The sequence below is a fragment of the Variovorax sp. P1_G12 genome (assembly GCF_056405555.1).
Window position 1 is genome coordinate 164,418 of record NZ_JBFUBW010000009.1, and the last position, 53,540, is coordinate 217,957.

Here is a 53,540-nt window from a genome sequence, read left to right on the forward strand (position 1 = left end):
TCCTGCAGCGCGCTGGCGAAGGCGATGGTGCTGCGGGCCCCGTTGCGGCCATTGCCCTCGCGCGCGCAAACGACCCGGAATTCGACTTCCACATGCACCTCCGCCGCCGGCTGGAAGCTCTTGCGGCCGGTCACGAGGTCGGCATTCCCCGCCGTGATCATGTAGCCCTGGCTCAGCAGCGCGCGCCGCGCGGCCTCGCAGGTCTGCGCCTCGTTGGCGGCATAGCTGCGCGTGTGGGTGGTGGTGGAGTCGAACCCCTCCGGCTCGTAGGACACGCGCCGCGGCGGCGCGAGGCTGCAGCCGGCGACCAGGGAAGAGAACAGCAGCAGCGCGGCGGCGGCGCGGCGGGACGGAAAGCGCATGGCGGGCATGGGATGGGGCGGAACATGGAATGCTAGCCGCAGGAGTGCGGCCCCGCTTGGACATGCCGGACGCCCCGTCGTTCCCCGTTCAGGCGCCGCCGTCGATCGACCGCCCGGTCACGGGTAGAGGCCGCGCTCCTGGCGCGCCATCAGGATCCGCTCGCAGGCCACCGCGAAGGTCGCGGTGCGCAGCGTGATCTTGTGCTTGTCGGCGGTGTCCCAGATGTGGTTGAGCGCATTCATCATGATGCGGTCGAGCCGCACGTTGATCTCGTCCTCGTCCCAGAAGAAGGACGAGAAATCCTGGACCCATTCGAAGTAGCTGACCGTCACGCCGCCGGCGTTGCAGATCACGTCGGGCACCACCAGCACGCCGCGCTCGGCCAGGATGTCGTCGGCGGCCGGCACGGTCGGGCCGTTGGCGCCCTCGAGCACCAGCTTGGCCCGGGTCTTCTGGGCCCGCTCGGCCGTGATCTGGCCTTCGAGCGCCGCCGGGATCAGGATGTCGCAGGCCACGTCCCAGAAGGACTCGTTGGCGATCACGTCGCCGCCCTTGAAGCCGACCACGCCATCGGTGCGCGACAGCGGCACCAGCGTCGCGAGGTCCAGCCCCTGGTCGTTGACGATGGTGCCGGTGTGGTCCTGCACCGCGACGATCTTCGCGCCGGCCTCGGCGAACAGCTCGGCCGCCACCGAACCCACGTTGCCAAAGCCCTGCACCGCGATGCGGGCGCCGCGCAGGTCGAGCCCGAGACGGCGTGCCGCCTCGCGGCCGGTCACGAAGACGCCGCGGCCGGTGGCCTTGACCCGGCCCAGCGAGCCGCCCAGGTGCAGCGGCTTGCCCGTGACCACGCCGGTGGCGGTGCCGCCGACGTTCATCGAGTAGGTGTCCATCATCCAGGCCATGATCTGGGCGTTGGTGTTGACGTCGGGCGCCGGGATGTCGGTGTGCGGGCCGATGATGATGCCGATCTCGCTGGTGTAGCGGCGCGTGACCTTCTCGAGCTCCTTCTCCGACAGCTTCTTCGGGTCGACCCGGATGCCGCCCTTGGCGCCACCGTACGGCAGGTTGACCGCGGCGGTCTTGACCGTCATCCAGGCCGACAGCGCCATCACTTCCTCGAGCGTGACGTCGGGGTGGAAGCGCACGCCGCCCTTGCCCGGGCCGCGGCTCATGTTGTGCTGCACGCGGTAGCCCTCGAAGTGCGCAATCGAGCCGTCGTCCATCTCGATCGGCACGTCGACGATCAGCGCGCGCTTGGGGCGCTTGAGCGTCTCGACCCAGCGGGCCAGCCCGCCGAGGTAGGGCACGACGCGGTCGACCTGCGAGAGATAGGTGCCCCAGGGGCTGTCGGCGGTCGGCTGGACATAGGAGAGGTCAGAACTCATGGCGATCCTTGTTGTTGAACGGCCGCGACGATAGTCCGGCGCAGCCCGGGGCGCCATGACCTATGCGCGAAGCGTTGACGGTTATGCAGCGGCGGCAAGCAAGGCGCCGATGCCCCGGAATCTTCCACCGAGTTGTTCACCAACGGATGCCGCCTTGACCGGATAATTCACATCCGATGAGCGCACCAACACCAGATCTCGACCGAATCGACATGAAAATCCTGAAGATTCTTCAGGAAGACGGCCGCATTTCCAATCTCAGGCTGGCGGAAACCGTCGCGCTCTCGCCCACGGCGGTCCTGGCGCGGGTCCAGCGGCTCACGCGGGACGGCTTCATCCTCGGCTACGAGGCCCGGCTCGACCCCGACAAGCTCGGCCGCGGCTTCACGGTGTTCGTCGAGGTGCTGCTCGACCGCACCACGCCGAACGTGTTCGACGAGTTCAAGGCGGCCGTGCAGGCGCGCGACGAGATCATGGAATGCCACATGGTCGCCGGCGGTTTCGACTACCTGCTCAAGACCCGGATGGCCGACATGTCGGCCTACCGGGCCTTCGCCGGCACGGTGCTGTGGCAACTGCCCGGTGTGCGCGAGACCCGCACCTATGCCGTCATGGAAGAAGTGAAGAGCAGCGCGCGGCTGCCGCTCTAGCCTGCCGCCCTGGCGAGCGAGTCGCACCCCCTTCGGGGAATACCGCGGAACCGGCTTTGCCGGGCCGCTGGTATTGCCCCCGGTAGGGGGTGGGCGGGCTACACGAAGTGAGCCCAACCTGGGGGGGAGCAACAGTGCTACCGCGGAACCGGCTTTGCCGGGCCGCTGGTATTGCCCCCGGTAGGGGGTGGGCGCCCGACACGAAGTGCGGGCAACCTGGGGGCGAGCTCATCTCCCGCCAAAGACAGCAGTGCCGATACGCACCATCGTGCTGCCCGCCGCGACCGCGGCCTCGAGGTCGGCCGACATGCCCAGCGACAGCGTGTCGACCTCGAGGCCTGCCGCACGCAACTCGTCGAACACCGCAGCGGCGCGCAGGAAAAGCGCCCGCTGGGCCGCGAAATCGACCGCCGGCTCGGGAATCGCCATCAACCCGCGCAGGCGCAAGCGTGGCAAAGCCGCCACGGCGCGCGCCAGCGGCAGCGCCTCCTCGGCCGCGATGCCGGACTTGTTGGCGCCGCCGTCGACATTGACCTGCAGGCACACCTGCAAGGGCGGCCGTCCCGCCGGCCGCTGCTCGGCCAGCCGCTCGGCGATCTTCAGCCGGTCGATGCCGTGCACCCAGTCGAAATGCTCGGCCACGACCCGGGTCTTGTTGCTCTGCAGAGGGCCGATGCAGTGCCATTCGAGCTGCGAACGCAGGTCGTCCAGCGCCGCGATCTTGGCGACGCCTTCCTGCACGTAGTTCTCGCCGAAGGCCGTCTGGCCGGCCGCATGGGCGGCGCGCACCGCCTCCGGCCCGAAGGTCTTGGACACTGCAAGCAAGCGCACGCTCGCCGGGTCGCGTCCGGCGGCCGTGCACGCGGCCACGATCCGGGCCCGAACTTGCTGGAGCTTGTCGCCAATCATCGTCATAATCTTCAAAGTCGTATCAAAACGTCACCGAGGAACTGCGTGGACATTACCCAACTGCTCGCCTTCAGCGTCAAGAACAAGGCGTCCGACCTGCATCTCTCGGCCGGTCTGCCGCCCATGATCCGCGTCCACGGCGACGTGCGCCGCATCAACGTCGACGCGCTGGACCACAAGGCCGTGCATGCCATGGTGTACGACATCATGAGCGACACGCACCGCAAGCACTACGAGGAGTTCCTGGAAGTCGACTTCTCGTTCGAGATCGACGGCCTGGCGCGCTTTCGCGTCAACGCCTTCAACCAGTCGCGCGGCGCGGCGGCGGTGTTCCGGACCATTCCGTCGAAGATCCTCACGCTCGAGCAGCTCAACGCGCCGAAGATTTTCGGCGATCTGGCGCTCAAGCCGCGCGGCCTGGTGCTCGTCACCGGCCCCACCGGCTCGGGCAAGTCGACCACGCTGGCGGCAATGGTCAACTACCTGAACGAGACCGAGTACGGCCACATTCTCACGGTGGAAGACCCGATCGAGTTCGTGCACGACTCCAAGAAGTGCCTGATCAACCAGCGCGAGGTCGGGCCGATGACGCTGTCCTTCGCCAATGCGCTGCGCTCGGCCCTGCGCGAGGACCCGGACGCGATCCTGGTCGGCGAAATGCGCGACCTCGAGACCATCCGCCTGGCGATGACCGCAGCCGAGACCGGCCACCTGGTGTTCGGCACGCTGCACACCTCGTCGGCGGCCAAGACCATCGACCGGATCATCGACGTCTTCCCGGGCGAGGAAAAGGAAATGATCCGCGCCATGCTGTCGGAGTCGCTGCAGGCGGTGATCTCGCAGACGCTGTGCAAGACCAAGGACGGCCAGGGCCGCGTGGCGGCGCACGAGATCATGCTGGGCACGCCCGCCATCCGCAACCTGATCCGCGAAGGCAAGGTGGCGCAGATGTATTCGTCGATCCAGACCGGCAGCGGCCAGGGCATGCAGACGCTGGACCAGAACCTCACGGACCTGGTGCGCCGCAGTGTCATTTCCTCCGCCGAAGCGCGCGGGAAGGCCAAGATCCCCGAGAATTTCCCCGGCTGACCCAGCCCTAGCGCAGCCGCACCGGAGTACCGTCATGGAACGCGATCAAGCCAGCCAGTTCATCAACGACCTGCTCAAGCTCATGGTGAGCCGCAACGGCAGCGACCTGTTCATCACGGCCGACTTCCCGCCCGCGATCAAGGTCGACGGCAAGGTCACCAAGGTGTCTGCCCAGGCGCTCGGCGCCCAGCACACGCTGGCGCTCACGCGCTCGGTCATGAACGACCGCCAGACGGCCGAGTTCGAGCGCACCAAGGAGTGCAACTTCGCGATCTCGCCGACCGGCATCGGCCGCTTCCGCGTCAATGCCTTCGTCCAGCAGGGCAAGGTCGGGATGGTGCTGCGGACCATTCCGGCCAAGCTGCCGACCATCGACGGCCTGGGCATGCCGCAGGTGCTCAAGGACGTGGCGATGACCAAGCGCGGCCTGACGATCCTGGTCGGCGCCACCGGCTCGGGCAAGTCGACCACGCTGGCCGCGATGATCGACTGGCGCAACGAGAACTCCTACGGCCACATCGTGACGGTCGAGGACCCGGTCGAGTTCGTGCACCCGCACAAGAACTGCGTGGTCACCCAGCGCGAGGTCGGCATCGACACCGACAGCTGGGAGGCTGCCCTCAAGAACACGCTGCGCCAGGCGCCTGACGTGATCCTGATGGGCGAAATCCGCGACCGCGAGACCATGGAGCACGCCGTGGCCTTCGCCGAGACCGGCCACCTGTGCATGGCGACGCTGCACGCCAACAGCGCCAACCAGGCGCTGGACCGCATCATCAACTTCTTCCCCGAGGAGCGCCGGGCCCAGCTCCTGATGGACCTGTCGCTGAACCTGCGCTCGCTGGTCTCGCAGCGGCTGATCCCGACCGAGGACGGCCACGGCCGCATCGCCGCGGTCGAGATCCTGCTGAACACGCCGCTGATCTCCGACATGATCTTCAAGGGCGAGGTCGGCGAGATCAAGGAGATCATGAAGAAGAGCCGCAACCTGGGCATGCAGACTTTCGACCAGGCGCTGTTCGACCTGTTCGAGGGCAACGCGATCAGCCTCGACGACGCGATCCGCAACGCCGACTCGGCCAACGACCTGCGGCTGCAGATCAAGCTCAACAGCCAGCGCGCGCGCACCACCGACCTGTCGGCGGGGACAGAACACTTCGCGATCGTCTGAAGCTCGCGCTAAGCTTGGAGGCATGAGCCTCAACCCCAAAACCTACGAACCCGTCCCCTCGCAGAAGGTCGCCTTCCTCGGCCTCGGCGTGATGGGCTACCCCATGGCGGGCCATCTCGCGCTGGCCGGCCACCACGTCACGGTCTACAACCGCAGCGCCGGCAAGGCCAAGGACTGGGAAGCGGAATTCAAGCCGCAGGCTTCGGCCTCGGTGAGCCACTCCGCAACCCCGCGCGGCGCCGCGTCCAACGCCGACATCGTGTTCTGCTGCGTCGGCAACGACGACGACCTGCGCTCGGTGGTGCTGGGCGACAACGGTGCCTTCGCGGGCATGGCCCCGGGCTCGGTGTTCGTCGACCACACGACCGCCTCGGCCGACGTGGCGCGAGAGCTCTCCAAGGCGGCGCTCGAACGCGGCCTGCAGTTCATCGACGCCCCGGTCTCCGGCGGCCAGGCCGGCGCCCAGAACGGCGCGCTGACCGTGATGTGCGGCGGCGACCCGGCCACCTTCGCCAAGGTCGAGCCCGTGATCGCGGCCTTCGCGCGCGCCGTCACGCTGCTCGGCGAGAGCGGCGCGGGCCAGCTCGCCAAGATGGTCAACCAGATCGCGATCGCCGGACTGGTGCAGGGCCTGTCCGAGGCCATCGCCTTCGGCCAGCGCGCCGGCCTGGACATGAATGCGGTGCTCGCCGTCATCGGCAAGGGCGCGGCCCAGAGCTGGCAGATGGACAACCGCGGCAAGACCATGATCGAAGGCAAGTTCGACTACGGCTTCGCGGTCGACTGGATGCGCAAGGACCTCGGCCTGGTGCTCGACGAAGCCAAGCGCAATGGCGCGCGCTTGCCGGTGACCGCGCTGGTCGACCAGTTCTATGCCGACGTGCAGCAGGCCGGCGGCAGGCGCTGGGACACCTCCAGCCTGATCACCCGGCTGAAATAGGGCCCCCACGCTCCCCCACTTCGTGTGGGTCGCTGCCCCCCGAGGGGGCCGCAGGCCGCCTTGGGGCGGCCCGGCGCCGGCCTGAGGGCCCCCACGCTCCCCCACTTCGTGTGGGTCGCTGCCCCCCGAGGGGGCCGCAGGCCGCCTTGGGGCGGCCCGGCGCCGGCCTGAGGGCCCCCACGCTCCCCCACTTCGTGTGGGTCGCTGCCCCCCGAGGGGGAAGTCGCAGGCCGCCCGTCAGCGCGAAGCGCGGACTTCGCCGCGCTGGCGGCCCGGCGCCGGCCTGGGCGCGGCCCTCCAAAGGGGCCGATCAGCGCACCGGTGAGGTCGTGACGCCGCCGTTGGCCGGCGGCTGCGACGACGAGGGCAGCGGCGGCAGCGGCTCCATCGGCGGCAGCGGCACGCTCGAACGCGAGGCCGGTGCGCTGCCCGACGCGCCGGTGCCGCCTGGCTGGGACTGTTGCTGCAACTGGTTCTGCAGCTCGGTCTCGGTGACGATCTCGACCACGCGCACCACCTTCGTGACGCCCGAAACGCCGCGCGCGATGTCGGTCGCGCGATCGGTCTCGCGGCGGGTCGCGATGCCCATCAGGTAGACCGTGCCGCGCTCGGTCACGACCTTGAACGAATTGGCGAAGATGTCCTTGGCATCGAGCAGCGAAGCCTTGACCTTGCCGGTGATGAAAGTGTCGTTGGAGCGATCCTGGAAGGTGGTCGGCGGCCCGACCACCAGTTCGTTGACCACCGTTCGCACGTTGTCGACCCGCCGCACCACGTCCTCGACGCGGCGCTTGTCGGCTTCGCTGCCGACCGTGCCCGTCAACAGCACCTGGCGGTTGAAGCTGGTGATGCTCACGTACATGTTGTCGTTCGCGATCTCGCGCACACGGGCGCCGCCGCGCAACTCGATGGCCTGGTCGTCGACCTGCGCGCCCGAGCTGCGGCGGTCGGTCGCCACCATGCCGACGCCGGCGGCCGCAGCCCCGCCCACCACCAAAGGCACGCAGGCTGTGAGGCCGGCGACCAGTACGGCGCCTGCGGTCAATGCCATCGCGATGCGTTGAGTGGATGTCGTCGTCATGGGGTAAAGCCTTCCGGTGCGTTGTGTCCGCGACGAGTTTAGCCCAGGGGATTTCGATCCTCCGTGACGGCCCGTCCTCGCTCATTCGGGCAGGCTGCAGGTCGCGCCGCTTGCCTACAATTTGCCGCGCGGTCGATGGCGCAAATGTTGCAACGCCTGCATCCGGCAAGCCCCGCTCGAGCAAGGAAGACACGTGAATCAATCTGTTGTGCGATCGCTGATCCTGAGGCCGATGGCCGGCGCCTTCGCGGCCCTGTTGCTGGCCGGATGCAACGCCCTGGCGCCGGTCAACCCGCCCATCGCCCAGGTCGACCTCGACAGCGGCTACCGGGTCAACCGGCTGCTCAAGCGCCAGCATGAAGGCGTCAAGAACGATCCCCACACCCTCTTCCTGCTGACCTTCTCCGGCGGCGGCACGCGCGCGGCAGCGTTCTCGTACGGCGTGCTCGAGGAGTTGCGGCGCACCGACGTCGTGGTGCAGGGCGAGCAGCGAAATCTGCTGGCCGAGGTGGATGCGATCGCCGGGGTCTCGGGCGGCAGCTTCACCGCGCTGGCCTACGCGCTCTACGGCGACCGCCTGTTCACCGAGTACGAGCCCCGCTTCCTGAAGCGCGACGTGCAGGGCACGCTGACGCTGCGCGCCCTCAATCCGCTCAACTGGTTCAACCTCGGCAGCGGCCTGTACGGGCGCTCCGAGCTGGCGGCCGACTACTACGACGAGATCCTGTTCAACGGCGCCACCTTCGCCGACCTGATCAAGCAGCCGACGCCCGTGACCGCAGTCACCGGCACCGACCTCTCGACCGGCGCCCGCTTCCCCTTCTCGCAGGACCACTTCGACCTGCTGTGTTCCGACCTCGGCACCGTGCGCCTGGCGCGGGCCGCCGCCACCTCCTCGGCCGTGCCCGCCGTGCTCTCGCCCGTGACGTACCACAACTACGGCGGCAGATGCGGCGCGGCCATGCCGGCCTGGGTCCACGACGTCACCAAGCCGGGCGGGCCCGAACGTCCGGCCGGCCGGGCCCTGCTGCGCTATCGCGACATCAAGAGCTTCGAGGACAGCAAGAACCGGCCGTACCTGCACGTGGTCGACGGCGGCGTCTCCGACAACCTGGGCCTGCGCGGCCTGCTCGAGGCGCTCGAGGAGATGGAAGCCAGCCCGGCCTTCCAGCGCGAAGTGGGGCTCGCATCGATTCAGCGCATCGTGGTCGTGGTGGTCAACTCGCGCTCGGCGCCGGCCTCCGACTGGGACCGCCGGGCGCGCGCGCCGGGCATCGTCGCGCAGCTGCTGCAGTCGTCGAGCGTGCCGATCGACCACTTCTCCTATGAATCGGTCGAGTTGCTGAAGGACATCGCGCAGCGCTGGGCCGACAAGCGCGAGCTCGAGGTGGCCGAGCTCCGGCTTTCGGGCCTGTCGCGCGCGCAGGCCGAGGCCTCGGTGCCCAAGCTGCGCTTCGACGCCATCGACGTCAGCTTCGACGCCATCGAGGACCCCAAGGAGCAGCGCTATTTCATGGACCTGCCGACCAGCTTCGTGCTGTCGAGCGACGAGGTCGACCGGCTGCGCGCACTGGGCGGCCGGCTGCTGCGCGAAGCGCCGGGCTATCGCGAACTGTTGCAGCGGATCAGCGACAGCAACGCGACCGCCAAGGCCGCGGCGCAGTAGCCGGGCGCGCTCAGGGCGACAGCAGGGACGAGTCGCTGTCCTGGTCGCCGAGCAGTTGCGCGTCCACACCGTCGCACAGGCAGTGCAGCGCCAGCAAGTGGACCTCGTGGATGCGCGCGGCGCGCTCGTGGGGCACGCAGACCTGGACGTCGGTCTCGCGCAGCGCGCGGCCCACGGCCCCGCCGGTACCGCTGCCGGTGGGGGCGGCGTTGCCGAGCAGCGCCACCACGGTCATGTCGCGCGCATGCGCCGCCTCGACCGCCGCCAGCACCGCGGCGGACTGGCCGCTGACGCTCAGCACCAGCAGCACGTCGCCGGCCTGGCCCAGTGCGCGAACCTGGCGCGCGAAGCGATCGGCGCCCAAGGACTCGGCCGTGTCTGCGGCGGGATCGGTGGCGTCGCCGGGCAGTGCGATCGCCGCCAGCTCGGGTCGATCGCGCTCGAAGCGGCCGACGAACTGCGCCGCGAACTGGGCCGCCAGGAAGCCGGAAACGCCGGCGCCGCAGGCGAGGATCTTGCCGCCGCTGGTGACGCAGGCCAGCAGCGCCTGCATGGCCTGGGAGATCGGTTTTCCGAGCAGCGGCCCGGCCTGGTATTTGAGGTCAGCACTGTCGATGAAGTGCTGCTGAATCCGTTGCTCTAGCATGAAGGGAATATAGCTCGCCCCCAGGTTGCCCCGCACTGCGTGTCGGGGCGCCCACCCCCTGCCGGGGGCAACACCGGCGGACTGGCAAAGCCAGATCCGCGGTGTTTCACCAACAGGCCCTGGCGTCGCCGGGCCGGGGTCGCTTGCGCTATCCGGCGTCGAAGGCGGCCTGAAGCCAGGTAATGCGCTCTTCGACCAGCACGACGTCGAAACGGCAGGGCGGCAGCACGCGCAACCGGCTGATGTAGTGCCGCGCCGCGAAGACGATGCGGCGCTGCTTCACGCCCGTGATGCTGCCGGCGGCGCCGCCATGCGTCGCGCTGGCACGACCGCGAACCTCGACGAACACCAGGGTGCCGTCGCGCGGATCGCGCATGATGAGGTCGATCTCGCCGCCGCCGCGGCCGGGGGTTCGATAATTGCGCGCGACCAGGCCGAGCCCGGCCGCCTGCAGGTGCTCGAGCGCCGCGTCTTCGGCCGCGTCGCCGCGCTGCTTGGTCGTCGGCTGCGATGTCCGCCCTGCCGCCTTGTTCTGGAGATAAGCCATTGACTTCCATCGCCCCCGCTTCATTCGGCGCCGCCCTGCTCGCCGCGCGCGATGCCGCGGGTGCGCAGCATTATCCGCAGGCCACGCTCTACGTGGTCGCCACGCCGATCGGCAACCTGGCGGATATCACGCTGCGCGCACTGCACGTGCTGCAACTGGTCGACGCGGTCGCCTGCGAGGACACGCGGCACACGCAGAGCCTGCTGCGCGCCTACGGCATCGACCGCCCGGGCGCGCAACTTCTGGCCCTGCACCAGCACAACGAGAGCGAGGCGGCGCAGGCAGTGATCGCGCGGCTGGGCGCGGGCGAGCGCATCGCCTACGTCAGCGACGCCGGCACGCCGGGCGTCAGCGACCCGGGCGCGCGCCTGGTGGCCGCGGTGCGCGAAGCCGGCCACCGCGTGCTGCCGCTGCCCGGCGCGAGCAGCGTGACCACCCTGGTCGGCGCCGCCGGGCTGGTCGCTGCGGGCGACCCGGGCAGCGGCTTCGTGTTCGCCGGCTTCCTGCCGAGCAAGGCGGGCGAGCGCGATGCCGCGGTGCTGCTGCTGGCCGACGAGCCTCGCAGCGTGGTGCTGCTCGAAGCGCCGCATCGCATCGAGGCGCTGGCGCGTTCGCTCGCCAGCCTGGGCGAACGCAAGGTGACCGTGGGCCGCGAGCTCACCAAGCAGTTCGAGGAGATCGCGACCGTCGCCGCCGCCGGCCTGCCCGACTGGTTCGCCGCCAGCCGCGACCGCACGCGCGGCGAGTTCGCGCTGGTGCTGCACCCGAAGCCCGCGGCCGCCGAGGACGGCGCGGAGGGCGAACGCGTGCTGCGCCTGCTGCTGGCCGAACTGCCGGTCAAGAGCGCGGTGCGGGTCGCGGCAGAGATCAGCGGCGCGCCGCGCAATGCGCTCTATGAAGCGGCACTGCGCATGCGCAAGGACGGCGACGAGGCCGTCGAAACCTAGCGCGCGCCGCTGCAGGGATCGCCGCTTGCTTGACCCAGGTCAGAGCGCTGCGCCGGCGCGCGGACTATGGTCAGGCAACCATCCAGGAGCACCCATGTTGCATGAAGTCAGCGGCGATATTCTTCTTTCCAGGGCACAGGCCATCGCGCACGGTGTCTCGCCCAACGATTCGTTCAATTCCGGCCTCGCGCTGGCGCTGCGCGAAAACTGGCCCTCGCTGTACAAGGATTTCCGCCACTATTGCCAGACCCGCCACCCGCAACCGGGCGAGCTGTGGACCTGGACCAACGCGGAAGGCCAGCGCGTGATCAACCTCATGACGCAGGACGCCGCATACGACTCCGGCGCCAAGCCGGGCAAGGCGACGGTCGAGCGCGTCAACCACACGCTGCGGGCGCTGCGCAAGCTGGTCGAGGAAGAAAAGGTCGCCAGCCTCGCCCTGCCGCGCCTCGCCACCGGCGTCGGCGGCCTCGACTGGAAGGACGTCGCGCCGCTGGTCGAGCGCCACCTGAGCGACCTCGAGATCCCGGTCTACCTGTACACGACCTACCGCAAGGGCGTCGCCGCCGAGGAAACGGCGGTCCGCTGATCCGGGGCGGCGGCCCCGCCGCTCAGCTGTCGAGCTCGGGGTAGGCGCGGAAGATGCCGTCCTCATTGAAGGCGATCCGCCGCGGACTGCGCAGGTAGTCGTGCACCCGCTGCCGGCGACCCACGTTGGCATGCAGCTTCGCCACCGCCGGCGTGTCGGCCAACGCACGTGCGGCGGCCTTCGGGAAGGCATAGCGCAGCCCCGCCACCAACTGGAACAGCGAGAGATCGGCGTAGGTCAGCACATCGCCGACCAGGTGCAGGTCGCCGGTCGGATTGCGCTCGAGAATTCGCTCGAACCATCCGAGAAATTTCGGAATTCGCTCCTCGCGAAAGGCCTTGGCGCGCGACTGCGCCGCCTCGCGCTGGTCCTCGTAGTAGAGCCCGGTCGACAGCGGATGGTGCGTGTCGTGCGCCTCGGCCACGCAGTCGGCGATGGTCAGCTGGATCTGGTGGGTCCATAGCCCGTCGGCCTCGCCCACGCCCGCAAGCCCGAGGCGCGGCCCAAGATACAAGAGGATCGCCGCGGTCTGGCCGACCACGATGCCGCCGTCGACCAGGAAGGGCGGCGCGAACGAGGGCCGCGGATTGTCCGGGTCGCCGAGCCGGCGTCCCAGGTTCGATTCGCCGCCGCCCTTGGATGGCGGTTCGCGCGCCACGTCGACGTAGTCGGCACCGGCGGCCTCGAGCGCGAGGCGGACGAATTCGCCGCGGCCCTGGATCGTGGGCCAGTAGTGGAGCTGGTAGGTCAAAGCGCCCTCCGCGTGACGATGGGAAGACCGCAAGGATACGGGGGCGGCGTCTCGCCGGGCCCGCTACACTCCGGCTCCATGAGTCCCACGGCTTCCCTCCGCGTCCAGCGGCCCACGGCAACGATTCCGCCCCGCGCGGCGATCGCCGCCGTGCGCGCACGCCGCGTGTCGGTGCTGCTGCCGGACCTCCAGCCGGCCGCAGATTCCTAGGCCCGGCAGTCCGCTTCTTCCCCCTTTCAGCGCAAATATCGACCGCCGGGCATCCAAGCCGCGCATCAGCGGCCGGCTCCACAGGAGTCGGTTCGCGTTCGACTGGAGAAGCTTCTCGTGATCCTCACGATGCCCACCTTGTGGCCCCCCTGGCTTGCGCGCCTGACGGAACTGCGCATCGACGTCCACCACGGCCCGAAGCGGCTCGACGGCGAGATCAGTTCCATCTACGACCGCATCCACAAGCCGGGCGACCGGCTGCACGGCATTCCCGAAATCCCGCTGAACGACCCCGAACTCGTGATCCGCCATCGCGAGGCCGACGGCGAGTTCTACGTCTATGTGGAAGACATCCGCCGCAGGCAGCTGGCCGGCTACACGGTCTTCAACCGGCTGATCGAAGTGCATCGCCGCGCCGACCGCTACGTGCGGGCGCCGCATTCCAAGTACGACCCGCAGTACCAGCGGCGCGGACTGGCCACCGCCGTCTACCGCTGGGGGCTGGATGCCGGCCTGTGCCTGCTCACCGGCGCGCGGCAGTCGCCCGCCGCCCACGCGCTCTGGCACAAGCTCGCGGCCGACTACGAGCTGGGCTACGTCGACCTGCGCGACAAGACGCTGACCTACCTCGGGCGCGAAATCTCGCCGCAGGTGCTGGGCGAGTTGCACACGCGCATGCTGCTGCTCGGGCACGGCTGGACCCTGGCGCGCTTCACGGCCGCGACCGGGATGCGCTGAAGGGCCGGTGCCGTGCATTCCTTTGCGACACAGCGGCAGGCCCCTCCCACCCTAATCGAATTGGCAGACAATCCGGGCCGATGCGCTTGACGATGGCCCGACCCCTGATGTTGATTGCCGGGCTGCTGCTGATGGCAGGGCCGGCCACGGCCGACGAGCGGGCGCAGGCGCTGGCGCGGCAGAACGGCTGCCTGTCCTGCCACGGCATGGTCCACAAGCAGGTCGGCCCCGGCTTCGCGCAAATCGCGGCACGCTACCGCGAGGATGGGGCGGCGCCCTCGCGCCTCGCGGGCAGGATTCGCAGCGGCAGCGTAGGCCACTGGGGCCGCGTCACCATGCCGCGGCAGCCCCGGGTCAACGAGGCCGACGCGACGCTGCTGGCACGATGGGTGCTGGAGCAGCCGTCACCGCCCTGAGGCGGCCTGCCGCTCAATGAGCGACCGATTTCGAGAACGCATTGACGACCACGACACCCGCAATGATGAGTCCGAGACCGACGATCGCCGGACCATCCAGCGACTGGCCGAAGCAGAGCCAGCTCACGAGCGAGATGAGGACGATGCCGACGCCCGACCAGATGGCGTAGGCGATGCCCGTGGGCAGCACGCGCAGCGCCAGCGACAGGAAGTAGAAGGAGATGGCATAGCCGGCCACCGTGGCCAGGCTCGGCCACAGCCTGGTGAAGCTGTCGGAGGCCTTCAGAAAGCTGGTCGCCAGGACTTCCACGACGATGGCCACGGTCAGGTAGACGTAGGTGAGAGACATGCGCGCACTCTACCGTCATCGACACCATCGACCTGCCGATGATGACCGGCCGTCATGCGCCTGGCGGGCCGGTTCGGAGTTCGACTCAGTCGGCCCGAGGGCCGACGCCAGCTCGTGCTCTTCGGCAGGCTTGAGCTGAAGCCTGCCGAGCTCGGCCCGGTAGCAGGGCAACATCAACGCCGCCGTCAGCGCGTGCACATCGTTGCTTCGCGCGAGGTAGTCGTGGCACGCGGCAATGCTTCGATGGATGTCGAGCGCCTGTGCCACGCGGGGGGAAGGTGGCTTGTCGCGGTTCATGGTGATCAAGCGCCGCCGTACAGGCCCATGTCGGCCTTCACCCCGAGCCTTTGCATGAATGCTGGCGGATTGAAGCCTTCCTCGGCGTACCACTTCTGGATCAGGGCCTTGGCCGCCGCCATCGCCTCCGGGCTCGCCCACTCGACCACCGTCGTCACATTGAACTCGCTGGTGTCGCCCAGCTGGGTCAGCACCAGGCTCTGCTTGCATCCCGGCATGGCGCCCAGCGCCTGGTCGACCCAGCGCAAGCGCTCGAGAAAGTCCGCAAGTGCGTCCTGGGGCGCTGCGAACTTGTCGATGCGATACACGGATCCCGATACCTGGCTTGACATTGAAAACTCCTTTGTTTGCGCGCTGGATCGCCCGCAGGACCCGAAGTTTCAAACCTCAAGTAAAGTTGAGGTCAAGCGATTTCGGAGAGATTCATGCTGAAACCAGACGACATCACCACCACGCTCTCGGTCGGCGAAGTGGCGCAGCGTAGCGGCGTGCCCGTGTCCACCCTCCACTTCTACGAGGCCAAGGGCCTGATCAGCAGCCAACGGACCGACAGCAACCACCGCCGCTATCCGCGCGCGGTGCTGCGGCGCGTCGCCTTCATCCGCGTCGCACAGCGCGTGGGCATCGCGCTGTCGGACATCGCCCAGGCCCTGGACACGCTGCCCACGTCGGCCGCGCCCAGCCGAGCGGACTGGGCGCGGCTGTCCGCGAACTGGAGGGCCGAACTGGACGAACGCATGGCGCAGCTCAAGAAACTGCGCGACACGCTGGACGACTGCATCGGCTGCGGATGTCTGTCGATCGACCGCTGCCGGCTGCGCAACCCCCTGGACAAGCTGGCGGCGGAGGGACCGGGCGCGCAACGCCTGTGGGTCAGGCACGAGGCGACCGACTGAGCATCGCCCGATACCGCGGCGACCACGTCGGACCCAAGGAGTCCAGATGTTCTTGCTCAAGACCGTCCGCGCCGTCCGCCGGATGCTGGGTGGGCCTCTTGTTCGACCTGTGCGAGTGCGTTTGAAGCGCCAGCTGTTCCTTTCAAAAGAAGGGGCTCGGTCCTACTATGGTGTGTTCGGCAGCTTCGCCGACGCTCGTGCCTGGCTTCCGCGAAGCAAGGAGTTCGACCATGCCCCGCTGTCGACTCCGCACATCGAAATTCGCTGCAGAATGGTCTTTCCGTACGACTATCCTGTCATGTGGTGGCTTGAGCGCGCATTTCGAGGCGGTGCGACCCGCGTGCTCGACTTTGGTGGCTCGGTCGGCGTGCATTACTACGCCTACCGCCGCTACATCGATATGCCGGCCGCCTTGGCGTGGCGTGTCGTCGAGCTTCCAACGATGGTCTCCATCGGGCGAAGCCTGGCGGCCACGAATGCTGCCGCCGCCTTGTCATTCATCGACGATGATCTGCCGCAGGCGGTCATGGCGGCCGACAGTGACATCTGGCTCTCGGCGGGCGCGATCCACTACATGGAGGACGCGCGACCTGGGCGGCTCCTGGAGCGGTGTGCGGTGCGTCCCAAGCACATCTTGCTGAATAAGCTCCCTCTCTACGAAGGCGAAGACTTCGTGACCTCGCAAAACATCGGCGAAGGTTCATTCGCCCCGCTGCATGTCTTCAACCGAAGGCGCTTCATCAGGGAGATCGAGGAGGTCGGCTACACGCTCTGGGACAAGTGGGCCGTTCCCGAGCGCACCTTGTACCTGACCGGCGATTCGAAACGCACGCTCCCGAGCTTCACGGGCCTGTATTTCATGGACAGCCAACTCATCCCCGACAAGGCGGGAGACCCTCCCTACATAGCGGTCGACTTGCGGTAGACATGGCCGCCAAGCCCGCAGCGCATCGCCGCCGCGATCGAGGAAGGGTCGGGCCAGGCGCCGCGCACGAAGCGCGGCGCCGCGCGCTCACTTCGCCGGTGCCGGCTGCACGCGCAACGCGACCGACTCGGTGATGCTCGCCACCACCTGGTCGCCCACCTTCACCTCGCGCAGCACCTGCGGATCGCGCACGTGCACGTCGGTCAACTGGCCGATGGTCCCCCTGAGCGTGACGATCTTCTTCTTGCGGTCGACGCCGAAGACATTGGCCACGATGGTCGTGCGCGTGGTGGCGACGCCGCCCGGCCGGGCGCCCTTCGCGGCCACGGCGGCCGATTCGGTCTCGACGGTCTCGCGGATGCCGTCGCCGCCCTTGCGCAGCGCCAGGGCGACACCGATGCGGTAGCTCAGACGGACCCGGTCGCCGACCTTGACCTGCTCGAGGTTCCTCACGGCCGGATCGACCCGCAGGTCGGAGATGTTGCCCTTCGGGCCCTTGATCGACACGATGCGGTTCGCCACGTCGACCGCGGTGATTTCGCCGGTGACGGAGAGCACGGCCGAGCCGCCCCGGGCGTCCTCGAGCTCGATGGTTTTCCGGGCCGGCTCGGTCTGCGCGCTGGCGGTGCCGGCGCAAAGGGTCAGCGCGGCGCATGCCGCGATCAAAGCCTGTCTTTGGTAGATGTTCATGTTTGACCTGCGTGGGTGAGTGGGCGCACTCACCGACCTTACGCGCGCGCAGAGGGGCTGTCACTTGCCCTTTGGTGCAAGTGCGGCGCAAAGAAAAACCCGCGACGCCTGTGAACGTGCGGGTTTCTGGTGCTCGAAGACTCGAAGAGCCGATCAAGAGAGGTAACTGGTCCCGCCGCCAGGAATCGAACCTGGATCTCAGCCTTCGGAGGGCCGAATTCTATCCGTTGAAATACAGCGAGAGGTGCTTCCGGAATATCGGAAGCCTCAGATTATCGCCGATCAGCCGGCGCTCGCCACGGTCCGGGTAAATCCAAGCCCCGCGAGGTACACCCGGAAGGTCTGGCGCCCGGTCGCCACGAGGTCGAAGGCGGCCGGATCGAGCAGCCAGTTCTGGATCAGTCCGCTGATCAGCGCGTGCAGCCCCTGGGCCGCCGCCGCCGCCGGGATCGGCAGCCGCTTGCGGGTGCGGCGGGCGTCGGCCACCATCGCCCTCTCGAAGTCGATCAAGCAGGTGTTTCGAGTCGCGAGGTGGCGCAATTGCACCGACTCCATGTCGTGCGTGTACTCGACCTTGTGGGTGGCGATCTCGAACACGCGGCGCACCTGCATGTCGGTGGTCATCAGCTTCAGCGCCTCGACCATCTGGTGCTCGACGTCCTCCAGCGGGCCGACTTTGATGCCGAGCACGGCCTTCGCGACCTCGGCCTCCAGCGGCAGCCTGACGCGTTCCATCATGGCGTTGAAAAGGGCCGCCTTGTCCTTGAAGTGCCAGTAGATGGCGCCCCGGGTCGCGCCGGCCTGGTGCGCGATCTGCTGCAGCGACGTCTGGGAAACCCCCTGGGCCTGGAACAGCACCTCGGCCGCGTCGAGCAGGCGGTTGCGCGTCTCCTGGGCCTCCTCTTTGGTGCGTCTGACCATTTTGTCGTCTCCCCTTCTTAGAATCCATCGCTTGGGCAAGGCCGTCACTATACATCCATGAATGTATGTAAACTACGGCCCTTTTCCCGATAGTCAAGATCGCCGGGTTGCTATAGGCGTCCGCGCGATCGAGCACCGTCCCCGTTCTCCCTTCAAAGGAATCACATGCCCGACTTGCATGTCTCGCGCCCGTTGTTGTTTTCGCCGCGCCTCGCCACCGTTGCCGCCGCCGTCGTGCTCGTCGCACTGACCGCCTGCAGCAAGGGCGAAGCAACGAAAGGCGCCGGCGGCGGTGCCCCGCCCGCGCCCGAAGTCGGCGTGGTGGTCGCGACGCCGACCAATGTCGGCCTGGTGACCGAGTTGCCGGGCCGGCTCGAGGCCTCCCGCGTGGCCGAGGTTCGCGCCCGGGCCGCGGGCATCCTGCTGCAGCGGGTGTTCCAGGAAGGCAGCGATGTCAAGGCCGGCCAGGTGCTGTACCACATCGACCCCGCCCCCTACGCCGCCGCCGCGCGGAGCGCCGAGGCCAGCCTCGCGCGCGCCGAGGCCAACGCAGTGCAGGCGCGGGCCCTGGCCGAGCGCTACAAGCCGCTGGTCGAGGCCAATGCCGTCAGCAAGCAGGAATACCTGAACGCGGTGGCCGCGCAGAAGACCGCCGAGGCCGATATCGCCGTGGGTCGCGCCGCGGTGCAGACTGCCAAGATCAACCTGGGCTACGCGACCGTGACGGCGCCGATCTCGGGCCGCATCGGCCGCTCGCTGGTGACCGAGGGCGCACTGGTGGGCCAGAGCGACGCCACGGCGCTGGCCGTGATCCAGCAGATCAATCCGCTGTACGTGAACTTCACGCAGTCGGCCACCGACGTGCTGCGGCTGCGCCGCGCGCTGCAGGACGGCCTGTTCAAGCGCGCCAGCGGCGGCGACGCGGCCAGCGTGCGCATCGTGCTGGAGGACGGCACCGAATACGCGCAGCCCGGCCGGCTGCTGTTCTCCGACCTGACAGTCGACCAGACCACGGGCCAGATCACGCTGCGCGCCGAGGTGCCGAACCCGAAGGGCGACCTGCTGCCGGGTCTCTATGTGCGCGTGCGCCTCGAGCAGGCCCAGGCCACCAACGCGATCACGGTGCCGCAACAGGCCGTCACTCGCACCCAGCAGGGCGACACGCTCACGGTGGTGGGTGCCGACGGCAAGCTGAGCAAGCGCACGGTGAAGATCAGCGCCGCCCAGAACAATCAGTGGGTGGTGCTCGACGGCCTGAAGGCCGGCGAGCAGGTGATGGTCGACGGCTTCCAGAAGCTGCAGATGATGCCGCCCGGCACGCCCGTGAAGGCGGTGCCGTGGACCGGGCCGAACGCCGCCGCGACCCCGGCGCCTGCCGCCTCGGCTGCGGCCGCGAAGTAAGGAGCCCGCCCGCATGGCCAAGTTTTTCATCGACCGTCCGATCTTCGCGTGGGTGATCGCACTGTTCATCCTCGTGGTGGGCGGCGTGGCGATCACGCAGCTGCCGATCGCCCAGTACCCGCCGGTGGCCCCGCCGGCCATCGTCATCAACGCCGCCTACCCCGGTGCATCCGCCCAGACGCTGGAGGACAGCGTGCTGTCCGTCATCGAGCGCGAGATGAACGGCTCGCCCGGCATGATCTACATGGAGTCGGTGGCACAGGCCGACGGCACCGGTTCGATCACGATCAGCTTCGCCCCCGGCACCGACCCCGAGTTGGCGCAGGTGGACGTGCAGAACCGGCTCTCGCGCGCCACGCCACGCCTGCCTGCCGCGGTGACGCAGCAGGGGGTGCGGGTCGACAAGTCGAACAACAACTTCCTGCTGTTCACGATCCTGTCATCCGACAACCCGGCCCTCGATCCGATCGCCCTCGGCGACTACGCGGCACGCAACATCGTGCCCGAACTGCAGCGCGTGCGCGGCATCGGCCAGGCCCAGCTCTTCGGCACCGAACGTGCCATGCGGATCTGGATCGACCCGGCCAAGATGCATGGCTTCAATCTGTCGTCGGCGGACATCACGGCGGCGATCCGGGCGCAGAACGCGCAGGTGGCCTCGGGCACCATCGGCGACCTGCCGAACGTGGGCGGCCAGGCGATCGCGGCCACGGTGGTGGTCAACGGCCAGCTCAGCAACGTCGAGCAGTTCGGCAACATCGTGCTGCGCGCCAACACCGACGGCTCGGCCGTGCGGCTGCGCGACGTCGCCCGCGTCGAGCTGGGCGGCCAGGCCTACGCGACCTCGGCGCGCCTGAACGGCGAGCCCGCAGTGGGCATCGGCGTCCAGTTGGCGCCGAGCGGCAACGCGCTCGAATCCGCCAAGCTGATACGCGCCAAGATGGAAGAGCTCTCGCACTTCTTCCCGCAGGGCGTGAAATGGGACATCCCCTACGACAGCTCGCGCTTCGTGAAGATCTCGATCTCGCAGGTGGCCGAGACCCTGGTCGAGGCCGTGGTGCTGGTGTTCCTGGTGATGTTCCTGTTCCTGCAGAACTGGCGCTACACGATCATCCCGACCATCGTGGTGCCGATCGCGCTGCTGGGCACCTTCGGGGTGCTGCTGGCGCTCGGCTTCTCGATCAACGTGCTGACCATGTTCGGCATGGTGCTGGTGATCGGCATCGTGGTGGACGATGCGATCGTGGTGGTCGAGAACGTCGAGCGCATCATGAGCGAGGAAGGGCTTTCACCGCTGGAAGCCACGCGCAAGGCGATGAAGCAGATCTCGGGCGCCATCATCGGCGTGACCGTGGTGCTGATCTCGGTGTTCGTGCCGCTGGCCTTCTTCGCCGGCTCGACCGGCAACATCTACCGCCAGTTCTCGGCCGTGATGGTGGCGGCGATCAGCTTCTCGGCCTTCATGGCGCTGTCGCTCACGCCGGCGCTGTGCGCCACGCTGCTCAAGCCGGTGGAAGCCGGCCATCACCACGCCAAGACCGGCTTCTTCGGCTGGTTCAACCGCGGTTTTTCGCGCACCGCCAAGGGCTACGAGAGCCTGGTGTCGCGCATCCTGCGCCGCGCGACGCGCTACCTCGTGATCTACGCGGCGATCATCGGCGCGGTGGTGTCCGCCTACATGCGGGTTCCAACGTCGTTCCTGCCGCAGGAAGACCAGGGCAACATCATCGTCAACGTGCAGCTGCCGCCGGGCGCGACCCAGGAGCGCACGCTCGACGTGATGAAAAAGGTCGAGGGCTTCATCCTCAAGCAGCCCGAAGTGCAGAGCATGGTGGGCGTGCTGGGCTTCAGCTTCTCGGGCCAGGGCCAGAACGCAGGCCTGGCCTTCGTGACGCTCAAGGACTGGGACAAGCGCAAGGAAGCCGGCCAGTCGGCCGAAGCGCTGGCCGGTCGCGCCTTCGGAGCGCTGTCGGGCGTGCGCGATGCCTTCATCTACCCGCTGAGCCCGCCGCCCATTCCCGAGCTGGGCAACGCCAGCGGCGTGACCTTCCGCCTGCAGGACCGCGCCGGCGCGGGCCACGAGGCGCTGGTGAATGCCCGCAACCAGCTGCTCGGCATGGCAGCCCAGAGCAAGATCCTGACGCAGACGCGCCCCGACGGCCTGGAGGACGCGCCGCAGCTGCAGATCGATATCGACCGCGACAAGGCGAATGCGCTGGGCGTGACCTTCGACGCGATCAACACGACGCTGTCGACCGCGCTGGGCTCGAGCTACGTGAACGACTTCCCGAACCGGGGCCGCCTGCAGCGCGTGGTGGTGCAGGCCGATGCGCCGGCGCGGATGCAGCCGGAAGACCTGCTCAAGCTGAACGCGCTCAACGCGCAGGGCAAGCCGGTGCCTTTGTCGACCTTCGCGAGCACGCGCTGGATCACGGGCGCGCAACAGACCGTGCGCTACAACGGCTACCCGGCGATGCGCATCAGCGCCAGCACGGCGCCGGGCTACAGCACCGGGGCGGCGATGGCAGAGATGGAGAAACTTGCCTCGCAACTGCCGGCCGGCTTCGGCTACGAATGGACCGGCCAGTCGCGGGAAGAAAAGCTCGCCGGCTCGCAGGCCATCATCCTGTATGGCTTCGCGATCCTGGCGGTGTTCCTGTGCCTGGCCGCGCTGTACGAGAGCTGGACGATCCCGCTGGCGGTGATCCTGGTGGTGCCGCTGGGCGTGCTGGGCGTGCTGCTGGCGACCATGCTGCGGTCCTATTCGAACGACGTGTACTTCCAGGTCGGGCTGATCACGATCATCGGCCTGTCGGCGAAGAACGCGATCCTGATCATCGAATTCGCGAAGGACCTGCAGGCCCAGGGCAAGGGAGTGGTCGAATCGGCGCTCGCCGCCGCCCACCTGCGGTTCCGGCCGATCATCATGACCTCCCTGGCCTTCGGCCTCGGCGTGCTGCCGCTGGCACTGGCCTCCGGCGCCGGCTCGGCGAGCCAGCGCGCCATCGGCACCGGCGTGCTGGGCGGCATGTTCACGGGCACGGCGCTGGCCGTGCTGTTCGTGCCGGTGTTCTTCGTGGTCGTGCGCACCTTCTTCAAGGGCAGCGAACGTCAACACGAGGCCGACAAGCGCCATGCGCAGGCCGCCGGCATCGAGGAAGAAAAACATGACTAAGCAATTCATATCCACGGCTCTCGCAGGCGCTGCCGCGCTGATGCTGGCGGGCTGCTCGCTGATCCCGACCTACGAGCGCCCGGCGGCGCCGGTGCCGGCCACCTTCCCCAACGCGGCGGCGGCGCCGACCGCGGCCGGCCAGCCACTGGCCTCGACCATCGCGTGGCAGGACTACTTCACCGATCCGCGGCTGGGCAAGCTGATCGACACCGCGCTCGCGAACAACCGCGACCTGCAGGTGGCGATCCTCAACATCGAGCAGGCGCGGGCCCAGTTCCAGATCACCCGCTCGGCGCTGTTCCCGACGCTCAACGCGACGGCCGGCGGCTCGCGCCAGAGCCCCTCGCTCATCGGCCCGGGCGTGGCATCGAGCTACTCGGTCGGCCTGGGTGTCACGGCCTGGGAGCTCGACTTCTTCGGCCGCGTGTCCAGCCTCAAGGACTCCGCGCTGGCGCAGTACCTGGCCACCGAGGAAGCCCGCAAGGCGACCCAGATCAGCCTGGTGGCCGCCGTGGCCAACGGCTGGCTGGCCGTGCTCGGCGACGACGAGGCGCTGGACATCACGCGCCGCACCATGGTCACGCGCGACGACTCGCTCAAGCTCACCAAGCTGCGCTTCGACAACGGCGTGGCCTCGGAGATCGACTATCGCTTCGCCGAAGCGCAGGCCGAGACCGCGCGCGCGACCTACGCCCAGCAGCAGCGGCTGCGGATGCAGGACGAGAACGCGCTGGCCCAGCTCATCGGCGCACCGGTACCGCCGGAGACCATCGCCGGCAGCCCCGAGGGGCTGCAGGCGCTGGCGCCGATGCAGGAACTGCCGGCCGGCCTGCCCTCCGAGCTGCTGACCGAGCGGCCCGACATCCGCGCGGCCGAGCAGCAGCTGATCGCGGCCAATGCCAACATCGGTGCCGCACGCGCCGCCTTCTTCCCGCGCGTGACGCTGACCACCTCGATCGGCACGGCGAGCACCGAGTTCTCCGGCCTGTTCGACAGCGGTTCGAAGGCCTGGGCCTTCGCGCCGCAGATCACGCTGCCGATCTTCGACGCCGGCCGCAACCAGGCCAACCTGGATTCGGCCCGCGCCGGCCAGAAGATCGCGGTGGCGCAGTACGAGAAGTCGATCCAGTCGGCATTCCGCGAGGTGGCCGACGCGCTCGCGGGCCGCGCGACCTACGACGACGAGCTGCGCGCCCTGGTGGCCCAGTCCAAGGCCGAGGAGGTGCGCTTCCAGTTGTCCGACATGCGCTACCGCGGCGGCGTGGCCAGCGGGCTCGACCTGCTGGACGCCCAGCGCTCGCTCTTCACCTCGCAACTCGCGACCGCCCAGGTGCGGCAGGCACGGCTGCAGAACCAGGTCGTGCTCTACAAGACCCTGGGCGGCGGCTGGGCCACCAAGTGACGACCCGGGCCCCTGCGGGCCCGGCCCGGACGGCCGGGCCCGGGGGGCTCTCTATAATCCGCGGTTGATCCAAAAAAAGCCCCCGATACTGAGGACGCAATGAGCGACGCACCGCACAACCAGGCCGCAGAAGAAGCCCACACCGGCCCGATCAAGAATCCGAAGCAGCTCCTGCTCGCGGTATTTTTCTCCTTCATCGTTCCGATCCTGATCATCGTCGGCCTGGTCTCGTTCGTCGTGTCCGGCACGCACCCCTCGGGTTCGGAGCAGGGCGAAGGCATGTCGCTCTACGGTGTTTCCAAGGACGTGCGCGATCGCGACATCGCCGATCGTCTCAAGAAGGTCGGCTCGATCGAGATCCGCGACACCAATCGCCCGCTCGCCACCGGCGAAGCCGTGTTCAAGGCCCAGTGCATCGCCTGCCACGGCGCTCCGGGCATCCCGGGCGCTCCGCACCAGGGCGATGCCGCGGCCTGGGGCCCTCGCATCGGCCAGGGCTACGCCACGCTGCTGGAGCACGCGCTCAAGGGCAAGGGCGCGATGCCGGCGCAAGGCGGCGGCGACTTCGAGGACACCGAGATCGGCCGCGCGGTGGTCTTCCTGGCCAACGCCGGCGGTGCCGCGTTCCCGGTGCCCGAACGGGCGGCCGCAGCAGCCCCCGAAGGCACGGCGGCGGCCGATGCGGCCCCAGCGGCGGCTGGCAAGTAGTTCGCATCTCACCTCTCAGCAAAAAGCCCGCGCGATGCGGGCTTTTTTGCGTTCTGCGAGCGGCGTTTCCGCTCAGGGCGGCGGCGTCGGATGCGCCGGCTGGCCCGCCGCCGGGCTCAGCACGTGCCCGAAACGGGCCGGAAGATCCTCGGCGCGGACGCTCTCAGGCACCCAGCGCCCCTGATCGATGGCCTCGGCCGCCAAGCCGACGTCCTGCGTGTGGACCAGGCCCAGTCCGATGTCGGCGACCAGATACAACTTGCCGGCGTCGTCGAGCAGGCAGGCCGTGGGTTCGATCGGCCGGCCGCTGTGAGACGTGACCGAGAAGTCCTCGGCCACGCGCCAGATCCACGGCGCGGCCTCGAGTTCGACATACACCCGCTGCGGCCCATTCTGGAAGAACCACTGGCCCTGCTCGTCGTGCTCGTAGTTGCGCTGGATGAAGTCGATCAGCTTGTCGTGGCGCAATTGCGAGCCCTTGGCCTGCACGAACGGCCCCATGGCCTGCGTGCCGTCATCGCGCATGAACCAGTTGCCACGCGCATCCAGCCCGAGCCAGCCGTAGCAGTGCGGCACGTTGGGCCATTTGGCCAAGGCCTGTTTGACGATGTCGTCCATAAAACATATTTTGCTCCCAGGCGACGCGGACTTCTACGTGGGCCGCCGCGGAACCGGCTCTGCCGGGCCGCCGGGGGCGCCCCCTGAAAGGGGGTGGGCGGCTACACGCAGTGAGCCAACCTGGGGGTTAGCTCAGCTTCAACCAGTTGACCACTCGCTCGGGCATGGCGCGGACATGGCCGGGGGGCGCGCCGAACGGAAAGCCCACGTGGCCGCCGTGGACGGGCTGCCACAGCGTCACGTGGCTGCCGACATCTTCCTGGCGCGGCAGGCTGGCCCCCGGCACGAAGGGGTCGTTGACCGCATTCACTGCCAGCGCCGGAATCCGGATCCGGTGCAGGTGCGGCTTGGCCGAGCCGCGGTGCCAGTAGTCGTCGGTGTCGCGGAAGCCGTGCAGCGGCGCGGTGAACACGTCGTCGAAGGCATAGAGATCGCGGGCCGCGAGCAGCTTCTCGCGGTCGAACAGGCCTGGATGCTGGGCCAGCTTGGCCAGCGCCTTGGGCTTCATGGTCGACAGGAACATGCGCGTGTAGACCAGCCGGTTGAAGCCGCGGCCGATCGCGGCGCCGCCGGCCGCCAGGTCCAGCGGCGCCGAGATCGAGGCCACCGCGCTCACCAGCTTCGAGGCTTCGCTGCCGGCCTCCTCGGCCCAGCGCAACAGCGCGTTGCCTCCGAGCGAAATGCCGGTCGCCCGCATGGGTTGCGCGGGGTCCAGCTGCTCCCGCAGCCGCGCAAGGATCCAGCCGATCTCCTCGAAGTCGCCCGAGTGGTAGGCCCGCGGCGCCAGGTTGAGCTCGCCGCTGCAGCCGCGGAAATGCGGCACGGCGTAGTCCCAGCCCTGCGCGTGCGCGAAGGCCCCGAAGACTTCCGCGTAGTGGCTGCGCGACGACCCTTCGAGGCCGTGGAACAGCACCAGCAGCGGCCGCGGTCCCGCCACGGCGGCATCCAGGAAGTCGACATCGATGAAGTCGCCGTCGGGCGTGGTCCAGCGCTCGCGCCGATAGTCGGGCAGCGGCACCTCGGCGCGCCGGGCATACAGCGCGGGCCAGATGGTTTGCAGGTTGCCGCCGGGCAGCCAGCGTGGCGCGACGTATTGCATGGTTCAGTGCAGCGTCTGCGGCACCTCGCCGGCATCGCCGGGCTCGTGCGCGCTGCCGGGGCTCGCGTGGTGCGCGACCATGCGCCAGCCCTGCGCGGTGCGGTGGTACACGTTGGTGGCCAGCACGAAGGCATGGCGCGGCCCCTCGGCCGTCAGCACCTCGATGCGCTCCAGCACGTTGTGGACCGCGCTGGCGAGCGACTCGACCTTGCGCACGCGCGCCGGCGTGGCCTGGATCGTGCCGTTGCCGAACATGTGCTCGAAGGCGGCGCGGATCGCCTCCGCCCCGACCAGCCTCGGGCCGCCGGGATGGACGCAGAAAACCTCTTCCTCGTCGGCCCAGCAGTTCATCAGGGCGTCGACGTCGCCGCGCTGCAGCGCTTCGTAGAAAGCGGCCTCGACGTCGTCGGCGGTGCCGCCGATGGCGTTGGCGCGGAGTTTGGCTTTGGTGGACATGGGTGGTGCTGCCGGAAGTAGCGATTTTGCCTCGGTCGCGTGACCGCCGTGTTCAGGGAGGCGCAGCCACCCAGCCTTCCACGACCGCACGCAATTCGCCTTGGGCGGCCCGCCACACCAGCTCGGGCGCGGCCACGTGCACGCCGGGCGGGGCGAGGCGCAGAGCGATGTCGATCAGTTCGGCCACCTTGGACGCCCGCACCGGCTGCTCGCTGGGCGGCACCATGAAGCGGGCGATCGACAGCATCCAGGCCGCCAGCCGCTCGCCCGGGTTCGCGAAGCGGACCGGCGCCGGCTTGCGCGCCGAGCGCACCAGCAGCACGCGCTCGAAGCCCAGCGCCACCACGCCCTGCTCGTCGAGGTTGGCCAGTCCGTGCTTCAAGGCCTCCGGCAGCCGGCCCTGGTCGTGCGGCAGGACCACCGCCAGCGTCTGCACGCCGCAGGCGCGCAACCAGCCCGCCAAGGCCGGCAATTGCGCGGGCTCGGGGGTCCACAGCGCGCGCTCGCGGTCGTAGTAGAGCCGCGGCGGCTCGAACAGCACCAGCGCGGTGTCGGCCCTGACCAGCGGCCATTGCGCGATCGGCAGCGCCGGCGTCAGCACGGTCTCGACGCCGCGCAGGCCGTCGCGGATCGGCTCGCGCGCCAGCACGATGGTGTGGTCGAAGCGATGGCGGCCGGCCAGCCGGCGCACCAGCTCGTGGCCGAGCGCGCCGGTCGCGCCGGCGATCAGCAGCGTGCCCTTCGGCGGGCCGCCGTCCGAGCCCGGCACCGGCCTGCGGTGCGCGGCCTGCAGGGCCTGGAGAGGATCGATCGCCATCCATCTATGCTACCTTTGCCGACTTCGCACAGAGAGGGTTCGGACATGTTGAAACGCTGGCTTCTGATCATCGTCGCGGCGCTGTCGCTCACGGGCTGCGGCTACAACGACTTCCAGCGGCTCGACGAGGCCAGCAAGTCGGCCTGGAGCGAGGTGCTCAACCAGTACCAGCGGCGCGCCGACCTGGTGCCCAACATCGTGGCCACGGTCAAGGGCGAGGCCAACTTCGAGCAGGAGACGCTGACCCGCGTGATCGAGGCGCGCGCCAAGGCGACCTCGATCCAGGTCTCGCCCGAGACGCTCAACAATCCCGAGGCCTTCAATCGCTTCCAGCAGGCGCAGGGCGAGCTGTCGGGCGCGCTGTCGCGCCTGATGGCGGTGTCCGAGCAGTATCCGAACCTGAAGGCCAACCAGGCCTTCCGCGACCTGCGCGTGACGCTCGAAGGCACCGAGAACCGCATCACGGTGGCGCGCAACCGCTTCATCCAGACGGTCCAGGAGTACAACGTGCTGGCCCGCAGCTTCCCGACCAACCTGACGGCCAAGGTGATGGGCTACGCGCCCAAGCCCAACTTCACGGTGCAGAACGAAGCCCAGATCTCGACGCCGCCGACGGTCGATTTCAGCGCGCCGAAGAAGTAGGCGACGCGCCCCCCTCATGACAGCTGTCCGCATCCGGCAGGCGCTGACGGCCCTCTTCCTGATGGCGGTGGCGCTGTTCGGCGCCCAGGCGCAGGGCCTGCTGCCGGTGCCCGCGCTGAACGCGCGCGTGATCGACCAGACGGGCACGCTGAGCGCGGCCCAGCGCAGCGCGCTCGACGCCAAGCTGCAGGACTTCGAGCAGAAGAAAGGCTCGCAGATCGTGGTGCTGATGGTCGCGACCACCCAGCCCGAGGACATCGCGAGCTACGCCAACCGGGTCGGCAATGCCTGGAAGATCGGCCGCAAGGCGGTCGGCGACGGCATCCTCGTGGTGGTGGCCAAGGACGACCGCAAGATGCGCATCGAGGTCGCGAAGACCCTCGAAGGCGCAGTGCCGGACCTTGCTGCCGCGCACATCATCGACGAGGCCATGAAGCCTCGCTTCCGGCAGAACGATTTCGCGGGCGGCCTCGACGCGGCGGTCGACCAGCTCATGGCGCGCGTCAATGGCGAGGCGCTGCCCGAGGTCGATGCGCGCGGCGGCGACTTCGGCGACGGCCAGGGCTCCGGCCGCGGCTTCGACTGGCAGGACCTCGGCATCTTCCTGTTCGCCGCGGTGCTGGTGGGCGGCCCGATCGCGCGCCGCATCCTCGGCAAGATCCCGGGCTCGCTGGCGCTGGGCGGCCTGACCGGCGTCGTGGTGATGGTGCTCACATCGAGCCTCGTGATCGCGGTGCTGGCCGGACTGGGCGCCCTGCTCTTCACGCTGCTGTCGATGGCCTTCGGTGCCGGCCCGTCCATCGGCCGCCGGGGCGGTGGCGGTTTCGGCGGCGGCGGCTGGGGCGGCGGTTCGTCTTCGGGCGGCGGCGGCGGTGGAGGCGGCTTCAGCTCCGGCGGCGGCGGCGATTTCGGCGGCGGCGGCGCCTCGGGAGACTGGTAGCCATGGCATCGCCCTCTTCTTCTTCATCTTCTTCATCCTCCCCCTCGCTGTTCGCGCGCCTGGGCCGCCTGTGGCGCCACCGCTGGACCGACGAGGCCGACGTGCGCCGCGCGCTGCCGGCCGAGCTGCTCGAGCGCCTGACGCGCCGCGTGGCGGCCAGCGAGCGGCGCCACAGCGGCGAGATCCGCATCTGCGTCGAGGCCGGCCTGCCGCTGTCCTACCTGTGGCGCGGCGCACCGGCGCGCGAGCGCGCGATCATGCTGTTCGGCAAGCTGCGCGTGTGGGACACCGAGCACAACAACGGGGTCCTGATCTATCTGCTGCTGGCCGAGCACGCGATCGAAATCGTCGCCGACCGCGGCATCGATGCCCGCGTCGACGCCGAGCAGTGGGCCGCGATGGCCCAGCGCATGGGCGCCGCCTTCCGCGAGGGGCGCTTCGAGGACGGGCTGACGCAGGCGCTCGAAGAGGTCTCGGCCCTGCTGGTGGCGCACTTTCCGCTGGCCGAAGGGCAGGCGGATCGCAATGAGCTGCCGGATGCGCCGGTGGTGCTGTAGGGGCCTGCGAATCCTGCACGTCCAGCCGCCGGCGATTCACCGCATGCGCCGCGTCGAGGCTACCAGCCTGTCCACTTGAGCGCGCTGGCCGCCGAGGCCACGGTGCGTTCGATGAAACGCACGCCGCGCGCGCCCTCTTCCACGCGCGGATAGTCGGCGGCAAGCGGATCGGCGGGCCGGCCTTCGAGCCGGGCGCGGATGTCCGCCGCGATTCCGCCATACACATTGGCGAAGGCCTCGATGAAGCCTTCCGGATGCCCGCTGGGCAGCCGGCTCGCGCGCCGCGCCGATTCGCAGAGCCACGGCGAGCCGCGCGTGAGGATGCGCTTCGGGCCGTCGTGTGGCAGATGCGTCAGCTCGCTCGGCTGCTCCTGCCGCCAAACGAGCGTGCCGAGCGTGCCCGAGACGCGCAGTCGCAAGTCGTTCTCCAGGCCGGTGTTGATCTGCGACGCGACCAGCACGCCGCGCGCGCCGCCGCGAAAACGCAGCAGCAGGCTGCCGTCGTCGTCCAGCGGACGGCCCGGCACCAGCGAACTCAAGTCGGCGCAGAGGCTCTCGATCTCGAGTCCCGTGACGGTTGCCACCAGGTTCTCGGCATGCGAGCCGATGTCGCCGATGGCGCCGGCCGCGCCGCTCTTCGCGGGGTCGCTGCGCCAGGCCGCCTGCTTGTTGCCTTCGCCCTCGAGTCGCGTCGCGAGCCAGCCCTGGTTGTATTCGACCACCACCTTGCGGATCTCGCCGATGTCGCCCGAGCGCACCATCTCGCGCGCCTGGCGGACCATCGGGTAGCCGGTGTAGTTGTAGGTGACGCCGAACACCGTGCCCTGCTTCGCCACCGCTGCGACCAGCGCATCGGCCTGTTCGCGCGTGTGCACCATCGGCTTGTCGCAAACCACATGGAAGCCGGCCTCGACGAAGGCTTGGGCCACCGGAAAGTGGACGTGATTCGGCGTCACGATCGAGACGAAGTCGATGCGCTCTCCGGCCGGCCGCTGCAGTTCATCGGCGAGCAGTTCGCGCCAGTCGCCGTGGTTGCGATCGTCCGCCAGGAACAGGTCGCGCCCCGAGGCCAGGGCCTTCTCGGCGCTCGAAGACAGCGCGCCGGCCACCAGCTCGATCTGGCCGTCGAGCGCGATCGCCTTGCGGTGCACCGCGCCGATGAAGGCGTCGCGCCCGCCGCCGACCATCGCGTAGCGCAGCCTGCGTGAAAAAGTGTCGTGTGTCATGCAGTTTCAAGCGCCGCGAAGCGCGCCCTTGGTGGAACACCGAGGAACCGGCTTTGCCGGGCCTCTGGTGTTGCCCCCGGTAGGGGGTGGGCGCCCGGACACGAAGTGCCGGGCAACCTGGGGGCGAGCAACAGTCAGAAAGGCGAATCGGGGTGGTAGAAGGATTTCGCGTTGTCCTTCGTGATCAAGACCGAAGGAATGATCGTGGTCGCCGGCAGCTTCTCGCCCTTCAGCCGCGCCTCGGCCGTGAGCTTGATCGCGTCATAGATGAATTTCGGCGAGTAGCTCACGTCGGCCTGGATCCGCGGGTCCTTGCCGTCCATGATCGTCTTGACCATGCCCTTGGCGCCCGCGCCCCCGAACACCAGCAGGATGTCGTCGCGCTTGGCCTGCTCGATGGCCTTCAGCACGCCCACCGCCATGTCGTCGTCGGCGGCCCAGATGGCGTCGATCTTCTTGAAGCGCGTCAGGTAGTCCTGCGTGACCTTGAAGGCATCGTCGCGGTTCCAGTTGGCGTACTTGGCATCCAGTAGCTTGATGTCCGGGTAGTTCTTGAGCACGCTGTTGAAGGCGTCCATGCGCTCGTTGTCCAGCGTGGTGGCGATGCCGCGCAGCGCCACGACATTGCCCTTGCCGCCCAGCTTCTTCGCGATGTACTCGGCCGGTATCTTGCCGAAGGCGGTGTTGTCGCCGGCGACGTACGCGTCCTGGGCGCTGGTGTCGGTGAGGCCGCGGTCGACCACCGTGACGTAGGTGCCCTTGGCCTTGACCTGGGCCACCGGCTTGGTGAGCGCGGCCGACTCGAACGGGAAGATCACGAGCGCGTTGATCTTGCTCACGGTCGACAGATCCTGCAGCTGGTTCGCCTGCTCGGGCGCGTTGGCCGCGGTCTTGATCGTGATCTTCAGGTCCTTGTGCTCTTTCTCGAGGTCCTTCTTGGCCTGGTTGGCCCAGTAGTTGATGCCGCCCATGAAGCTGTGCGTGGCCGCCGGGATCGACACGCCGAGGTTGACCGGCTCGGCGGCCAGGGCCGGGAGGGCCGCGAAGCTCGCGGCGGCGACGGCGCTCAGCGCCAGGCGTCGGGTGACGGATTTCATGCTTCTTGTCTCCTGTGGTGAATGAACTTGAACGAACGAGAAACGGTTGCGGCCTAGCGCCGGCCGCGCTGAAGAAACGCCACGACGATGATCACGATGCCCTGCACCGCGGCGTTGAGGTACACGCTGATGATGCTGGTGAGGTTCAGGATGTTGCTGATGACCGAAAGCAGGATCGCGCCGATCACCGTGCCGGTGATGCTGCCCGCGCCGCCCTTGAGCGCGGTGCCGCCGACGATCACGGCCGCGATCGCCTCCAGCTCCCACAGCAGGCCGGTGGTCGGCGAGGCCGAACCCAGCCGCGGCACGTAGAGCAGCGTCGCGATGCCGACGCAGACGCCGAGCAGCACGTAGGTCATGATCTTCACGTGGTCGACCCCGACCGCGGCATAGCGCGCCACCTGCTCGTTGGAACCGATGGCCTGCACGTAGCGGCCATAGGCGGTGCGGTTGAGGATCAGGCCGCCGATCACCGCCACGACGAAGAACACCCACACCGGCACCGGGATGCCCAGCAGGCTCGCGTAATACACCGGCGCATAGAGGTCCGACAGCTCGTTGTCGAGCGTCAGCGCGCCGCCGTCGGCGAAGTAGGTCAGGTAGGCACGGAAGATGCCGAGCGTGCCGAGCGTCACGATGAAGGGCTCGATCCGGCCCTTGGTGATCAGCAGGCCGTGCGCGAGGCCGAACACCCCGCCGAGCAGCACCGCGAGCAGAGCGCCCAGCAACACCGCCAGCAGCGGCGATCCGAGCGCCGGGGCCATCGCGTTGATGAACATGATCACGCAACCCGCGATCAGCGCCGCCATCGAGCCGACCGACAGGTCGATGCCGCCCGAGATGATCACGAAGCACATGCCGACCGCGATGATGCCGATGAAGGCGGTGCGGGTGAGCACGTTCATGGCGTTGTCGAGCGTGGCGAAGTCGCCGTTGAGCAAAGTGCCCGCGATGCACAGCAGCACCAGCCCGATGACCGGGCCGAAGCCGTGCAGGCGCTCGGTCCAGCGCGGGCGGGTGACCGGGCGGTGCGCGGCCTGGGCGCTAGGAAGCGGTTCCGGTGGCATGAGCGATCAAGTCCTCTTCGGTCAGATGTTCGGCATCGAGCGTGGTGACCAGGCGGCCCGCGCGCATCACAGCGACGCGGTGGCACAGGCCGATCAGTTCCATCAGCTCGGAAGAGACGACGATCACGGCCAGCCCCTGGCGGGCCAGGCGCTGGATCAGGAAATAGATGTCGCGCTTGGCGCCGACGTCGACGCCTCGCGTGGGCTCGTCGAGCACCACCACTTTCGGTTGCGGCTGGAGCACCTTGGCCAGCGCCAGCTTCTGCTGGTTGCCGCCCGACAGCGACGAGGCGCGCGCATCGAGGTCGCCGGTGCGGATGCCGTAGTCCTTCACGGCTTCGGCCAGCGCAGCGCGCTCGGCGTCGGGCTTCAGCCACGGCTGCGCATAGCGTTCGAGCGCCATCAGCGTGAGGTTCTGGCGCAGTCCGAGATTCACGTGCAGGCCCTTGCCTTTGCGGTCCTCGCTCAGGTAGGTCAGGCCGTGCCTCGCGGCGTCGCGCGGGTTGCGGAAGCTGCGCGCCCGGCCTTCGATCTCGACCGTGCCGCTCGCGGGGCGCAGCCCGAGCAGGCCTTCGAAGAGCTCCGTCCGGCCGGCACCGACGAGCCCGGCGAAACCGAGGATCTCGCCCGGACGCACCTCGAAGCTCGCGTTCTGCGCCCAGCCGGGCACGGAGAAATCCCGCACCTTCATGGCCGGCGCCGCCGCCGCGACGACCGCATCGCGCGGCGGATAGAGGTCCGCGAGTTCGCGCCCGACCATCAGGTTCGCCATCTGGTGGCGCGTGACCTCGGAGGTGGGCGACCGGGCCACGAAGCGGCCGTCGCGCATCACGATCACCTCGTCGGTCACTTGCTCGACCTCGTCGAGCTTGTGCGAGATGTAGACGATGGTCACGCCGTCGGCGCGCAGCTGCGCGATCAGCTTGAACAGGCGCTCGGTCTCGCCGGGCGTCAGCGTGGCGGTCGGCTCGTCCATGATCAGCAGCCGCGCGTGGCGCGAAATGGCCTTGGCGATCTCGACCAGCTGCTTCTCGGCCACGATCAGCCGCCGCACCTTGGTGGCCGGGTCGATCTCGAGCCCGACTTCGGCCAGCGCACTGGCCGCATCGCGCTCCATCGCAACGTCGTCGAGCAGCCAGCCCTTCTTCTTCTCGTGGCCGAGGAAGATGTTCTGCGCCACCGTGAGGTCTTCGGCGAGATTGAACTCCTGGTGGATCAGCACGATGCCCAGCGCCTCGGCCTCGCGCGAACTGGCGAACTGCTGCGGCTCGCCGTTCACCTTCAACGTGCCGCCGGTCAGCGACTCGTAGCCCGCAAGCATCTTCATCAGCGTGGACTTGCCGGCGCCGTTCTCGCCCAGCAGGCCGTAGACGCGGCCCGGTGCGAGCGAGAAGCTCACGCCATGCAGCACCTCCACCGGGCCGAAGGCCTTCAAGACGTTGTCGAACTCGACCGCGACGGAACTCTTCATGATGGCGCCACCCCGCGCACTTTGAGCGTCTCCTGCATGGCGAGCACGCCGGCGCCGATCAAGCCGGCCTGCGCACCCAGCGGCGTGTACTGGATCTCCAGGTGCCGCGTCGACAGCGCCAGCGAGCGCTGGTAGACACTTTGCCGCACGGCGGCGAGGAACAGCGGCCCGATGCGCGTGATGCCGCCGCCGATGAACACGTGCGACGGATTGAAGAAGTTCACGATCGACGCCAGCATCTGGCCGATCAGGCTGCCGGCGCGTTGCACGATGGCATTGGCGGCAGCGTCGCCGGCACGGCTGGCCTGGCCGACGTCGACGGCCTCGATGCGGCCCTGCACCCGCAGGCACTCGGCCAGCGCGGCGCTCTCGCCGGCTTCGGCGGCCTGCACCGCCATCCGCGTGATCGCCGGGCCGGCCGCCATCGCCTCGACGCAGCCCAGGTTGCCGCAGTGGCAGCGCGGGCCCTCCTGGTCGACGCAGATGTGGCCGACGTCGCCCGCCGATCCGGCGGCGCCGCGGTACACCTCGCCGTGGCAGACGATGCCGCAGCCGATGCCGGTGCCGACCTTGATGACCAGGAAATTGGAAAGCGACCGCTTCAGCCGCCAGAGCTCGCCGAGCGCCATCAGGTTGACGTCGTTGTCGACGAACACCGGCGCGGCGTAGTCCTCGCGCAGGTAGTCCCGGATCGAGAAGCTGTCCCAGGCCGGCATCAGCGGCGGGTTCACCAGCTGCCCGATGTCGAAGTTGACCGGGCCCGGCACCCCGATGCCGATGCCGAGCACCTGCCTGGCCTCGAAGCCGACCCGGGCGAGCAGGTCGCGCACCAGCACGCGCACGCGCGCCAGCACCACGCCCGGACCTTCGCGCACATCGGCCGCTTCCGCGTGATGCGCAAGCACCTGGAGGTCGAGTCCGAGCACCGCGACGTCGAGGCTGGTGGCGCCGATGTCGACGCCCACCACGACACCGAGGCCGGCATGCAGCCGGAGGTTTTCGGGCCGGCGTCCGCCGGACGATCGCTGCAGGCCCGCTTCGGCGAGCAGGCCCTGCTCGACCAGGCCGGCGATCAATGAATTGGCCTTGCTCTTGGAGAAGCCGAGTTGCTCGGCGATGCCATGGCGCGACCCGCCGGCCGACCAGAAGGTGGTCTCCAGCAGAAGCATCTCGTCCGCGGTCAATCGGCTCCAGGGGGCCAAGTGCGTGTCTCCGTCATTGTTCTTCGGCGCTGCCGGCCTGTGAGCCATGCAGCGAAGCGAATACTAGAGCCGGCGCTTAAGCCCAACAAGTCTGAACTTCGGCCAAATGAAGGCCGAAGCTCAGTCTCAGCGGTTCCCAAAAAGCAAAAGCCGCCCGAAGGCGGCTTTCTTTTCCAGAAACACCGCAGAACCGGCTTTGCCGGGCCGCTGGTGTTGCCCCCGGTAGGGGGTGGGCGGCTACACGAAGTGAGCCAACCTGGGGGCGAGCTATTTTTTCTGGCGGTACTTGCGCAGCGCTGCCAGCTGAGCAGCCATCACCGTCAGTTCCGACTGAGCCAGCGCGATGTCGATGTCGGTCTTGGCGTTCTTCAGCGCTTCCTCGGCCGCGGTCTTGGCGGCGTTGGCCTTCTCGTCATCGAGGTCCTTGCCGCGGATCGCGGTGTCGGACAGCACGGTCACCGTGGTGGGCTGCACTTCGAGAATGCCACCGGCCACGAAGACGAATTCCTCGCCGCCGTCGGCCGTTTCGATGCGCACCGCGCCGGGGCGGATGCGCGTGATCAGCGGCGTGTGGCGCGGGTAGATGCCGAGCTCGCCGGCTTCGCCGGGCAGAGCAACGAACTTGGCCTCGCCCGAGAAGATCGACTCCTCGGCGCTGACCACGCTGACGTGAATGGTGCCTGCCATGGGGATTCCTTAAGCGACCTTCTTGGCCTTTTCGAACGCTTCGTCGATGCTGCCCACCATGTAGAACGCTTGTTCCGGCAGGTGATCGCATTCGCCGGCGATGATCATCTTGAAGCCGCGGATGGTCTCGGCCAGCGGCACGTACTTGCCGGGCGAGCCGGTGAACACTTCAGCGACGTGGAAGGGCTGCGACAGGAAGCGCTGGATCTTCCGTGCGCGGGCCACGGCCAGCTTGTCGTCGGGGGCCAGTTCGTCCATGCCCAGAATGGCGATGATGTCGCGCAGTTCCTTGTAGCGCTGCAGCGTGCCTTGCACGGCGCGGGCCACTTCGTAGTGCTCCTCGCCGACGACCAGCGGGTCGAGCTGGCGCGAGGACGAGTCGAGCGGGTCGATGGCCGGGTAGATACCGAGCGAGGCGATGTCGCGCGACAGCACCACGGTGGAGTCCAGGTGGGCGAAGGTGGTGGCGGGCGACGGGTCGGTCAAGTCGTCGGCGGGGACGTACACGGCCTGGATCGAGGTGATCGAGCCGACCTTGGTCGACGTGATCCGCTCCTGCAGGCGGCCCATTTCCTCGGCCAGCGTGGGCTGGTAGCCCACGGCGGAAGGCATCCGGCCCAGCAGTGCCGACACTTCGGTACCGGCCAGCGTGAAGCGGTAGATGTTGTCGACGAAGAACAGGACGTCGCGGCCTTCGTCGCGGAACGACTCGGCGATGGTCAGGCCGGTCAGCGCCACGCGCAGACGGTTGCCCGGGGGCTCGTTCATCTGGCCGTAGACCATGGCCACCTTGGACTCGCCGAGGTTCTCCAGGTTCACGACGCCGGAGTCGGCCATCTCGTGATAGAAGTCGTTGCCTTCGCGGGTGCGCTCACCGACGCCGGCGAACACGGACAGGCCCGAGTGCGCCTTGGCGATGTTGTTGATGAGCTCCATCATGTTCACGGTCTTGCCGACGCCGGCGCCGCCGAACAGGCCCACCTTGCCGCCCTTGGCGAACGGGCAGACCAGGTCGATCACCTTGATGCCGGTTTCGAGCAGGTCCTGCGAGGGCGAGAGTTCGTCGTAGGCCGGGGCCTTGCGGTGGATCGAGGCGGTCAGCGCCTGGTCGACCGGGCCACGCTCGTCGATCGGCGCGCCGAGCACGTCCATGATGCGGCCCAGCGTCGCCTTGCCCACCGGCACGGTGATCGGGGCTTGCGTGTTGGTCACGATCAGGCCGCGGCGCAGGCCGTCGGAAGAACCGAGCGCAATCGTGCGAACCACGCCGTCGCCGAGCTGCTGCTGCACTTCGAGGGTCAGTGCGCTGCCTTCGAACTTGAGCGCGTCGTAGATCTTCGGCATCTTGTCGCGCGGGAATTCCACGTCGACCACGGCGCCGATACATTGAACGATCTTGCCTTGAACTGCTTCTGCTTGAGCCATGTCTGCTCCGATAAAAATTTAAATCTGTTGAGGGCCGAAAGGCTCAGACGCCGGCGGCCGCCGCGGCGCCCGAGACGATTTCCGACAGCTCTTTGGTGATGCCTGCCTGGCGAGTCTTGTTGTAGACCAGCTTGAGTTCGTCGATCACGTTGCCCGCGTTGTCGGTCGCGGCCTTCATGGCCACCATCCGGGCCGAGTGCTCGGACGCCATGTTCTCGGCCACGGCCTGGTACACCAGCGATTCGACATAGCGCACCAGCAGCTCGTCGATCACGCTCTGCGCATCGGGTTCGTAGATGTAGTCCCACGAGTGATGGCCCGACTCGGTGCGCAGCGTGTCAGCGGCCAGCGGCAGCAATTGCTCCACCACCGGCTCTTGCTTGATGGTGTTGATGAACTTGGTGTAGCAGAGATGCACGGCCGAGATCTTGCCTTCGGCGTAGGCGTCGAGCAGCGCCTTGACCGGCCCGATGAGCTTGTCGAGGTGCGGCGTGTCGCCGAGCTGCGTGACGTGCGAGACGACACGGGCGCCGATGCGGTTCAGGAAGCCCAGGCCCTTGCTGCCAATGGCGACCGAGTCGATCGCCTGGCCGGCGCCTTGCGCCTCGCGCATCTTGGCGGTCACGGCGCGCAGCAGGTTGGTGTTCAAGCCGCCGCACAGGCCCTTGTCGCTGGTCACGACGATGAACCCGATCGCCTTGGCCTCGCTCGTCTTCATGAAGGCGTGCGTGTATTCCGGATTCGCCTGGCCGAGGTTGGCCGCGATGTCGCGGATCTTCTCGCTGTAGGGGCGGGCCGCGCGCATGCGTTCCTGCGCCTTGCGCATCTTGGAAACCGAGACCATTTCCATGGCCTTGGTGATCTTCCTGGTGTTCTCCACCGATTTGATCTTGCCGCGGATTTCCTTACCAGCTGCCATGAGCGTTCCTTCCTTGGTCGTCGATCAGGCGAACGACTTCTTGAACGCGGCAACCGCCGTGTTCAGTTCGGCTTCCGAATCCTTGTCGAGCGCCTTGGACTGCTCGATCTTCTCGAGCAGCGCGCCATGGCTGGACTTCAGGAACTGGTGCAGGCCGTGTTCGAAGGACAGGATCTTCTTGATCTCGATGTCGTCCATGTAGCCCTTGTTGACCGCGAACAGCGAGGCCCCCATCAGCGAGATGGGCAGCGGGCTGTACTGGGCCTGCTTGAGCAGTTCGGTGACGCGCGCGCCGCGGTCGAGCTGCTTGCGGGTCGCTTCGTCGAGGTCGGAGGCGAACTGCGCGAACGCAGCCAGTTCACGGTACTGCGCCAGGTCGGTACGGATACCGCCCGACTGGCCCTTGACGATCTTCGTCTGTGCCGACGAACCCACGCGCGACACCGAGATACCGGCGTTGATGGCGGGGCGGATACCGGCATTGAACAGGTTGGTTTCCAGGAAGATCTGGCCGTCGGTGATCGAGATCACGTTGGTCGGCACGAAGGCGGACACGTCGCCGGCCTGCGTCTCGATGATCGGCAGCGCGGTCAGCGAGCCGGTCTTGCCCTTGACTTCACCCTTGGTGAAGGCTTCGACGTAGTCGGCGTTGACGCGGGCTGCGCGTTCGAGCAGGCGGCTGTGGAGATAGAACACGTCGCCGGGGTAGGCTTCGCGGCCTGGCGGACGGCGCAGCAGCAGCGAGACCTGGCGGTAGGCCACGGCTTGCTTGGACAGGTCGTCATAGACGATCAGCGCATCTTGCCCGCGGTCGCGGAAGTACTCGCCCATCGTGCAGCCCGAGTAGGCGCTGACGTATTGCATGGCGGCCGATTCCGAAGCGGAGGCGGCGACCACGATCGTGTATTCCATCGCGCCGGCTTGTTCCAGCGAACGCACCACGTTCTTGATCGACGAAGCCTTCTGGCCGATCGCGACGTAGACGCAGGTCATGTTCTGACCCTTCTGGTTGATGATCGCGTCGATCGCCACGGCGGTCTTGCCGGTCTGGCGGTCGCCGATGATCAGCTCGCGCTGGCCACGGCCGATCGGCACCATCGAGTCGATGGCCTTCAGGCCGGTCTGCATGGGCTGGTCGACCGACTGGCGGGCGATCACGCCCGGGGCGACCTTTTCGATCACGTCGGTCATCTTGGCGTTGACCGGACCCTTGCCGTCGATCGGCTGGCCCAGTGCGTTGACCACGCGGCCGATGAGTTCGGGGCCGACCGGCACTTCCAGGATGCGGCCCGTGCACTTGACGGTGTCGCCTTCGGAGATGTGCTCGTACTCGCCCAGGATCACGGCGCCGACCGAGTCGCGCTCGAGGTTCAGCGCGAGGCCGAACGACGGCGTGCCGTCGGCCGACGGCGGGAACTCGAGCATTTCGCCCTGCATCGCATCCGACAGGCCGTGCACGCGCACGATGCCGTCGGTCACCGACACCACGGTGCCTTCGTTGCGGATGTTCGCGCTGACGCCGAGGCCCTCGATGCGGCTCTTGATCAGTTCGGAAATTTCTGCGGGATTGAGTTGCATGACTCTTTCCTTCTTTCTTTGTAAGGGGCTGGCGGCCTTCAGGCTGCCAGCGCAACTTTCATTTGTTCAAGGCGCGCTTTGACGGAGGTGTCGAGCACTTCGTCACCGACCACCACACGAATGCCGCCGATCAGCGACGGGTCCTGCTGGACCGTGAACTGCAGCTTGCGGCCGAAACGCTTTTCGAGCGCGGCGGAGATGTTGCCCAGGGCGGCGCCGTCGATCGGGAAGGCGCTGTACACCACGGCGTCCGACGTGCCGCTCTGCGCGCTGGCCAGCACGCGGAACTGCCTGGCGATCTCGGGCAGCGCGGTGAAGCGGCCGTTCTCGAGCAGCGCCATCAGGAAGTTGTTCGCGTGCGGCGGCAACGGCGAACCGTGCGCGCTGGCGACAACACCGAGCACCTGCTCGGGCGTGGCCTTGGGGTTGTCCGCGAACTGGAGCAACTCGGGATTGGCGGCGATGGCGGCGACGTTGTCGAGCCAGGCGCCGGTTCCGGCGAGGTCCGACGAGGACGCCTGGAACAGCGCTTCGGCGTAGGGACGTGCGATGGTGGCGAGTTCGGCCATGGCGTGATCAGAGTTCGGTCTGCAGGCGGGCCAGCAAATCGGCGTGGACGGCCGGATTCACTTCCTTGCGCAGGATCTGCTCGGCGCCCTTGACGGCCAGCGCGGCGACTTGCTCGCGCAGGGCCTCGCGCGCCTTCACGGCTTGCTGCTCGGCTTCGACACGGGCGGCCGCAACGATCTTGTTGCCCTCTTCCGTGGCGCGGCCCTTGGCCTCTTCAACGATGGCCTGCGCACGACGTTCGGCATCGGCAAGACGCTGGGCGGATTCGTTGCGCGCCTGGCCAAGTTCGACTTCCACGCGCTTGTTGGCGGCGGACAGTTCGCTCTTGGCACGGTCGGCGGCGGCGAGGCCATCGGCGATCTTCTGGGCACGATCGTCCAACGCCTTGGCGATCGGCGGCCACACAAACTTCATCGTGAACCCGACAAGAATCAGGAACACGATCATCTGGACGATCAGGGTACCGGTAATGCTCACTTTTCACCCTCTCTTTGGGAATGAATCCGAGGCCATTCAGCGCAGAACGACATGGGTTCGACGAGAAAGCCTGGACCCGATTACTTCGGCAGGTTGGCGATTTGCGAGAGGAACGGGTTGGCCGTTGCGAACCACAGCGCGATACCGGTACCGATAATGAACGCGGCGTCGATCAGACCAGCCAGCAGGAACATCTTGGTTTGCAGTTCGCCCATCAGCTCGGGTTGACGCGCAGCCGACTCGAGGTACTTGCTGCCCATGATGCCGATGCCGATACATGCGCCGACAGCGCCCAGACCGATGATCAGGCCGGCGGCCAATGCGACAAAGCTGATAACTTCCATGATGACTCCTAGAGGACTTTGGTTGAAGAGAAAAGAAAAAACGAAAACAGATGATCAGTGATGATCGTGCGCCTGGCCGATGTAGACCAGCGTCAGCATCATGAACACGAACGCTTGCAGCGTGATGATCAGGATGTGGAAGATGGCCCAGGCCGTGCCCGCGACGATGTGGCCGAGCGCCAGGAAGATGCCGGTGGCGGACAGCGTCCAGGCGCCGCCCATCAGGGCGATCAGCAGGAAGATCAGTTCGCCGGCATACATGTTGCCGAACAACCGCATGCCGTGCGAGACCGTCTTGGCGACGAACTCGATCATCTGCATGGCGAAGTTGAAGGGGTACAGCGCCCAGTGGTTGCCGAAGGGCGCCGTGAACAGCTCATGCACCCAGCCGCCCAGGCCCTTGATCTTGATGTTGTAGAAGATGCAGATCAGCAGCACCGACACCGACATGCCCATGGCCACCGAGAGGTCGGCGGTCGGCACGACGCGCAGGTAGGCATGCTCCGGGTCACCGCCGGCGATGCCGAAGATCTTCGCCCAGATGGCCGGGAACAGATCGACCGGGAACAGGTCCATCGCATTGAGCATGAAGATCCAGACGAAGATCGTCAGCGCCAGCGGGGCGACGAACTTGCGGCTCTGGGCGTTGTGGACGATGCCCTTGGCCTGCTCGTCGACGACCTCGATCAGGATCTCGACCGCGGCCTGGAAGCGGCCCGGAACGCCCGAGGTGGCCTTGCGGGCGGCCAGCCAGAGGATCCAGCAGCCGAGGATGCCGAGCAGGATCGAGAAAAAGAGCGAGTCGAAGTTGAAGACGGAGAGATCGGCTACACCTGCAGGCTTGGAGCTTTGCAGATGCGTCAAGTGGTGAACGATGTATTCACCAGCGGTCATACCGTGTTCCGCAGCGTTTTCAGCAGCCATCCGTTACTCGTCTCAAAGTTTCAGGCGCCTGGAGGCCAGCATCACTGCCACCCAAGCCGCCTTCATTGTCACCACCAAGCCCACCAGCATCGCCGGCCAGCTCAGCGCCGTAATCAGCCTTGGCGCGGCGATCAGCATCGCCACCGTCAAGGCCATCTTGACCATTTCCCACAAAAAGAACCCGAACACCGCAGTGCCCGGATTCAGGGACGCAAAGCGTCCGGTCAGCCCTCGTGCGAACACCGCAGCGGGAATGACCACTGCCAGCGCACCGTATCCGGCGGACCATCCCAGATTTTGCCTCCCGGTCAGGCCCCAGGCGGCCAATGCCACCAGCAAGCCCGCCACGACCTGAATCGCGATCACGCGCCACGGCGAGATCAACGGCTTCCTGTCGCGCAGCCGCTGGGCCTCCTCGGCAGTCAGCGGCTTGAAGTCGTCTTCCGGATCGTTGACATCCTCGGGGGCTTCCCTCGATGTGTTGCTGCGGGCGATTGTTTTCATTTCGAATGAAGCCCGGATGACGACCCAGAATTTCTACAAAGCCATTGATTATAAGTAAAAACCCATGGCATTCCGCCAGCCCGCTCGGCGGAGTGGGAAAAGTTCCCTTGGCGTGCACCGAGGGATCCGCAAGCCGCTTGGGAAAGGCCCGAGCGCCCCCACCATAATTCCTCATGCACCCGATCACCGACGCCCTCCCCGACGCCCTCTGCTACCTCGACGGCAGCTACACGCCGCTGCGCGACGCCAAGATCAGCGTGCTCGATCGCGGCTTCATCTTCGGCGACGGCGTCTACGAGGTGGTGCCCGCCTACGGCGGCCAGCCCTTCTGCTTCGACGAACACATGGCGCGGCTCGAGCGTTCGCTGGCCGAGCTCCAGATCCGCAATCCGCTCTCCACGGCGCAGTGGCGCGCGATCGCCATGCGGCTGGTCGACGCCGCGGCACCCGCGCAGCGGGCGGGCATGCAGGGCATCTACATCCAGGTCACGCGCGGCGTGGCGCCGCGCGACCATGCGATGCCGCAGGGCCTGCAGCCGACGGTGTTCGTGATGGTGAACCCCATGAAGCCGGTCGCCGATGCGGTGCGCGCCAAGGGCGTCGCCTGCGTGAGCGCGCCCGACTTCCGCTGGCAGAAGGCGCACATCAAGACCACCAGCCTGCTCGGCGCGGTGCTGGCGCGCCAGATCAGCGTCGAGGCCGGCGCCGCGGAAACCATCATGTTCCGCGACGAGGGGCTCAGCGAGGCCTCTTCCAGCAACGTCTGGGTGGTGAAGGATGGCGTCGTGAGCGGTCCGCCCAAGGACCAGTGGGTGCTGGCGGGCATTCGCTACGGCCTGATCGAGCGCCTCTGCGCCGACGCCGGCATCCCCTTCACGCTGCGCCGCATCGCCCGCGACGAGGTCTTCGGCGCCGACGAACTGCTGCTGTCCTCGGCCAGCAAGGAAGTGCTGCCGGTGGTCACGCTCGACGGCCGCAGCATCGGCGCCGGCAGCCCCGGCCCGATCTACCAGGCGCTCTACGCCGGCTACCAGCGGGCCAAGGCCCGCAGCCCCCAAGACCAAGGAGTTCCCGCATGACCACCGCACCCGACGCCCCGCTCGACGCCCGCAAGGAATCGCTGATCGAGTACCCCTCGAAGTTCCCGATCAAGGTGATGGGCGCGAAGGCCGACGGCTTCGTGCACGCCGTGACGCAGATCGCCGAGCAGTTCGATCCGCAGTTCGACGCCACGACCGTCGAGCTGCGCAACAGCAAGGCCGGCAACTACCTGGGCGTGACGATCACGGTCACGGCCACCAGCCGCGAGCAGCTCGACGACCTCTACCGGGCCCTGTCGAGCCACCCGATGGTGAAGGTGGTGCTCTGATCGCTGCGCTCCAGACGCGGCTGCTCGGCCGCGTCGACTACGCCCCGACCTACGCGGCGATGCGGCAGGCGACGCTGGACCGCAGCGCCGACAGCCCCGACCAGTTGTGGCTCTGCGAGCATGCGCCGGTCTACACCCAGGGCCTGGCGGGCAAGGCCGACCATGTGCTGAACCCCGGCGAGATCCCCGTGATCCAGACCGACCGCGGCGGCCAGGTGACCTACCACGGCCCCGGCCAGGTGGTGGCCTATCCCCTGATCAATCTGAAGCGGGCCGGCTACTACGTGAAGGAATACGTGTACCGGATCGAGGAAGCCGTGATCCGCACGCTGGCCCATTTCGAGGTCACGGGGCACCGCGTCGCCGGCGCGCCCGGCATCTACGTGCGCCTGGACGATCCGTTTTCGCATGCCGCGCTGACCGGTCCGCGGCACCCCGCGGACCCCTTCCGCGGCCTCGGAAAGATCGCCGCGCTCGGCATCAAGGTCAGCGGCCACTGCACCTACCACGGCGTCGCGCTCAACGTGGCGATGGACCTGGAACCCTTCACGCGGATCAACCCTTGCGGCTACGCGGGGCTCCAAACCGTCGATCTTTCTACAATCGGCGTTCAAACAACCTGGGACGAAGCCGCGCAGGTGCTGGGCAGCAAGCTCGGCATCTACCTCGCGCCCTGAGCCCCGTCAAAGAGAAGCCATGAGCACAGCGCCGGACCGCTCCAAGCAAGCTCGCACCGCAGTGCGCAGCACGGAGGTTATTCAATGAGCACACTCGACGTTGTCCGCGACCCCCAAGGACCCGAAAGCTACAACCCCCTCGCCAAGCAGAAGGCCGCGGCCAAGCTGTCGCGCATCCCGGTCAAGGTGGTGCAGGGCGAGGTGCTCAAGAAGCCCGAGTGGATCCGCGTCAAGGCCGGCTCGCCGACCACCCGCTTCTACGAGATCAAGCAGATCCTGCGCGAAAGCAACCTGCACACGGTCTGCGAGGAAGCCTCATGCCCCAACATCGGCGAGTGCTTCGGCAACGGCACCGCCACCTTCATGATCATGGGCGACAAGTGCACCCGGCGCTGCCCGTTCTGCGACGTCGGCCACGGCCGGCCCGATCCGCTCGACACCGACGAGCCGCTGAACCTCGCCAAGACCATCGCCCGGCTGCGCCTCAAGTACGTGGTGATCACCAGCGTCGACCGCGACGACCTGCGCGACGGCGGCAGCCAGCATTTCGTCGACTGCATCCGCAACATCCGCGAGCTCTCGCCGCAGACGCAGATCGAGATCCTGGTGCCCGACTTCCGCGGCCGCGACGACCGCGCGCTCGAGATCCTCAAGGCCGCGCCGCCCGACGTGATGAACCACAACCTGGAAACCGCGCCGCGCCTCTACAAGGAAGCGCGCCCGGGCAGCGACTACCAGTTCAGCCTCAACCTGCTGAAGAAGTTCAAGGCGCTGCACCCTCAGGTTCCGACCAAGAGCGGCATCATGGTCGGCCTGGGCGAGACCGACGAGGAGATCCTGCAGGTGATGCGCGACATGCGCGCGCACGACATCGACATGCTGACCATCGGCCAGTACCTGTCGCCCAGCAGCAGCCACCTGCCGGTGCGCCGCTACGTGCATCCCGACACCTTCAAGATGTTCGAGGAAGAGGCCTACAGGATGGGCTTCAGCCATGCGGCAGTGGGCGCCATGGTGCGCAGCAGCTACCACGCCGACCAGCAGGCCCACGCCGCCGGCGTCTAGCGGGCGACGGCCAAACGCAGGGCGAAGAACGACAGGATCTCGTCGCGCGCGGCGATCGTCGGCTGGCCCGCCTCGTCGATCAGGTGGGCGGTCACCACGCTGTGCGGGCTCGCGACCACCTGGGCGAAAAACGGCGCCAGCGCGTCGCGGTTGGCGGCGCTGTGCGGCAGCACGCGCGCAATGAAGCGATCGCCCAGGGCCTCGGCGTAGGCGGCGAAGCGCTGGCCGGTGCAGAAGCGATCACCCTCGAAACGGTAGGCCATGACGGTCAGGCCGTCCCGCTCCAGGCGTCGCCGAACCGCGGCGAGTTCGTCGGCCGCGCTTTCGATCCCGGCCGGCTGGTCCAGGGGCAGCGACGGCTGGCACAGGACCGGCGCGAGCACCGAGGCCTCGAGCGTCATCGTCAGCGCGAAGTTGCCGGTGAAGCACATCCCGATCGCACCGACGCCCGGGCCGCCGCACTGCTGGTGCGCCAACCTCGCCAGCGCGCGCAGCCACTGGGTCACCGGGCTCGACCGGTCGGCCGCGAAGGCGCGGAACTCGGCGCTGACGCATGCCCGACGGAACGTGGCCGTGGCCTCCTCGACATCCGGCACCGCCCCATCGCGGCCGAACAGCGAAGGCATGTAGACCGTGAATCCCGCGTCCCGGACCCAGCGGCTGAAGCGCGCGACATGCGGGCTGATGCCCGGCATCTCGGTCATGACGATCACCGCCGGGCCGGCGCCCGCCACGTGAACCACCTTGGCGACGCCATCCAGGGTGATCTCGCGCGAATCGAAGTCGTCGAGCGGATCGTGGGCATTCAGATCGCGTTTCGGCACAGGGGGACCTTTCTTGGTTTCAGGCCTTTGATTGCAACCGGCCGGCCGCTAGACTGCCAGTGTCCATTTAGACGCTTATCAGGCGTTTTCAGCCATGCACGACTTCACCGTCCTGGTTCTGCCCGGGGCCTACGGCACCAGCGTTGCCGTCACGCTCGATATCCTGAATGCCGCGGCCGCGCTCGCGCCCCGGGTGAAGATGCCGCAGCCGACCTGGCGCGTGCTGTCGCCGGATGGCGCCGCAGTCGCGCTGAGCGGCGGCCTGCAGGTGGCGACCGCGGCCCTGCCCGGCCGTGTGCGGGCCGATGCCTCGACCTGGATCATTCCCGGCCTGGGCGTGGACAAGCCCTCCGAGCTGGCGGGCCGCCTGGCGAGCGACGACGCCACGCGCGCGATCGACGCGGTCAGCCGGCACGGCGCGCGGGGTGGCGCGGTGGCGGCCTCGTGTTCGGCCGTGTTCCTGCTCCAGGCGGCAGGCTTGCTGCGGCAACGGCGGGTCACGACCTCGTGGTGGCTCGCGCCCGAGCTGCGGCGCGTCGAGCCCCGGTGCGTCGTGGACGCGGATCGCATGGTGTGCGCCGATGGGCCGGTGATCACCGCCGGCGCCGCGTTTGCGCAATCGGACCTGATGCTGCACCTGCTGCGCACGCGCTTCGGCACCGCGCTCGCCGATGCGGTCGGCAAGGTGCTGCTGATCGACGGGCGGCAGGCGCAGGCCCCGTTCGCCGTGCCGTCGATGATGTCCAACGGCAATCAACTGGTCGCCCGTTTGACGCAACGCATCGAGTCGGCCCTGCCCAGGCCGCCCAGCGTGGCGGTGCTGGCCGAAGAATTCGCCATGTCGCAGAGGACGCTGGCGCGGCACGTGCGCGCCGCCACGGGCCAGGGTGCGCTGGCACTCGTGCAGAGCGTGCGGCTGAACAGGGCACGCATGCTGATCGAATCGAGCCGGATGACGATCGAGCAGATCGCCACTCAGGTCGGCTACGAGGATGCGACGGCGTTGAGGCGACTCATGCGCCGGGCGGCCGGCGCCACGCCGAGCAAGTTTCGCTCGGGCTGGCAAACGGCCTGACGCCGGGTGCCGCCGCGCTCGGGTCCGCCGCGTAAGATTCGCGCTGACCTTGCCGCCATCGCCCGACCCTTTGGAGCTAACGAAAAAATGAGCCATTTCGAGGCCGCCATCCGCCGCGACTTCGGCGTGATCGCCGATCTGATTTCCATCCACGCGCAGCGAGCCCCCGAGCGGCCCGCACTGGCCGATGCCGCGCGCGAACTGAACTACGGCGCGCTCGATGCGCTGATGGACCGCATCGCGGCCAGCCTGCAGCGAGACGGCCTCGGTGCCGGCGACGCGATCGCGATCTGCGCGGCGTCGAGCGTCCACTACGCGGCCGTGTTCCTCGGTGCGCTTCGTGCCGGCATCGCGGTCGCTCCGCTGGCCCCTGGCTCCACGCCCGCCAGCCTGGCGCGGATGATCGAGGACGCCCAAGCGCGCGTCCTGTTCGTCGATGAAGCCTCCGCGGCAGTGATCGGGCCGGCGGCCGAAGGCGCCATCCCGCGCATCGCGCTCGATGGCTCCGCGGCCGGCGGCGACTTCGAGCGCTGGCTGGCACCGGCAGGCGTCAGGCCCGCCGCGGTCGAACCTCAGCCGGCCTGGCCCTTCAACATCATCTATTCGTCGGGCACCACGGGCGAGCCCAAGGGCATCGTGCAGGGCCACGGCATGCGCTGGGCCCACGTGCAGCGCGGCGCCACGTACGAGTACGGGCCCGAAACAGTCACGCTGCTGTCGACGCCGCTCTACTCCAACACCACGCTGGTCGTGTTCTTCCCGACGCTCGCCTTCGGCGGCTGCGTGGTGCTGATGCCCAAGTTCGACGCCGCGGCCTACCTGAAGCTGGCGGAGGACCGCCGCGTGACCCACACCATGCTGGTGCCGGTGCAGTACCAGCGCCTGATGGCACGCCCCGATTTCGATGCCCACGACCTCGCCAGCTTCAAGTACAAGTTCAGCACCAGCGCGCCTTTCAACGCGGCGCTCAAGGCCGACGTGCTCAAGCGCTGGCCCGGCGGCCTGATCGAGTTCTACGGCATGACCGAAGGCGGCGGCACCTGCATCCTCGAGGCCCACCTGCACCCGGACAAGCTGCACACCGTGGGCCGGCCGGCCGAAGGCAGCGACATCCGGCTGATCGACGAGGAAGGCCGCGAAGTCGCCCGCGGCGAGGACGGCGAAGTGGTCGGGCATTCGGCCGGCATGATGGTCGGCTACCACCGCCAACCGGCCAAGACCCGCGAAGCCGAGTGGTTCGATCCCACGGGCAAGCGCTTCATCCGCACCGGCGATGTCGGCCGCTTCGACGACGACGGCTTCCTGACACTGTTCGACCGCAAGAAGGACATGATCATCAGCGGCGGCTTCAACATCTATCCGAGCGACCTCGAGGCCGTGGTGCGCGCCCATCCGTCGGTGGCCGACGTGGCGGTGGTCGGCGTGCCTTCCGAGCAATGGGGCGAGACGCCGGTGGCCTTCGTGGTGCGCCGCGGCGGCGACGACACGACGGCCGAGGCGCTGCTGCAGTGGACCAACGACCAGCTCGGCAAGACCCAGCGCCTGGCCCGCCTGCAGTTCATCGACGAGCTTCCGCGCAGCGCGATCGGCAAGGTGCTCAAGCGCGAGTTGCGTGAGCTCCCCGCGCGCTGACGCCGGCCCGGACGCTGCCGAGCACGGCGGCGGCCATGGCCTGCTGTGGGTGCTGCTGGCCGCCGCCGTCCTCTTCGCGCTGGTCCGCCCGCGCGCACCGATGGACTACCTCCGGCTGGTCGACTGGCAGACCCTCGGCGCGCTGGCCGGTCTGCTGGCGATCACCCAGGGCGTCGAGCGCAGCGGCATGCTGCAGGCCGCCGCGGCGCGGCTGCTGGCACGCACCACGGACCTGCGCCGCCTGGTGCTGCTGCTGGCCGCCAGCGCCGCCGTGCTGTCGGCGCTGGTGACCAACGACGTCAGCCTGTTCCTGCTGGTGCCGCTCACGCGCGTGCTCGCGACCCAGGCGCACCTGCCGCTGGCGCGGCTGGTGGTGATCGAGGCGCTGGCGGTCAATGCCGGCTCGGCACTGACGCCGATCGGCAACCCGCAGAACCTGTTCCTCTGGCATCGCTCGGGCGAGAGCTTCGTCGGCTTCGTGGCGATGATGGCGCCGACCGTGGCGGTGATGCTGTTCTGGCTGTTCGCCGCGATCTGGTTCATGGTGCCGCGGGTCCCGATCGCGCTCAAACCGGCGGCGCGCGACGCGGCACCGGTGCAGCCGCGCCTGCTGGCGCTGTCGGGCCTGCTGTTCGTCGGCTTCGTGATCGCGCTCGACCGCCATTGGCTGCTGGCCGGCCTCGGCATGGTGTTCGGCGCCTTCCTGCTGCTGCGCCCGCGCGTGCTGCTGGGCATCGACTGGGCCCTGCTGGCGATCATCGCGCTGATGTTCGTCGACCTGCGCCAGTTGGCCGAGCTGCCCACGGTCGCGACGCTGCTCGGCCAGTGGCCGATCGGCGAAGGATGGCGCGCCTACCTGGCGGCGATCTTCACCTCGCAGTTCATCAGCAACGTGCCCGCCGCCATCGTGCTCGATCCTTTCGTGCACGACCTGCCGGCGCTGGCCGCGGGCGTGAGCGTGGGCGGCTTCGGCTGCGTGCTGGGCTCGCTGGCCAACCTGATCGCGCTCAGGCTGGCGAAGCTGCCGAACGGCCTGCGCGAATTCCATCGCCTGAGCATCCCCTTCCTGCTGGTTTGCGGCGCCTCGGCGCTGCTGCTGCGGCTGGGGTGACAGGCCCCGGCGAGGCGCGCAGAATCGACGGCCTCGCCATGCAACGCCACGAATCCCCCGTCTCTTCCCACGGCCTCTCGCTGCGCCGTTACGGTGCCTCGCGCGGCAGCCATGCGCATGGACACTTCCAGGTGCTGGTGGGGCTCGATGGCGTGCTCGAACTCGAGGTCGAAGGCCGGATTCGCCGGCTCGGCCCAGGCGACGGCTGGGTGATCGCGCCCGGCGACCGGCACGACTTCGAATCGAAGACCGGCAGCCAATGCCTGGTGCTCGACACGGCGCAGGACCTGTGGACGCGTTGCGCCGGGCGCACACCCGCGGCCGAACCGATGCGGGCCCTGTCGCGCTACCTTGCGCACTGCTTCGCGCAGCCCTCGCCGCCGGCCCTGGCGCTGCACCATGCGCCCTCCCTGCTGCTCGAAGCCTGGGGGCCCGCGGTGTCGCTGGCGCGCGGCCGCGCGATCGACTGGACGGCGCTGGCCGCCTGGGCGCAGCTGCGCTGGCACCGGCCGCTGGGCGTCGCGGATCTCGCAGCGGTGGCCTGCCTCAGCCCCAGCCAGTTCGCGCAGCGCTGCCGCGACGAGCAGGGCGTGAGCGCGATGCACTGGCTGCGAATTCAACGCCTGGCGCATGCGCGGCATCTGCGCGACAGCGGCATCAGCGTCGCAGAGACCGCTCGCCGCACGGGCTACCTCTCGCCTTCGGCGCTCACCGCCGCCCTGCGACGCCACGCCTGACCGTCATTGCGCGACGGCACCCCGGCGTTGTGCGACGATCTGCCCGCTTAAGCTCGGCGGCATGTCCCCGACGCTCAACGCCCTCGCCGCCATCGCCCTCTGGGCCACCCTGGCCTCGCTGGGCACTTCGCTCTCGCACCTGCCGCCGTTCCTGCTGACAGGGCTGGCGCTCATCATCGGCAGCCTGCTGAGCTGGCCGCTGGTGCTGCGCGATCGCCGCGCCTGGGCGGTTCCGCTGCGAACGCTGGCGCTGGGCGTCTACGGGCTCTTCGGTTTCCACTTCCTGCTCTTCATCGCGCTGCGCCATGCGCCGCCGGTCGAGGCCAACCTGGTCAACTACCTCTGGCCGCTGTTCATGGTGGTGCTGGCGCCGGTGCTGCTGCCGGGCATGTCGCTGCGGCCGCTGCACGTGGTGGCGGCGCTGCTGGGCTTCACGGGCGCGGCGATCGCGATCCTCGGGGCGCGCGGCAGCACCTCGAGCGCCGGGGGCGGCAGCTACTGGGGCTTCCTGCCGGCGCTGGGCTCGGCCTTCATCTGGGCCAGCTTCTCGCTGTGGACCCGACGCGTGCCCGCCTTTCCGACCCGGGCGATCGGCCTGTTCGGCTTGGTCTCGGGGGCGCTGTCGCTGCTGTGCCACGCGCTGCTGGAGCCCTCGGCCGCGCTGTCGTCGCGCGATTGGCTGCTGGTCGCGCTGTGCGGACTGGGCCCGCTGGGTGCCGCCTTCTTCTTCTGGGACCTGGCGCTGAAACGCGGCGATGCGCGGCAGATCGGCATCCTGAGCTACATCACGCCGCTGGCGTCGACCGCGCTGCTGCTGCTGATCACCGGGCGGCCGCTGAGCTGGAGCATCGCGCTGGCCGCGGTGCTGATCATCAGCGCCGCGGTGATGGGTACGCGGGCGCGTTGAACAGGCTCAGTCCGCGACCTTGAGCACCAGCTTGCCGAAGTTCTCGCCGGTGAAGAGGCGCGTGAGCGCCTCGGGGAAGGTGTCGATGCCCTCGACCACGTCTTCGCGGCTCTTCATGCGGCCGTCCTTCAGATAGCCCGACAGCTCGGCGATCGCCACCGGATAGCGGTCGGCGTAGTCGAACACCACGATGCCCTGCATGCGGGCGCGGTTCACCAGCAGGCTCAGGTAGTTCTTCGGTCCCTGCACCGGCGTCGTGTTGTTGTACTGGCTGATCGCGCCGCAGATGATGATGCGGGCGCCGCGCGCCAGCTTGGCGAGCACCGTGTCGAGAATCTCGCCGCCGACGTTGTCGAAGTAGATGTCCACGCCCTTGGGGCAATGGGCCTTCAGGCCCTCGCGCACCGCCGAGGGGCCGGCCTTGTAGTCGATGCAGGCGTCGAAGCCCAGCTCCTTCACCACCCAGTCGCACTTGGCCTGGCCGCCGGCGATGCCGACCACCCGGCAGCCCTTGATCTTCGCGAGCTGGCCGACGGTCTGGCCGACCGCGCCGGCCGCACCCGAGACCACCACGGTGTCGCCCGGCTTCGGCTGCCCGACGTCCATCAGGCCGAAGTAGCCGGTCATGCCGGGCATGCCCAGCACGTTGAGCCATTGC

59 protein-coding genes and 1 tRNA gene (2 of these 60 cut by a window edge) are annotated in these 53,540 nt (G+C 68.3%); 27 read left to right on the forward strand and 33 right to left on the reverse strand.

What is annotated here, in order from left to right:
• Both AC1D2O_RS12760 and AC1D2O_RS12765 read right to left on the reverse strand, forming a co-directional pair.
• Positions 1-371 carry the 5' portion of a DUF2242 domain-containing protein gene (locus AC1D2O_RS12760; RefSeq protein WP_478157116.1) on the reverse strand. Its footprint begins 280 nt before the window's first position, so only the first 371 of its 651 coding nucleotides appear in the window; it begins with the start codon at positions 369-371; the stop codon falls past the left edge of the window.
• 108 nt (positions 372-479) lie between these two features.
• Entirely contained in the window at positions 480-1,751 is a 1,272-nt protein-coding gene (locus AC1D2O_RS12765; protein WP_478090658.1) for a Glu/Leu/Phe/Val family dehydrogenase, read from the reverse strand.
• A gap of 176 nt (positions 1,752-1,927) precedes the next feature.
• On the opposite strand from AC1D2O_RS12765, the gene AC1D2O_RS12770 reads away from it, so the two are divergent.
• A complete protein-coding gene (locus AC1D2O_RS12770) occupies positions 1,928-2,401 on the forward strand; it encodes an Lrp/AsnC ligand binding domain-containing protein (RefSeq protein ID WP_478090657.1) in 474 nt (157 codons plus the stop codon).
• A 228-nt stretch (positions 2,402-2,629) separates the two neighbouring features.
• Here the strand turns inward: AC1D2O_RS12770 and AC1D2O_RS12775 are convergent, their stop codons facing one another.
• Entirely contained in the window at positions 2,630-3,316 is a 687-nt protein-coding gene (locus tag AC1D2O_RS12775; RefSeq protein WP_478157117.1) for a YggS family pyridoxal phosphate-dependent enzyme, read from the reverse strand.
• Positions 3,317-3,355: 39 nt separating this feature from the next.
• Between AC1D2O_RS12775 and AC1D2O_RS12780 the strand changes: the two genes are divergently transcribed.
• From AC1D2O_RS12780 to AC1D2O_RS12790, 3 genes are read left to right on the forward strand one after another with little or no spacing between them, the layout of a single operon-like run.
• Entirely contained in the window at positions 3,356-4,399 is a 1,044-nt protein-coding gene (locus AC1D2O_RS12780) for a type IV pilus twitching motility protein PilT (protein ID WP_478157119.1), read from the forward strand.
• A 34-nt stretch (positions 4,400-4,433) separates the two neighbouring features.
• A complete protein-coding gene (locus tag AC1D2O_RS12785; protein WP_478094147.1) occupies positions 4,434-5,570 on the forward strand; it encodes a PilT/PilU family type 4a pilus ATPase in 1,137 nt (378 codons plus the stop codon).
• Positions 5,571-5,592: 22 nt separating this feature from the next.
• Positions 5,593-6,510 carry an NAD(P)-dependent oxidoreductase gene (locus tag AC1D2O_RS12790; protein WP_478094149.1) on the forward strand — a complete coding sequence of 306 codons (918 nt, stop codon included), beginning with the start codon at positions 5,593-5,595 and terminating at the stop codon, positions 6,508-6,510.
• Positions 6,511-6,820: 310 nt separating this feature from the next.
• On the opposite strand, the gene AC1D2O_RS12795 is transcribed toward AC1D2O_RS12790, so the two are convergent.
• Entirely contained in the window at positions 6,821-7,591 is a 771-nt protein-coding gene (locus tag AC1D2O_RS12795; RefSeq protein WP_478157121.1) for a BON domain-containing protein, read from the reverse strand.
• A 193-nt stretch (positions 7,592-7,784) separates the two neighbouring features.
• Here AC1D2O_RS12795 and AC1D2O_RS12800 point away from each other — a divergent pair, with 193 nt between their 5' ends.
• Complete coding sequence (locus AC1D2O_RS12800; protein WP_478157122.1) at positions 7,785-9,257, forward strand: patatin-like phospholipase family protein; 1,473 nt, start codon at positions 7,785-7,787, stop codon at positions 9,255-9,257.
• 10 nt (positions 9,258-9,267) lie between these two features.
• On the opposite strand, the gene AC1D2O_RS12805 is transcribed toward AC1D2O_RS12800, so the two are convergent.
• Both AC1D2O_RS12805 and AC1D2O_RS12810 read right to left on the reverse strand, forming a co-directional pair.
• Positions 9,268-9,903 carry an SIS domain-containing protein gene (locus tag AC1D2O_RS12805; protein ID WP_478091696.1) on the reverse strand — a complete coding sequence of 212 codons (636 nt, stop codon included), beginning with the start codon at positions 9,901-9,903 and terminating at the stop codon, positions 9,268-9,270.
• 148 nt (positions 9,904-10,051) lie between these two features.
• Entirely contained in the window at positions 10,052-10,450 is a 399-nt protein-coding gene (locus AC1D2O_RS12810) for a YraN family protein (protein ID WP_478091697.1), read from the reverse strand.
• Here AC1D2O_RS12810 and rsmI point away from each other — a divergent pair.
• Together rsmI and AC1D2O_RS12820 are read left to right on the forward strand one after the other, a co-directional pair.
• Complete coding sequence (gene rsmI / locus AC1D2O_RS12815) at positions 10,450-11,397, forward strand: 16S rRNA (cytidine(1402)-2'-O)-methyltransferase (RefSeq protein ID WP_478157124.1); 948 nt, start codon at positions 10,450-10,452, stop codon at positions 11,395-11,397. The genes AC1D2O_RS12810 and rsmI overlap by 1 nt on opposite strands.
• Positions 11,398-11,491: 94 nt before the next feature.
• The gene (locus AC1D2O_RS12820; protein WP_478091699.1) at positions 11,492-11,986 is read left to right on the forward strand and encodes a macro domain-containing protein; all 495 of its coding nucleotides are present in this window, start codon (positions 11,492-11,494) and stop codon (positions 11,984-11,986) included.
• A gap of 22 nt (positions 11,987-12,008) precedes the next feature.
• Here the strand turns inward: AC1D2O_RS12820 and AC1D2O_RS12825 are convergent, their stop codons facing one another.
• Positions 12,009-12,737 carry a glutathione S-transferase gene (locus tag AC1D2O_RS12825; protein ID WP_478157125.1) on the reverse strand — a complete coding sequence of 243 codons (729 nt, stop codon included), beginning with the start codon at positions 12,735-12,737 and terminating at the stop codon, positions 12,009-12,011.
• Positions 12,738-13,076: 339 nt separating this feature from the next.
• On the opposite strand from AC1D2O_RS12825, the gene AC1D2O_RS12830 reads away from it, so the two are divergent.
• Both AC1D2O_RS12830 and AC1D2O_RS12835 read left to right on the forward strand, forming a co-directional pair.
• Entirely contained in the window at positions 13,077-13,685 is a 609-nt protein-coding gene (locus AC1D2O_RS12830; protein WP_478091706.1) for an N-acetyltransferase, read from the forward strand.
• A 92-nt stretch (positions 13,686-13,777) separates the two neighbouring features.
• Positions 13,778-14,101, forward strand: coding sequence for a c-type cytochrome (locus AC1D2O_RS12835; RefSeq protein WP_478157127.1), 324 nt, complete (start codon positions 13,778-13,780; stop codon positions 14,099-14,101).
• 13 nt (positions 14,102-14,114) lie between these two features.
• Here the strand turns inward: AC1D2O_RS12835 and AC1D2O_RS12840 are convergent, their stop codons facing one another.
• The 3 genes from AC1D2O_RS12840 to AC1D2O_RS12850 are packed head-to-tail and all read right to left on the reverse strand — an operon-like array spanning position 14,115 to position 15,079.
• Positions 14,115-14,450, reverse strand: a complete 336-nt coding sequence (locus tag AC1D2O_RS12840) for an SMR family transporter (protein ID WP_478091702.1) — start codon at positions 14,448-14,450, stop codon at positions 14,115-14,117.
• A 15-nt stretch (positions 14,451-14,465) separates the two neighbouring features.
• A complete protein-coding gene (locus tag AC1D2O_RS12845) occupies positions 14,466-14,747 on the reverse strand; it encodes a hypothetical protein (RefSeq protein WP_478157128.1) in 282 nt (93 codons plus the stop codon).
• Between the two features lie 5 nt (positions 14,748-14,752).
• Positions 14,753-15,079 (reverse strand): antibiotic biosynthesis monooxygenase, encoded by a 327-nt coding sequence (locus tag AC1D2O_RS12850; protein WP_478157130.1) that lies wholly within the window; start codon positions 15,077-15,079, stop codon positions 14,753-14,755.
• A gap of 93 nt (positions 15,080-15,172) precedes the next feature.
• Here AC1D2O_RS12850 and soxR point away from each other — a divergent pair, with 93 nt between their 5' ends.
• Both soxR and AC1D2O_RS12860 read left to right on the forward strand, forming a co-directional pair.
• A complete protein-coding gene (gene soxR, locus AC1D2O_RS12855; RefSeq protein ID WP_478157132.1) occupies positions 15,173-15,643 on the forward strand; it encodes a redox-sensitive transcriptional activator SoxR in 471 nt (156 codons plus the stop codon).
• Between the two features lie 46 nt (positions 15,644-15,689).
• Entirely contained in the window at positions 15,690-16,568 is an 879-nt protein-coding gene (locus AC1D2O_RS12860) for a methyltransferase, TIGR04325 family (protein WP_478157133.1), read from the forward strand.
• 87 nt (positions 16,569-16,655) lie between these two features.
• Here the strand turns inward: AC1D2O_RS12860 and AC1D2O_RS12865 are convergent, their stop codons facing one another.
• The 3 genes from AC1D2O_RS12865 to AC1D2O_RS12875 form a co-directional block, all read right to left on the reverse strand.
• The gene (locus AC1D2O_RS12865; RefSeq protein WP_478092180.1) at positions 16,656-17,258 is read right to left on the reverse strand and encodes a hypothetical protein; all 603 of its coding nucleotides are present in this window, start codon (positions 17,256-17,258) and stop codon (positions 16,656-16,658) included.
• Between the two features lie 167 nt (positions 17,259-17,425).
• Positions 17,426-17,500 (reverse strand) — tRNA-Arg (locus tag AC1D2O_RS12870).
• Between the two features lie 40 nt (positions 17,501-17,540).
• A complete protein-coding gene (locus AC1D2O_RS12875) occupies positions 17,541-18,179 on the reverse strand; it encodes a TetR family transcriptional regulator (RefSeq protein ID WP_478157135.1) in 639 nt (212 codons plus the stop codon).
• A 165-nt stretch (positions 18,180-18,344) separates the two neighbouring features.
• Between AC1D2O_RS12875 and AC1D2O_RS12880 the strand changes: the two genes are divergently transcribed.
• From AC1D2O_RS12880 to AC1D2O_RS12895, 4 genes are all read left to right on the forward strand, one after another.
• Positions 18,345-19,580, forward strand: coding sequence for an efflux RND transporter periplasmic adaptor subunit (locus AC1D2O_RS12880; RefSeq protein WP_478092177.1), 1,236 nt, complete (start codon positions 18,345-18,347; stop codon positions 19,578-19,580).
• A 13-nt stretch (positions 19,581-19,593) separates the two neighbouring features.
• Positions 19,594-22,755, forward strand: a complete 3,162-nt coding sequence (locus AC1D2O_RS12885) for an efflux RND transporter permease subunit (RefSeq protein WP_478157136.1) — start codon at positions 19,594-19,596, stop codon at positions 22,753-22,755.
• A complete protein-coding gene (locus AC1D2O_RS12890) occupies positions 22,748-24,157 on the forward strand; it encodes an efflux transporter outer membrane subunit (protein ID WP_478157138.1) in 1,410 nt (469 codons plus the stop codon). The genes AC1D2O_RS12885 and AC1D2O_RS12890 overlap by 8 nt, the downstream gene beginning before the upstream one ends.
• A 99-nt stretch (positions 24,158-24,256) precedes the next feature.
• Positions 24,257-24,865, forward strand: coding sequence for a c-type cytochrome (locus AC1D2O_RS12895; protein ID WP_478089755.1), 609 nt, complete (start codon positions 24,257-24,259; stop codon positions 24,863-24,865).
• Positions 24,866-24,937: 72 nt separating this feature from the next.
• Here the strand turns inward: AC1D2O_RS12895 and AC1D2O_RS12900 are convergent, their stop codons facing one another.
• The 4 genes from AC1D2O_RS12900 to AC1D2O_RS12915 all read right to left on the reverse strand — a co-directional run bounded on the left by AC1D2O_RS12900 (position 24,938) and on the right by AC1D2O_RS12915 (position 27,855).
• Positions 24,938-25,483: a DUF2946 family protein gene (locus AC1D2O_RS12900; RefSeq protein ID WP_478089754.1), complete on the reverse strand. Its 546-nt coding sequence runs from the start codon at positions 25,481-25,483 to the stop codon at positions 24,938-24,940.
• Between the two features lie 127 nt (positions 25,484-25,610).
• Positions 25,611-26,582 carry a YheT family hydrolase gene (locus tag AC1D2O_RS12905; protein WP_478089753.1) on the reverse strand — a complete coding sequence of 324 codons (972 nt, stop codon included), beginning with the start codon at positions 26,580-26,582 and terminating at the stop codon, positions 25,611-25,613.
• 3 nt (positions 26,583-26,585) lie between these two features.
• Entirely contained in the window at positions 26,586-27,038 is a 453-nt protein-coding gene (locus AC1D2O_RS12910; RefSeq protein WP_478089752.1) for a YybH family protein, read from the reverse strand.
• A gap of 52 nt (positions 27,039-27,090) precedes the next feature.
• The gene (locus AC1D2O_RS12915; protein ID WP_478089751.1) at positions 27,091-27,855 is read right to left on the reverse strand and encodes a hypothetical protein; all 765 of its coding nucleotides are present in this window, start codon (positions 27,853-27,855) and stop codon (positions 27,091-27,093) included.
• A gap of 45 nt (positions 27,856-27,900) precedes the next feature.
• Between AC1D2O_RS12915 and AC1D2O_RS12920 the strand changes: the two genes are divergently transcribed.
• The 3 genes from AC1D2O_RS12920 to AC1D2O_RS12930 are packed head-to-tail and all read left to right on the forward strand — an operon-like array spanning position 27,901 to position 29,994.
• Entirely contained in the window at positions 27,901-28,497 is a 597-nt protein-coding gene (locus AC1D2O_RS12920; RefSeq protein ID WP_478089750.1) for a LemA family protein, read from the forward strand.
• 16 nt (positions 28,498-28,513) lie between these two features.
• Positions 28,514-29,437 carry a TPM domain-containing protein gene (locus AC1D2O_RS12925; protein ID WP_478089749.1) on the forward strand — a complete coding sequence of 308 codons (924 nt, stop codon included), beginning with the start codon at positions 28,514-28,516 and terminating at the stop codon, positions 29,435-29,437.
• 2 nt (positions 29,438-29,439) lie between these two features.
• On the forward strand, positions 29,440-29,994 hold the full coding sequence (locus AC1D2O_RS12930) for a TPM domain-containing protein (protein WP_478089748.1): 555 nt from the start codon (positions 29,440-29,442) through the stop codon (positions 29,992-29,994).
• Between the two features lie 59 nt (positions 29,995-30,053).
• Here the strand turns inward: AC1D2O_RS12930 and AC1D2O_RS12935 are convergent, their stop codons facing one another.
• The 14 genes from AC1D2O_RS12935 to AC1D2O_RS13000 form a co-directional block, all read right to left on the reverse strand.
• Entirely contained in the window at positions 30,054-31,220 is a 1,167-nt protein-coding gene (locus AC1D2O_RS12935; RefSeq protein WP_478089747.1) for a Gfo/Idh/MocA family protein, read from the reverse strand.
• 134 nt (positions 31,221-31,354) lie between these two features.
• Positions 31,355-32,317, reverse strand: coding sequence for a substrate-binding domain-containing protein (locus AC1D2O_RS12940; protein WP_478089746.1), 963 nt, complete (start codon positions 32,315-32,317; stop codon positions 31,355-31,357).
• Between the two features lie 53 nt (positions 32,318-32,370).
• A complete protein-coding gene (locus AC1D2O_RS12945; protein WP_478089745.1) occupies positions 32,371-33,384 on the reverse strand; it encodes an ABC transporter permease in 1,014 nt (337 codons plus the stop codon).
• Positions 33,362-34,855: a sugar ABC transporter ATP-binding protein gene (locus AC1D2O_RS12950; RefSeq protein WP_478089744.1), complete on the reverse strand. Its 1,494-nt coding sequence runs from the start codon at positions 34,853-34,855 to the stop codon at positions 33,362-33,364. Before AC1D2O_RS12950 ends, AC1D2O_RS12945 begins: the two co-directional genes overlap by 23 nt.
• On the reverse strand, positions 34,852-36,024 hold the full coding sequence (locus AC1D2O_RS12955) for an ROK family protein (protein ID WP_478157156.1): 1,173 nt from the start codon (positions 36,022-36,024) through the stop codon (positions 34,852-34,854). Before AC1D2O_RS12955 ends, AC1D2O_RS12950 begins: the two co-directional genes overlap by 4 nt.
• A gap of 300 nt (positions 36,025-36,324) precedes the next feature.
• Positions 36,325-36,744 (reverse strand): F0F1 ATP synthase subunit epsilon, encoded by a 420-nt coding sequence (locus AC1D2O_RS12960; RefSeq protein WP_478089743.1) that lies wholly within the window; start codon positions 36,742-36,744, stop codon positions 36,325-36,327.
• A 9-nt stretch (positions 36,745-36,753) separates the two neighbouring features.
• On the reverse strand, positions 36,754-38,169 hold the full coding sequence (gene atpD, locus AC1D2O_RS12965; RefSeq protein ID WP_478089742.1) for a F0F1 ATP synthase subunit beta: 1,416 nt from the start codon (positions 38,167-38,169) through the stop codon (positions 36,754-36,756).
• A 43-nt stretch (positions 38,170-38,212) separates the two neighbouring features.
• A complete protein-coding gene (gene atpG / locus AC1D2O_RS12970; RefSeq protein WP_478157140.1) occupies positions 38,213-39,088 on the reverse strand; it encodes a F0F1 ATP synthase subunit gamma in 876 nt (291 codons plus the stop codon).
• A 24-nt stretch (positions 39,089-39,112) separates the two neighbouring features.
• A complete protein-coding gene (gene atpA, locus AC1D2O_RS12975; RefSeq protein ID WP_478093360.1) occupies positions 39,113-40,666 on the reverse strand; it encodes a F0F1 ATP synthase subunit alpha in 1,554 nt (517 codons plus the stop codon).
• 38 nt (positions 40,667-40,704) lie between these two features.
• Entirely contained in the window at positions 40,705-41,235 is a 531-nt protein-coding gene (locus tag AC1D2O_RS12980) for a F0F1 ATP synthase subunit delta (protein WP_478093362.1), read from the reverse strand.
• A 7-nt stretch (positions 41,236-41,242) separates the two neighbouring features.
• Entirely contained in the window at positions 41,243-41,713 is a 471-nt protein-coding gene (locus AC1D2O_RS12985) for a F0F1 ATP synthase subunit B (protein ID WP_442281892.1), read from the reverse strand.
• An 80-nt stretch (positions 41,714-41,793) separates the two neighbouring features.
• Entirely contained in the window at positions 41,794-42,057 is a 264-nt protein-coding gene (atpE, locus tag AC1D2O_RS12990) for a F0F1 ATP synthase subunit C (RefSeq protein ID WP_019657641.1), read from the reverse strand.
• A 54-nt stretch (positions 42,058-42,111) separates the two neighbouring features.
• Positions 42,112-42,981 carry a F0F1 ATP synthase subunit A gene (atpB, locus tag AC1D2O_RS12995; RefSeq protein WP_478093364.1) on the reverse strand — a complete coding sequence of 290 codons (870 nt, stop codon included), beginning with the start codon at positions 42,979-42,981 and terminating at the stop codon, positions 42,112-42,114.
• Between the two features lie 12 nt (positions 42,982-42,993).
• Positions 42,994-43,485 carry an ATP synthase subunit I gene (locus AC1D2O_RS13000; protein WP_478093366.1) on the reverse strand — a complete coding sequence of 164 codons (492 nt, stop codon included), beginning with the start codon at positions 43,483-43,485 and terminating at the stop codon, positions 42,994-42,996.
• 173 nt (positions 43,486-43,658) lie between these two features.
• Between AC1D2O_RS13000 and AC1D2O_RS13005 the strand changes: the two genes are divergently transcribed.
• From AC1D2O_RS13005 to lipA, 4 genes are all read left to right on the forward strand, one after another.
• Positions 43,659-44,564, forward strand: coding sequence for a D-amino acid aminotransferase (locus AC1D2O_RS13005; protein WP_478092022.1), 906 nt, complete (start codon positions 43,659-43,661; stop codon positions 44,562-44,564).
• Positions 44,561-44,854 (forward strand): YbeD family protein, encoded by a 294-nt coding sequence (locus tag AC1D2O_RS13010; RefSeq protein WP_478092021.1) that lies wholly within the window; start codon positions 44,561-44,563, stop codon positions 44,852-44,854. Before AC1D2O_RS13005 ends, AC1D2O_RS13010 begins: the two co-directional genes overlap by 4 nt.
• On the forward strand, positions 44,854-45,531 hold the full coding sequence (gene lipB / locus AC1D2O_RS13015) for a lipoyl(octanoyl) transferase LipB (protein WP_478092023.1): 678 nt from the start codon (positions 44,854-44,856) through the stop codon (positions 45,529-45,531). Before AC1D2O_RS13010 ends, lipB begins: the two co-directional genes overlap by 1 nt.
• An 84-nt stretch (positions 45,532-45,615) precedes the next feature.
• A complete protein-coding gene (lipA, locus tag AC1D2O_RS13020) occupies positions 45,616-46,596 on the forward strand; it encodes a lipoyl synthase (protein WP_478092019.1) in 981 nt (326 codons plus the stop codon).
• Here lipA and AC1D2O_RS13025 read toward each other — a convergent pair.
• A complete protein-coding gene (locus AC1D2O_RS13025) occupies positions 46,593-47,420 on the reverse strand; it encodes a dienelactone hydrolase family protein (RefSeq protein WP_478092017.1) in 828 nt (275 codons plus the stop codon). The two genes, lipA and AC1D2O_RS13025, sit on opposite strands and share 4 nt — an antisense overlap.
• Before the next feature lie 94 nt (positions 47,421-47,514).
• On the opposite strand from AC1D2O_RS13025, the gene AC1D2O_RS13030 reads away from it, so the two are divergent.
• The 5 genes from AC1D2O_RS13030 to AC1D2O_RS13050 all read left to right on the forward strand — a co-directional run bounded on the left by AC1D2O_RS13030 (position 47,515) and on the right by AC1D2O_RS13050 (position 52,882).
• A complete protein-coding gene (locus AC1D2O_RS13030) occupies positions 47,515-48,495 on the forward strand; it encodes a GlxA family transcriptional regulator (RefSeq protein ID WP_478092015.1) in 981 nt (326 codons plus the stop codon).
• 87 nt (positions 48,496-48,582) lie between these two features.
• Positions 48,583-50,127 (forward strand): class I adenylate-forming enzyme family protein, encoded by a 1,545-nt coding sequence (locus AC1D2O_RS13035; protein WP_478157142.1) that lies wholly within the window; start codon positions 48,583-48,585, stop codon positions 50,125-50,127.
• Entirely contained in the window at positions 50,108-51,238 is a 1,131-nt protein-coding gene (locus AC1D2O_RS13040; protein WP_478157143.1) for an SLC13 family permease, read from the forward strand. Before AC1D2O_RS13035 ends, AC1D2O_RS13040 begins: the two co-directional genes overlap by 20 nt.
• Before the next feature lie 38 nt (positions 51,239-51,276).
• On the forward strand, positions 51,277-51,975 hold the full coding sequence (locus tag AC1D2O_RS13045) for a helix-turn-helix domain-containing protein (RefSeq protein ID WP_478091147.1): 699 nt from the start codon (positions 51,277-51,279) through the stop codon (positions 51,973-51,975).
• Positions 51,976-52,036: 61 nt separating this feature from the next.
• Positions 52,037-52,882, forward strand: coding sequence for a DMT family transporter (locus tag AC1D2O_RS13050; protein ID WP_478091149.1), 846 nt, complete (start codon positions 52,037-52,039; stop codon positions 52,880-52,882).
• 6 nt (positions 52,883-52,888) lie between these two features.
• On the opposite strand, the gene AC1D2O_RS13055 is transcribed toward AC1D2O_RS13050, so the two are convergent.
• Positions 52,889-53,540, reverse strand: the 3' portion of a protein-coding gene (locus AC1D2O_RS13055; protein ID WP_478091150.1) for an NADP-dependent oxidoreductase. 383 nt of this gene lie beyond the right edge of the window; only the last 652 of its 1,035 coding nucleotides appear in the window; its start codon lies beyond the right edge, outside the window; its stop codon occupies positions 52,889-52,891.

Excerpts from the sequence above, each read along its gene's own strand:
- AC1D2O_RS13030 (WP_478092015.1), top strand. The coding sequence starts at position 47,515 with ATGCACGACTTCACCGTCCTGGTTCTGCCCGGGGCCTACGGCACCAGC.
- AC1D2O_RS13045 (WP_478091147.1), top strand. The coding sequence starts at position 51,277 with ATGCAACGCCACGAATCCCCCGTCTCTTCCCACGGCCTCTCGCTGCGC.
- AC1D2O_RS12835 (WP_478157127.1), top strand. The coding sequence starts at position 13,778 with ATGGCCCGACCCCTGATGTTGATTGCCGGGCTGCTGCTGATGGCAGGG.
- AC1D2O_RS12920 (WP_478089750.1), top strand. The coding sequence starts at position 27,901 with ATGTTGAAACGCTGGCTTCTGATCATCGTCGCGGCGCTGTCGCTCACG.
- atpB (WP_478093364.1), bottom strand. The coding sequence starts at position 42,981 with ATGGCTGCTGAAAACGCTGCGGAACACGGTATGACCGCTGGTGAATAC.
- AC1D2O_RS12795 (WP_478157121.1), bottom strand. The coding sequence starts at position 7,591 with ATGACGACGACATCCACTCAACGCATCGCGATGGCATTGACCGCAGGC.
- soxR (WP_478157132.1), top strand. The coding sequence starts at position 15,173 with ATGCTGAAACCAGACGACATCACCACCACGCTCTCGGTCGGCGAAGTG.
- AC1D2O_RS12875 (WP_478157135.1), bottom strand. The coding sequence starts at position 18,179 with ATGGTCAGACGCACCAAAGAGGAGGCCCAGGAGACGCGCAACCGCCTG.
- AC1D2O_RS13050 (WP_478091149.1), top strand. The coding sequence starts at position 52,037 with ATGTCCCCGACGCTCAACGCCCTCGCCGCCATCGCCCTCTGGGCCACC.
- AC1D2O_RS12810 (WP_478091697.1), bottom strand. The coding sequence starts at position 10,450 with ATGGCTTATCTCCAGAACAAGGCGGCAGGGCGGACATCGCAGCCGACG.
- AC1D2O_RS12785 (WP_478094147.1), top strand. The coding sequence starts at position 4,434 with ATGGAACGCGATCAAGCCAGCCAGTTCATCAACGACCTGCTCAAGCTC.
- AC1D2O_RS12890 (WP_478157138.1), top strand. The coding sequence starts at position 22,748 with ATGACTAAGCAATTCATATCCACGGCTCTCGCAGGCGCTGCCGCGCTG.
- AC1D2O_RS13005 (WP_478092022.1), top strand. The coding sequence starts at position 43,659 with ATGCACCCGATCACCGACGCCCTCCCCGACGCCCTCTGCTACCTCGAC.
- AC1D2O_RS12805 (WP_478091696.1), bottom strand. The coding sequence starts at position 9,903 with ATGCTAGAGCAACGGATTCAGCAGCACTTCATCGACAGTGCTGACCTC.
- AC1D2O_RS13000 (WP_478093366.1), bottom strand. The coding sequence starts at position 43,485 with ATGAAAACAATCGCCCGCAGCAACACATCGAGGGAAGCCCCCGAGGAT.
- atpA (WP_478093360.1), bottom strand. The coding sequence starts at position 40,666 with ATGCAACTCAATCCCGCAGAAATTTCCGAACTGATCAAGAGCCGCATC.
- AC1D2O_RS12830 (WP_478091706.1), top strand. The coding sequence starts at position 13,077 with ATGCCCACCTTGTGGCCCCCCTGGCTTGCGCGCCTGACGGAACTGCGC.
- AC1D2O_RS12895 (WP_478089755.1), top strand. The coding sequence starts at position 24,257 with ATGAGCGACGCACCGCACAACCAGGCCGCAGAAGAAGCCCACACCGGC.
- AC1D2O_RS12880 (WP_478092177.1), top strand. The coding sequence starts at position 18,345 with ATGCCCGACTTGCATGTCTCGCGCCCGTTGTTGTTTTCGCCGCGCCTC.
- AC1D2O_RS12955 (WP_478157156.1), bottom strand. The coding sequence starts at position 36,024 with ATGCTTCTGCTGGAGACCACCTTCTGGTCGGCCGGCGGGTCGCGCCAT.
- AC1D2O_RS12775 (WP_478157117.1), bottom strand. The coding sequence starts at position 3,316 with ATGACGATGATTGGCGACAAGCTCCAGCAAGTTCGGGCCCGGATCGTG.
- AC1D2O_RS12860 (WP_478157133.1), top strand. The coding sequence starts at position 15,690 with ATGTTCTTGCTCAAGACCGTCCGCGCCGTCCGCCGGATGCTGGGTGGG.
- AC1D2O_RS12765 (WP_478090658.1), bottom strand. The coding sequence starts at position 1,751 with ATGAGTTCTGACCTCTCCTATGTCCAGCCGACCGCCGACAGCCCCTGG.
- atpD (WP_478089742.1), bottom strand. The coding sequence starts at position 38,169 with ATGGCTCAAGCAGAAGCAGTTCAAGGCAAGATCGTTCAATGTATCGGC.
- AC1D2O_RS12930 (WP_478089748.1), top strand. The coding sequence starts at position 29,440 with ATGGCATCGCCCTCTTCTTCTTCATCTTCTTCATCCTCCCCCTCGCTG.
- AC1D2O_RS12950 (WP_478089744.1), bottom strand. The coding sequence starts at position 34,855 with ATGAAGAGTTCCGTCGCGGTCGAGTTCGACAACGTCTTGAAGGCCTTC.
- AC1D2O_RS12865 (WP_478092180.1), bottom strand. The coding sequence starts at position 17,258 with ATGAACATCTACCAAAGACAGGCTTTGATCGCGGCATGCGCCGCGCTG.
- AC1D2O_RS12840 (WP_478091702.1), bottom strand. The coding sequence starts at position 14,450 with ATGTCTCTCACCTACGTCTACCTGACCGTGGCCATCGTCGTGGAAGTC.
- AC1D2O_RS12915 (WP_478089751.1), bottom strand. The coding sequence starts at position 27,855 with ATGGCGATCGATCCTCTCCAGGCCCTGCAGGCCGCGCACCGCAGGCCG.
- atpE (WP_019657641.1), bottom strand. The coding sequence starts at position 42,057 with ATGGAAGTTATCAGCTTTGTCGCATTGGCCGCCGGCCTGATCATCGGT.
- AC1D2O_RS12960 (WP_478089743.1), bottom strand. The coding sequence starts at position 36,744 with ATGGCAGGCACCATTCACGTCAGCGTGGTCAGCGCCGAGGAGTCGATC.
- AC1D2O_RS12790 (WP_478094149.1), top strand. The coding sequence starts at position 5,593 with ATGAGCCTCAACCCCAAAACCTACGAACCCGTCCCCTCGCAGAAGGTC.
- AC1D2O_RS12980 (WP_478093362.1), bottom strand. The coding sequence starts at position 41,235 with ATGGCCGAACTCGCCACCATCGCACGTCCCTACGCCGAAGCGCTGTTC.
- AC1D2O_RS13010 (WP_478092021.1), top strand. The coding sequence starts at position 44,561 with ATGACCACCGCACCCGACGCCCCGCTCGACGCCCGCAAGGAATCGCTG.
- AC1D2O_RS12940 (WP_478089746.1), bottom strand. The coding sequence starts at position 32,317 with ATGAAATCCGTCACCCGACGCCTGGCGCTGAGCGCCGTCGCCGCCGCG.
- AC1D2O_RS12770 (WP_478090657.1), top strand. The coding sequence starts at position 1,928 with ATGAGCGCACCAACACCAGATCTCGACCGAATCGACATGAAAATCCTG.
- AC1D2O_RS12900 (WP_478089754.1), bottom strand. The coding sequence starts at position 25,483 with ATGGACGACATCGTCAAACAGGCCTTGGCCAAATGGCCCAACGTGCCG.
- lipA (WP_478092019.1), top strand. The coding sequence starts at position 45,616 with ATGAGCACACTCGACGTTGTCCGCGACCCCCAAGGACCCGAAAGCTAC.
- AC1D2O_RS12845 (WP_478157128.1), bottom strand. The coding sequence starts at position 14,747 with ATGAACCGCGACAAGCCACCTTCCCCCCGCGTGGCACAGGCGCTCGAC.
- AC1D2O_RS12945 (WP_478089745.1), bottom strand. The coding sequence starts at position 33,384 with ATGCCACCGGAACCGCTTCCTAGCGCCCAGGCCGCGCACCGCCCGGTC.
- AC1D2O_RS12905 (WP_478089753.1), bottom strand. The coding sequence starts at position 26,582 with ATGCAATACGTCGCGCCACGCTGGCTGCCCGGCGGCAACCTGCAAACC.
- AC1D2O_RS12885 (WP_478157136.1), top strand. The coding sequence starts at position 19,594 with ATGGCCAAGTTTTTCATCGACCGTCCGATCTTCGCGTGGGTGATCGCA.
- AC1D2O_RS12935 (WP_478089747.1), bottom strand. The coding sequence starts at position 31,220 with ATGACACACGACACTTTTTCACGCAGGCTGCGCTACGCGATGGTCGGC.
- AC1D2O_RS12925 (WP_478089749.1), top strand. The coding sequence starts at position 28,514 with ATGACAGCTGTCCGCATCCGGCAGGCGCTGACGGCCCTCTTCCTGATG.
- AC1D2O_RS12820 (WP_478091699.1), top strand. The coding sequence starts at position 11,492 with ATGTTGCATGAAGTCAGCGGCGATATTCTTCTTTCCAGGGCACAGGCC.
- AC1D2O_RS12850 (WP_478157130.1), bottom strand. The coding sequence starts at position 15,079 with ATGTCAAGCCAGGTATCGGGATCCGTGTATCGCATCGACAAGTTCGCA.
- atpG (WP_478157140.1), bottom strand. The coding sequence starts at position 39,088 with ATGGCAGCTGGTAAGGAAATCCGCGGCAAGATCAAATCGGTGGAGAAC.
- AC1D2O_RS13035 (WP_478157142.1), top strand. The coding sequence starts at position 48,583 with ATGAGCCATTTCGAGGCCGCCATCCGCCGCGACTTCGGCGTGATCGCC.
- AC1D2O_RS12910 (WP_478089752.1), bottom strand. The coding sequence starts at position 27,038 with ATGTCCACCAAAGCCAAACTCCGCGCCAACGCCATCGGCGGCACCGCC.